Annotated in this window: 57 protein-coding genes and 4 tRNA genes (1 of these 61 running past the window's edge); 46 read left to right on the top strand and 15 right to left on the bottom strand. The window is 63.6% G+C overall.

Annotated elements, in window-relative coordinates; all coding sequences use genetic code 11:
- The 3 genes from GYK42_RS21440 to GYK42_RS21430 form a co-directional block, all read left to right on the top strand.
- On the top strand, positions 1-362 hold the 3' portion of the coding sequence (locus tag GYK42_RS21440; protein WP_205711499.1) for an aromatic amino acid transaminase. Its footprint begins 853 nt before the window's first position; the window shows 362 of its 1,215 coding nt (coding positions 854-1,215); the start codon falls outside the window, past its left edge; it ends in the stop codon at positions 360-362.
- Between the two features lie 131 nt (positions 363-493).
- Positions 494-569, top strand: a tRNA-Asn gene (locus GYK42_RS21435).
- Between the two features lie 135 nt (positions 570-704).
- A tRNA-Asn gene (locus tag GYK42_RS21430) sits at positions 705-780 on the top strand.
- A 51-nt stretch (positions 781-831) separates the two neighbouring features.
- On the opposite strand, the gene GYK42_RS21425 is transcribed toward GYK42_RS21430, so the two are convergent.
- Positions 832-1,749 carry an alpha/beta fold hydrolase gene (locus GYK42_RS21425; RefSeq protein ID WP_277346657.1) on the bottom strand — a complete coding sequence of 306 codons (918 nt, stop codon included), beginning with the start codon at positions 1,747-1,749 and terminating at the stop codon, positions 832-834.
- A gap of 198 nt (positions 1,750-1,947) precedes the next feature.
- Between GYK42_RS21425 and GYK42_RS21420 the strand changes: the two genes are divergently transcribed.
- The 3 genes from GYK42_RS21420 (at position 1,948) to GYK42_RS21410 (ending at position 2,878) form a co-directional block, all read left to right on the top strand.
- Positions 1,948-2,274 carry a Dabb family protein gene (locus GYK42_RS21420; RefSeq protein WP_166449126.1) on the top strand — a complete coding sequence of 109 codons (327 nt, stop codon included), beginning with the start codon at positions 1,948-1,950 and terminating at the stop codon, positions 2,272-2,274.
- 73 nt (positions 2,275-2,347) lie between these two features.
- Positions 2,348-2,423 (top strand) — tRNA-Asn (locus tag GYK42_RS21415).
- A 152-nt stretch (positions 2,424-2,575) separates the two neighbouring features.
- A complete protein-coding gene (locus GYK42_RS21410; RefSeq protein ID WP_205711498.1) occupies positions 2,576-2,878 on the top strand; it encodes a hypothetical protein in 303 nt (100 codons plus the stop codon).
- On the opposite strand, the gene GYK42_RS21405 is transcribed toward GYK42_RS21410, so the two are convergent.
- The 3 genes from GYK42_RS21405 to GYK42_RS21395 are packed head-to-tail and all read right to left on the bottom strand — an operon-like array spanning position 2,879 to position 5,105.
- On the bottom strand, positions 2,879-3,898 hold the full coding sequence (locus GYK42_RS21405) for a hypothetical protein (protein ID WP_166449125.1): 1,020 nt from the start codon (positions 3,896-3,898) through the stop codon (positions 2,879-2,881).
- A complete protein-coding gene (locus GYK42_RS21400; protein WP_166449124.1) occupies positions 3,895-4,632 on the bottom strand; it encodes an aspartyl/asparaginyl beta-hydroxylase domain-containing protein in 738 nt (245 codons plus the stop codon). The genes GYK42_RS21405 and GYK42_RS21400 overlap by 4 nt, the downstream gene beginning before the upstream one ends.
- On the bottom strand, positions 4,617-5,105 hold the full coding sequence (locus GYK42_RS21395; protein WP_166449123.1) for a GNAT family N-acetyltransferase: 489 nt from the start codon (positions 5,103-5,105) through the stop codon (positions 4,617-4,619). The genes GYK42_RS21400 and GYK42_RS21395 overlap by 16 nt, the downstream gene beginning before the upstream one ends.
- Positions 5,106-5,261: 156 nt before the next feature.
- Between GYK42_RS21395 and GYK42_RS21390 the strand changes: the two genes are divergently transcribed.
- From GYK42_RS21390 to GYK42_RS21365, 6 genes are all read left to right on the top strand, one after another.
- Positions 5,262-6,263: a hypothetical protein gene (locus tag GYK42_RS21390; protein ID WP_166449122.1), complete on the top strand. Its 1,002-nt coding sequence runs from the start codon at positions 5,262-5,264 to the stop codon at positions 6,261-6,263.
- A 122-nt stretch (positions 6,264-6,385) separates the two neighbouring features.
- Positions 6,386-7,042 (top strand): sugar dehydrogenase complex small subunit, encoded by a 657-nt coding sequence (locus GYK42_RS21385; protein WP_166449121.1) that lies wholly within the window; start codon positions 6,386-6,388, stop codon positions 7,040-7,042.
- A complete protein-coding gene (locus tag GYK42_RS21380) occupies positions 7,039-8,697 on the top strand; it encodes a GMC family oxidoreductase (protein WP_166449120.1) in 1,659 nt (552 codons plus the stop codon). Before GYK42_RS21385 ends, GYK42_RS21380 begins: the two co-directional genes overlap by 4 nt.
- A complete protein-coding gene (locus tag GYK42_RS21375) occupies positions 8,694-10,163 on the top strand; it encodes a c-type cytochrome (RefSeq protein WP_240943697.1) in 1,470 nt (489 codons plus the stop codon). The genes GYK42_RS21380 and GYK42_RS21375 overlap by 4 nt, the downstream gene beginning before the upstream one ends.
- Positions 10,164-10,302: 139 nt before the next feature.
- On the top strand, positions 10,303-10,704 hold the full coding sequence (locus tag GYK42_RS21370; RefSeq protein WP_166449119.1) for a GtrA family protein: 402 nt from the start codon (positions 10,303-10,305) through the stop codon (positions 10,702-10,704).
- Positions 10,705-10,777: 73 nt separating this feature from the next.
- On the top strand, positions 10,778-12,076 hold the full coding sequence (locus GYK42_RS21365; protein WP_139089940.1) for an NCS2 family permease: 1,299 nt from the start codon (positions 10,778-10,780) through the stop codon (positions 12,074-12,076).
- A gap of 77 nt (positions 12,077-12,153) precedes the next feature.
- Here GYK42_RS21365 and GYK42_RS21360 read toward each other — a convergent pair whose 3' ends face one another.
- The gene (locus GYK42_RS21360) at positions 12,154-12,861 is read right to left on the bottom strand and encodes a GntR family transcriptional regulator (protein WP_166449118.1); all 708 of its coding nucleotides are present in this window, start codon (positions 12,859-12,861) and stop codon (positions 12,154-12,156) included.
- 259 nt (positions 12,862-13,120) lie between these two features.
- Here GYK42_RS21360 and GYK42_RS21355 point away from each other — a divergent pair.
- A tRNA-Asn gene (locus tag GYK42_RS21355) sits at positions 13,121-13,196 on the top strand.
- A gap of 119 nt (positions 13,197-13,315) precedes the next feature.
- Here GYK42_RS21355 and GYK42_RS21350 read toward each other — a convergent pair.
- Positions 13,316-13,699 carry a hypothetical protein gene (locus GYK42_RS21350; RefSeq protein ID WP_240943696.1) on the bottom strand — a complete coding sequence of 128 codons (384 nt, stop codon included), beginning with the start codon at positions 13,697-13,699 and terminating at the stop codon, positions 13,316-13,318.
- 339 nt (positions 13,700-14,038) lie between these two features.
- On the opposite strand from GYK42_RS21350, the gene GYK42_RS21345 reads away from it, so the two are divergent.
- Together GYK42_RS21345 and GYK42_RS21340 are read left to right on the top strand one after the other, a co-directional pair.
- Complete coding sequence (locus GYK42_RS21345) at positions 14,039-14,830, top strand: alpha/beta fold hydrolase (RefSeq protein WP_166449116.1); 792 nt, start codon at positions 14,039-14,041, stop codon at positions 14,828-14,830.
- Positions 14,827-15,204: a VOC family protein gene (locus tag GYK42_RS21340; RefSeq protein ID WP_166449115.1), complete on the top strand. Its 378-nt coding sequence runs from the start codon at positions 14,827-14,829 to the stop codon at positions 15,202-15,204. The genes GYK42_RS21345 and GYK42_RS21340 overlap by 4 nt, the downstream gene beginning before the upstream one ends.
- Before the next feature lie 23 nt (positions 15,205-15,227).
- On the opposite strand, the gene GYK42_RS21335 is transcribed toward GYK42_RS21340, so the two are convergent.
- Positions 15,228-15,863: a hypothetical protein gene (locus tag GYK42_RS21335; RefSeq protein WP_166449114.1), complete on the bottom strand. Its 636-nt coding sequence runs from the start codon at positions 15,861-15,863 to the stop codon at positions 15,228-15,230.
- Positions 15,864-16,033: 170 nt separating this feature from the next.
- On the opposite strand from GYK42_RS21335, the gene GYK42_RS21330 reads away from it, so the two are divergent.
- The 4 genes from GYK42_RS21330 to GYK42_RS21315 all read left to right on the top strand — a co-directional run bounded on the left by GYK42_RS21330 (position 16,034) and on the right by GYK42_RS21315 (position 22,656).
- The gene (locus GYK42_RS21330; RefSeq protein WP_166449113.1) at positions 16,034-16,873 is read left to right on the top strand and encodes a M15 family metallopeptidase; all 840 of its coding nucleotides are present in this window, start codon (positions 16,034-16,036) and stop codon (positions 16,871-16,873) included.
- Positions 16,874-17,068: 195 nt separating this feature from the next.
- Positions 17,069-20,890, top strand: a complete 3,822-nt coding sequence (gene tssM / locus GYK42_RS21325) for a type VI secretion system membrane subunit TssM (protein WP_166449112.1) — start codon at positions 17,069-17,071, stop codon at positions 20,888-20,890.
- Positions 20,887-21,867, top strand: coding sequence for a type VI secretion system-associated protein TagF (tagF, locus tag GYK42_RS21320; RefSeq protein ID WP_166449111.1), 981 nt, complete (start codon positions 20,887-20,889; stop codon positions 21,865-21,867). Before tssM ends, tagF begins: the two co-directional genes overlap by 4 nt.
- A 9-nt stretch (positions 21,868-21,876) precedes the next feature.
- On the top strand, positions 21,877-22,656 hold the full coding sequence (locus tag GYK42_RS21315) for an OmpA family protein (RefSeq protein ID WP_166449110.1): 780 nt from the start codon (positions 21,877-21,879) through the stop codon (positions 22,654-22,656).
- On the opposite strand, the gene icmH is transcribed toward GYK42_RS21315, so the two are convergent.
- From icmH to tssJ, 3 genes are read right to left on the bottom strand one after another with little or no spacing between them, the layout of a single operon-like run.
- Positions 22,657-23,442, bottom strand: coding sequence for a type IVB secretion system protein IcmH/DotU (icmH, locus tag GYK42_RS21310; protein WP_166449109.1), 786 nt, complete (start codon positions 23,440-23,442; stop codon positions 22,657-22,659). It abuts the gene before it with no gap.
- Positions 23,439-24,809 (bottom strand): type VI secretion system baseplate subunit TssK, encoded by a 1,371-nt coding sequence (tssK, locus tag GYK42_RS21305; protein ID WP_166449108.1) that lies wholly within the window; start codon positions 24,807-24,809, stop codon positions 23,439-23,441. The genes icmH and tssK overlap by 4 nt, the downstream gene beginning before the upstream one ends.
- Before the next feature lie 37 nt (positions 24,810-24,846).
- Positions 24,847-25,434 (bottom strand): type VI secretion system lipoprotein TssJ, encoded by a 588-nt coding sequence (tssJ, locus tag GYK42_RS21300; RefSeq protein ID WP_166449107.1) that lies wholly within the window; start codon positions 25,432-25,434, stop codon positions 24,847-24,849.
- A 277-nt stretch (positions 25,435-25,711) separates the two neighbouring features.
- On the opposite strand from tssJ, the gene GYK42_RS21295 reads away from it, so the two are divergent.
- From GYK42_RS21295 to GYK42_RS21240, 12 genes are all read left to right on the top strand, one after another.
- Positions 25,712-26,302, top strand: coding sequence for a hypothetical protein (locus GYK42_RS21295; RefSeq protein ID WP_166449106.1), 591 nt, complete (start codon positions 25,712-25,714; stop codon positions 26,300-26,302).
- Positions 26,303-26,339: 37 nt separating this feature from the next.
- Positions 26,340-26,849 carry a type VI secretion system contractile sheath small subunit gene (gene tssB / locus GYK42_RS21290; RefSeq protein ID WP_166449105.1) on the top strand — a complete coding sequence of 170 codons (510 nt, stop codon included), beginning with the start codon at positions 26,340-26,342 and terminating at the stop codon, positions 26,847-26,849.
- Position 26,850: 1 nt separating this feature from the next.
- Entirely contained in the window at positions 26,851-28,350 is a 1,500-nt protein-coding gene (gene tssC / locus GYK42_RS21285; protein ID WP_166449104.1) for a type VI secretion system contractile sheath large subunit, read from the top strand.
- A gap of 31 nt (positions 28,351-28,381) precedes the next feature.
- A complete protein-coding gene (locus GYK42_RS21280) occupies positions 28,382-28,873 on the top strand; it encodes an Hcp family type VI secretion system effector (RefSeq protein ID WP_034750126.1) in 492 nt (163 codons plus the stop codon).
- Positions 28,874-28,939: 66 nt separating this feature from the next.
- Positions 28,940-29,416, top strand: a complete 477-nt coding sequence (gene tssE / locus GYK42_RS21275) for a type VI secretion system baseplate subunit TssE (RefSeq protein WP_166449103.1) — start codon at positions 28,940-28,942, stop codon at positions 29,414-29,416.
- Positions 29,413-32,064 carry a type VI secretion system ATPase TssH gene (gene tssH, locus GYK42_RS21270; RefSeq protein WP_166449102.1) on the top strand — a complete coding sequence of 884 codons (2,652 nt, stop codon included), beginning with the start codon at positions 29,413-29,415 and terminating at the stop codon, positions 32,062-32,064. Before tssE ends, tssH begins: the two co-directional genes overlap by 4 nt.
- Positions 32,065-32,084: 20 nt before the next feature.
- Complete coding sequence (gene tssA, locus GYK42_RS21265) at positions 32,085-33,116, top strand: type VI secretion system protein TssA (RefSeq protein WP_166449101.1); 1,032 nt, start codon at positions 32,085-32,087, stop codon at positions 33,114-33,116.
- 42 nt (positions 33,117-33,158) lie between these two features.
- The gene (locus tag GYK42_RS21260; RefSeq protein WP_240943695.1) at positions 33,159-33,950 is read left to right on the top strand and encodes a substrate-binding periplasmic protein; all 792 of its coding nucleotides are present in this window, start codon (positions 33,159-33,161) and stop codon (positions 33,948-33,950) included.
- Positions 33,951-33,984: 34 nt separating this feature from the next.
- The gene (locus GYK42_RS21255) at positions 33,985-34,497 is read left to right on the top strand and encodes a lipocalin family protein (RefSeq protein WP_166449099.1); all 513 of its coding nucleotides are present in this window, start codon (positions 33,985-33,987) and stop codon (positions 34,495-34,497) included.
- A gap of 264 nt (positions 34,498-34,761) precedes the next feature.
- A complete protein-coding gene (locus GYK42_RS21250; RefSeq protein WP_166449098.1) occupies positions 34,762-36,531 on the top strand; it encodes a methyl-accepting chemotaxis protein in 1,770 nt (589 codons plus the stop codon).
- 212 nt (positions 36,532-36,743) lie between these two features.
- Positions 36,744-37,310 carry a tRNA-uridine aminocarboxypropyltransferase gene (locus tag GYK42_RS21245; protein WP_431190182.1) on the top strand — a complete coding sequence of 189 codons (567 nt, stop codon included), beginning with the start codon at positions 36,744-36,746 and terminating at the stop codon, positions 37,308-37,310.
- Between the two features lie 80 nt (positions 37,311-37,390).
- A complete protein-coding gene (locus GYK42_RS21240) occupies positions 37,391-38,581 on the top strand; it encodes a PA0069 family radical SAM protein (RefSeq protein WP_431190180.1) in 1,191 nt (396 codons plus the stop codon).
- Between the two features lie 4 nt (positions 38,582-38,585).
- On the opposite strand, the gene GYK42_RS21235 is transcribed toward GYK42_RS21240, so the two are convergent.
- Together GYK42_RS21235 and GYK42_RS21230 are read right to left on the bottom strand one after the other, a co-directional pair.
- Positions 38,586-39,206 carry a gamma-glutamylcyclotransferase gene (locus tag GYK42_RS21235; protein ID WP_205711497.1) on the bottom strand — a complete coding sequence of 207 codons (621 nt, stop codon included), beginning with the start codon at positions 39,204-39,206 and terminating at the stop codon, positions 38,586-38,588.
- A gap of 28 nt (positions 39,207-39,234) precedes the next feature.
- On the bottom strand, positions 39,235-40,203 hold the full coding sequence (locus GYK42_RS21230; protein WP_166449096.1) for a LysR family transcriptional regulator: 969 nt from the start codon (positions 40,201-40,203) through the stop codon (positions 39,235-39,237).
- A 125-nt stretch (positions 40,204-40,328) separates the two neighbouring features.
- On the opposite strand from GYK42_RS21230, the gene GYK42_RS21225 reads away from it, so the two are divergent.
- From GYK42_RS21225 to maiA, 3 genes are read left to right on the top strand one after another with little or no spacing between them, the layout of a single operon-like run.
- A complete protein-coding gene (locus GYK42_RS21225) occupies positions 40,329-40,862 on the top strand; it encodes a VOC family protein (RefSeq protein WP_166449095.1) in 534 nt (177 codons plus the stop codon).
- Positions 40,863-40,910: 48 nt separating this feature from the next.
- The gene (locus tag GYK42_RS21220; RefSeq protein ID WP_166449094.1) at positions 40,911-41,933 is read left to right on the top strand and encodes a fumarylacetoacetate hydrolase family protein; all 1,023 of its coding nucleotides are present in this window, start codon (positions 40,911-40,913) and stop codon (positions 41,931-41,933) included.
- 14 nt (positions 41,934-41,947) lie between these two features.
- On the top strand, positions 41,948-42,598 hold the full coding sequence (gene maiA / locus GYK42_RS21215) for a maleylacetoacetate isomerase (RefSeq protein WP_166449093.1): 651 nt from the start codon (positions 41,948-41,950) through the stop codon (positions 42,596-42,598).
- Positions 42,599-42,625: 27 nt separating this feature from the next.
- Here maiA and GYK42_RS21210 read toward each other — a convergent pair whose 3' ends face one another.
- Positions 42,626-44,365, bottom strand: a complete 1,740-nt coding sequence (locus GYK42_RS21210; RefSeq protein WP_240943694.1) for a GGDEF domain-containing protein — start codon at positions 44,363-44,365, stop codon at positions 42,626-42,628.
- A gap of 266 nt (positions 44,366-44,631) precedes the next feature.
- Here GYK42_RS21210 and GYK42_RS21205 point away from each other — a divergent pair, with 266 nt between their 5' ends.
- From GYK42_RS21205 to GYK42_RS21150, 12 genes are all read left to right on the top strand, one after another.
- The gene (locus GYK42_RS21205) at positions 44,632-45,411 is read left to right on the top strand and encodes a uracil-DNA glycosylase (RefSeq protein WP_166449092.1); all 780 of its coding nucleotides are present in this window, start codon (positions 44,632-44,634) and stop codon (positions 45,409-45,411) included.
- A gap of 37 nt (positions 45,412-45,448) precedes the next feature.
- Positions 45,449-46,000, top strand: coding sequence for an NADAR family protein (locus GYK42_RS21200; RefSeq protein WP_166449091.1), 552 nt, complete (start codon positions 45,449-45,451; stop codon positions 45,998-46,000).
- Positions 46,001-46,189: 189 nt separating this feature from the next.
- Positions 46,190-46,666, top strand: coding sequence for a Fe-S cluster assembly transcriptional regulator IscR (iscR, locus tag GYK42_RS21195; RefSeq protein ID WP_034750086.1), 477 nt, complete (start codon positions 46,190-46,192; stop codon positions 46,664-46,666).
- A 40-nt stretch (positions 46,667-46,706) separates the two neighbouring features.
- Positions 46,707-47,963, top strand: coding sequence for an IscS subfamily cysteine desulfurase (locus GYK42_RS21190; protein ID WP_046683833.1), 1,257 nt, complete (start codon positions 46,707-46,709; stop codon positions 47,961-47,963).
- A gap of 55 nt (positions 47,964-48,018) precedes the next feature.
- Positions 48,019-48,408 (top strand): Fe-S cluster assembly scaffold IscU, encoded by a 390-nt coding sequence (iscU, locus tag GYK42_RS21185; protein WP_034779562.1) that lies wholly within the window; start codon positions 48,019-48,021, stop codon positions 48,406-48,408.
- Positions 48,409-48,459: 51 nt separating this feature from the next.
- Positions 48,460-48,780: an iron-sulfur cluster assembly protein IscA gene (iscA, locus tag GYK42_RS21180; protein ID WP_010399774.1), complete on the top strand. Its 321-nt coding sequence runs from the start codon at positions 48,460-48,462 to the stop codon at positions 48,778-48,780.
- Positions 48,781-48,846: 66 nt separating this feature from the next.
- On the top strand, positions 48,847-49,362 hold the full coding sequence (gene hscB, locus GYK42_RS21175; RefSeq protein ID WP_166449090.1) for a Fe-S protein assembly co-chaperone HscB: 516 nt from the start codon (positions 48,847-48,849) through the stop codon (positions 49,360-49,362).
- A gap of 108 nt (positions 49,363-49,470) precedes the next feature.
- Positions 49,471-51,357 carry a Fe-S protein assembly chaperone HscA gene (gene hscA / locus GYK42_RS21170; protein WP_166449089.1) on the top strand — a complete coding sequence of 629 codons (1,887 nt, stop codon included), beginning with the start codon at positions 49,471-49,473 and terminating at the stop codon, positions 51,355-51,357.
- Between the two features lie 71 nt (positions 51,358-51,428).
- On the top strand, positions 51,429-51,770 hold the full coding sequence (gene fdx / locus GYK42_RS21165; protein ID WP_034750070.1) for an ISC system 2Fe-2S type ferredoxin: 342 nt from the start codon (positions 51,429-51,431) through the stop codon (positions 51,768-51,770).
- A 1-nt stretch (position 51,771) separates the two neighbouring features.
- Positions 51,772-51,966 (top strand): Fe-S cluster assembly protein IscX, encoded by a 195-nt coding sequence (gene iscX, locus GYK42_RS21160; protein WP_034750067.1) that lies wholly within the window; start codon positions 51,772-51,774, stop codon positions 51,964-51,966.
- Positions 51,953-52,870 carry a class I SAM-dependent methyltransferase gene (locus GYK42_RS21155; protein WP_046683835.1) on the top strand — a complete coding sequence of 306 codons (918 nt, stop codon included), beginning with the start codon at positions 51,953-51,955 and terminating at the stop codon, positions 52,868-52,870. Before iscX ends, GYK42_RS21155 begins: the two co-directional genes overlap by 14 nt.
- A gap of 173 nt (positions 52,871-53,043) precedes the next feature.
- Positions 53,044-53,802, top strand: a complete 759-nt coding sequence (locus tag GYK42_RS21150) for an rRNA pseudouridine synthase (RefSeq protein WP_166449088.1) — start codon at positions 53,044-53,046, stop codon at positions 53,800-53,802.
- Here GYK42_RS21150 and GYK42_RS21145 read toward each other — a convergent pair.
- Together GYK42_RS21145 and GYK42_RS21140 are read right to left on the bottom strand one after the other, a co-directional pair.
- Positions 53,799-54,227, bottom strand: a complete 429-nt coding sequence (locus GYK42_RS21145) for a group III truncated hemoglobin (RefSeq protein WP_166449087.1) — start codon at positions 54,225-54,227, stop codon at positions 53,799-53,801. The two genes, GYK42_RS21150 and GYK42_RS21145, sit on opposite strands and share 4 nt — an antisense overlap.
- A gap of 62 nt (positions 54,228-54,289) precedes the next feature.
- Positions 54,290-54,826, bottom strand: a complete 537-nt coding sequence (locus tag GYK42_RS21140; RefSeq protein WP_166449086.1) for an RDD family protein — start codon at positions 54,824-54,826, stop codon at positions 54,290-54,292.
- Positions 54,827-54,977 lie beyond the last annotated feature (151 nt).

Genomic DNA, 54,977 nt, shown 5'->3' with positions numbered 1-54,977 from the left:
AGCGCGTCGTGCGCACCAACTACTCGAACCCGCCTACGCATGGCGGCAAGGTGGTCGCCACCGTCCTGGCCACGCCGGAACTGCGCCAGCTGTGGGAAGAGGAACTGGCCGGCATGCGCGTGCGCATCCGCGAAATGCGCAACGCCTTCGTGGAAAAGCTGAAAGCCAAGGCGCCAGGCCACGACTTCGAATTCGTGCGCCAGCAAATCGGCATGTTCTCGTACTCGGGCCTCACCAAGGAGCAGGTGGCGTCGCTGCGCGAGCAATCGATCTACGCCGTCGACACGGGCCGTATCTGCGTGGCAGCATTGAACTCGCGCAATATCGACATCGTTATTGACGCGATCGCCAAAGTGCTTTAATATCTTGCTTCTTCGGCGCTGCATGCAAGTGTGGCGCTGATGGCGGTAGAAAGTCGGCGATGGCCGTGTTTGTGAAGATGCAGTATCAGTCTTGCAAATATGGAACAAGCGACATATAATATTGCCTCTTTTCCCTGATAGCTCAGTTGGTAGAGCGACGGACTGTTAATCCGCAGGTCCCTGGTTCGAGTCCAGGTCGGGGAGCCAGAATTCGAAAGGCCACGTTGAAAAACGTGGCCTTTTTTGTTTTTGCGCCGCTGGTGTATAGCTTGGGCCAAGATGAGATTTCCCCTTTGGAAATCTGGACAGCGCCAGGTTTGGCCTATATAATACGGCCTCTTTTCCCTGATAGCTCAGTTGGTAGAGCGACGGACTGTTAATCCGCAGGTCCCTGGTTCGAGTCCAGGTCGGGGAGCCAGAACACGTAGCAGCAGAAAGCCCAGCCTTCACCGGTTGGGCTTTTTGCATTTCAGCGCGCCGCGATTGGCGCGGGCAGGGTCCCGATGATCGCCTGCTGGAATTTTTCCGGCTCATCCTGGTGTATCTGGTGTCCCGACTGTTCAAATACAAACAGCCCCTTCCTTGGCGCTTGCAGCTGCTCAAAATAGTCTTGCGTGATGCGGGTGGAGGTCTGGATGTCGTTCTTGCCAACGAAGAAATAGACCGGGCAGTCGACTTTCTTCAAGGTCTTCGGCAAATCGATATGCATCACCTCGTTCCACACGGGCGACCAGGCTTTGGACCATTGCAGAAAGCCGGTCTTGAAGCCATCGCTGGTGGCGAATGTTTTCCCCTCTTTATGGAAAAGCCATTTGCGCAGGTAAAACAGGTCTTCATCCCGTTGAAAGGGGATATGCACCTGCGCCAGTTCTTGGCTGGCGACGGCATCGTCCCGGAAATGCGTCTGCAAATTAAGCAGCAATGCCTTTTCGCTGGCCAGCTGACTGATGACGGGATTGACGGCGAAATACGCGTGCAGCAGTTCCGGATGCTGTTCGACGATATGAAAGCCCAGCACATTGCCCCAGGAACTGCCCAGCAAGTATATTTTTTCCTGCCTGAGCTCTTTGCGCAGAAACATGATGACCTGGTAGGTGTCCTGCTCCATCTGCGCGACGGAAGGCTGGCTAGGCGACGGATTGAGTTTGAGGGTTTTTCCCGCATCGCGCTGGTCCCATTGCACCAGCGTAAATCTGTTTTTCAGGATGGCGGTAAAGGCATCCGCGTTCTTCATCATCGAACTTCCCGGTCCGCCCGATAAAAAGAGCAGAACAGGTTTTTTTGAGTCATCTGTCTTGATTTCCACATACTGCTTGATGCCGCCGATGTCCGGTGTCAGCAGTGCGTCGATGGCAAGCGCTTGCGCTTTGCAGGCAGAAAATGGCATCAGGGTGATGAATAACACTGCCAGTATTTTTGTCATGGTCTGATATGAATGGTTGCCTGCGGGTAGGGGGTGTCCATGGGGGATATTATCCGAATAGCATGTTGCATACAGAAAATATGTGCGGTGTGGCCGACCGTTGCCTGTGTGCTTTTTCGTTTTGCGCTATCCTGAATGCAACCCCATAGGAGATCCGCCACCATGACCTGTTCAATTCCGTTGCGCCATATCGTCCTGTGTGATTTTCTCGAGGACATCACACCGGCCAAGCATGCCGAGCTGGTCTATGAATTTTCCCAGCTTAAACACCGTATTCCCGGCGTGCTGCAATTCGAATGGGGGCCGAACGTCAGCCCGGAAGGCCTCGACGACGGCTTTACCGATTGCTTCACCTTGACCTTCGATGGCGCCAGCGCGCGCGACGTGTACCTGGCCCATCCTGCCCACCTCGCTTTTGTCGATCGGCTCAAGCCATGGCTGGGGCGGGTGCTGGTGTTTGACTATCAGCCCCGGGAAAATCCGGGTTGAATGGCGATACGCGTAATTTTTTTAGCGTAAATCTGGACAACTGAAAATTTGCCCTATAGAATGCGGCCTCTTTTCCCTGATAGCTCAGTTGGTAGAGCGACGGACTGTTAATCCGCAGGTCCCTGGTTCGAGTCCAGGTCGGGGAGCCAGAACATCAGCAGTATCGAAAAGCCCAGCCTTCACGGTTGGGCTTTTTGCATTGCGGCAATGAAGTGCGTGACATTTCACGCAGATTTGCCTAAAGGCATCTGTCATACTGGCATCGTACGTTTGCTGCCTGTGGATGAAAACAACCTTTCCTATGAAGAATCTCTGCGCCCTGGTGTTGATGCTGGCCGCCGGCACGGCCTACGCGCCCCTTGCCGGTGGCCAAGGGCGCCAGCCGGCATCGGAAGCAAAGGTCAAGCAGCAGATCATCGCCGAGTCGATTGCCGCCTATCCTGGACGCTGCCCCTGTCCCTACAATGCCGCCAAGAATGGCAGCGCTTGCGGAGGACGCAGCGCATGGAGCCGGAAGGGCGGTTATGCTCCCATCTGCTATGAACGCGAAATCAGCAGCGAGATGGTGCGCAGGTGGCGCGAGGAAAATGCCGCCGCGCTATGACTATTGCCCCGTGCGCAACGCTTCCAGCGCCAGATAGCCAGGCTGCAATTGCGCGGCGATGGCGGCCAGGCCGCTTGCCGCGGCCACTGGCGGATCGCCGTGGTAGGCCGTGCCGTATTTCGCATGCACGCCGCCCCGTGCGCGCATCGCTTGCAACTGTGCCGGCGTGGGGGCGATGCCCAGGCGGGCCAATACATCGCTGAACACGATATCTGGCAATTGCTTGTAGTGAATTAACTGCAGCTGGCCGGCAGCCGCATGGGGCAGGGCCGCGTCGAACAGGCTGGCCAGCACGAGGCCCGCATAGCCATCGATATCGCCGGGTTCCAGCTGGTGCGCGGGCAGCGGCAGTTGTGCCGGGTGCAGCATGCCGGGCACCATTTGCGGGCCGCGCTGGCGCTGGTGCGAGGCCAGCACGGCCAGCGGTTCGCGGTAGACGAACAGACAGGGTGTGCCGGGAAACGCTTGCCGCAGCAAGTCCAGGCTGTGGATGTGCCAGCAGTCGAACTTGATGATGAAATGCGTCTCGTCCCCTGAGCGGCGCTGTCCCAGTGCCAGGATGGCCTGGCGCAGCAGGGCGATGCCGTTGCTGCCCGCCGTGCCATCGTGATGCAGACGCAGCAGCGAGTCGACGACGGTTGGCTCGGACAGCACCACGCATTGCGGCAAGGTCGCCAGCAATTGCGTCAGCAGGGTTGAGCCGCAGCGCGAGACGTGGAAGATGAAGGCGTCGGGCGCCAGGCCATCGCCGAGCGTGGCCATCATGGCCAGCGCCGCGAGCGGCGTGCGGCAGACGCGGCGCTCCTCATGCGGCTGGCGCGCCAGGGTATTGACAAAGAACGCTTCGCTGAACGCCGTTTCCCCCAGGTGGCGCCAGCACATGGCAGCGTCCACCAATGTTTCGCCGCGCTCCACATACAGCGGATACCAGCCGCGCAGATCCATGCCCTCGTGCCATGTCACCGGCTCTCCCTTGGCCAGCAAACGTTCCTGCTGGGCCAGGCCTGGCGCGGCGTTCACGGCGCGCTCCCTTCGGCCAAGGCAGACAGTTGGCTGGCCAGCGCCAGGCTGGCCGGCGAGGAAGATAGTTGCAGCTGCGCGATGACGGCCCGCACATTGCCGTCGTTGATGCTGGGGTCGCCATATTTACGGGACGCTTTCGGCACGAAGCCGGCCGAGGCGAACAGCGCTTCGAGCCAGGCGTTGGTGATGCAGTCGAGCACGAGGTGGATGCGCGGCGCCGTGCCCTGGTTGTGCACCGCGTGCAGGCAGCTGGCGTCCATGTACCAGGCGTGGCCGGCCGTGAAGTGCACGTTCTCGCCATCGATGGTAAACAGCACCTGCGGCGTAGTGTGAATGGGGATGTGGATACGGATCAAGCCATCGGCCAGCGAGGTGCCGGCGTCGCGGTGCGCGCGGATGATGGCGCCTGGCGCCAGGGCCATCAGGCGTGCGGCGCGGATCTCGCAGGCGAAGCAGGCGAGCACCTCGCGCAGGCAGGGGCAGCGCGCCAGTTGCGGCGTGCCGGCATAGGCGGCGCCGTCGACGGGCATGATGTCGCCGGCTGCTCCGCCGGCCGAACGCAGCGGTACGCAGCTCCAGCCCTGGTCGTAGGCGCCCGTATTGAAATGGCTGATCCACTCGCCGGCGGCGAACCGGTCGCTGTCGCCTTGCATGCGCGCCACGTCAAAGCGCAGCGGCAGCCGCAGCCAGGTGCTGGGCGGAGTCGGCGCCGGCACTATGTCGCGCTCCATTCCAGTTGCTCCTGCACCTCGTTTTCCCCGCGTAATCGAAAGCCCAGCCGCTGGTACAGCGCGCGCGCCGCGGTGTTGCTTTTGTTGACGGCAAGGTGGATCCGGCATTGCTGGGCGCCCGCTTGCGCCTGCAGGCCGCGCAGCACGGCGCTGCCGGCGCCCCGGCCTTGCGCGGCGGGCAGGATGGCGATGTCGACCAGGTGCAGCGCCTGATCCTGGCGATCCAGGATCAGGCGGCCGATGGGCGTGTCGCCGTGCTGCAGCACCAGGTACATGGCCTGCGGATACGCTTGCCGGTAACCGTGGCTTTGCATGCGCTGCTGCATGGTGATCAGCTGCTCGATGACGGCGGGATCGGCCGGCATCTGGCGCAAGTCGTCGCGCGTGGAGCTGTACAGCGCGGCGGCAAAGCCATCGTCATCGTCGCGCTGGACGCGCAACTGGTAGGGGGCGGAAAGCGGAAAGTCGTGCATCGGTGCTCCGGTAGGTGGTGGCGATGGGGGCGATGGGGCCAAACGCGCAGGCGTTTATTTATTTGCTATGCTGCCAATTTTTCCGCGCACTTGCAATCATTTCAAGGAAGCCGCCATGCATTCTGTCTTTATCCTGCCCTGCTTGTGGAGTTGCGCGTGATTTCGGCGCGCGTGGAACTGGCCGCCATGGCGGCCGCGCTGTGTGATCCGCAGCGTTCGCTGTCCAGCCTGGTCGGTGAAACAGTGCAGCTGCGCCAGCTCGTCGAGCGCCATTCGCGCCTGCCCATGGACGGGCAGGACGGCTTGCGCGACGGCGAAAGTTTTCTCCCCAGCGGCTGGGCCATCTCGCCCGTGCAGGCCGGACTGTGCGCGCGCGAGCCCTACCGTAGCGCCGCCTTCATCCAGGGCCTGGCGCTGGCCGTGCGCGAGCGGCTGGACATGAGCGGCGGGCGGCCCGTGCGCGTGCTGTATGCGGGCTGCGGTCCGTTCGCCCTGCTGGCCCTGCCGGTGATGGCCGTGCTGGACGCCAGCCAGGTGCAGTTCGCCATCCTCGACGTGCATGCGAAAACCCTGAACTATGCGCGCGAGCTGATCGCCGCCCTGGACCTCGATAGCCACGTCGCCGAGTATATTTGCGCCGACGCGGCCGCCTACCGCATGCCTGCCGGCGCCATGCCGGACGTGATCGTCAGTGAAACCATGAATACGGCGCTGGGCAAGGAGCCGCAGGTAGCCATCCTGCGCAATCTGCACGCGCAAGCGCCCGCGGCGGTGCTGCTGCCGGCAGCCGTCACCGTGCACCTGGGCCTGGACCGGCGCAGCCCTGGCGAGCCGTGCACGGACTGGGGCCGCGTGTTTGCGCTCGACGCGGACGCCTTGCACGCCTGGCAGCATGAACAGGGCGACAGCCTGCCGGCCGCCAGCATCCGCCTGCCCGACGTGCTGGAGCAGGCGCCGCGCTTGCTGACGCGCATCCGCGTGCATGGCGGCATCGTCCTGGGCGACCATGAGTGCAGCCTGAACCTGCCACTGCCTTTGCCGGGCAAGCCTAACCTGGCTGGCGGCAGCGTGCTTGATTTTCGCTACCGACTGGGCGGCCAGCCGGGCCTGGAATTTCGCCTGTGCTTGCCTCGGATCGGGCAGGGCGGGCGCATGTAGCAATGCTCCATTGGCAAACAATTTATTTATGTAGGATAATATGGAACCGGTTCCATCTATGCGCAAATGCAATGTAGCGCAATCATCGAAGTCAATAAAACAACAAGTCTTGCGGGAGTCTCATGAACCATCCAGGCACTGAACCATCTGCAACATCCGTTTCCTCCCTTCCCCGCATTAGCCGCCGCCACGCCCTGATCGGCCTGGCCGCCTTGCTGGCGCAGGCCGGTTTCTGGAGCAATCCACTGTCCGCCGCCCAAGCGCCGGCCAGCGTGCCGGCGACCGGACTGGCGCCCGCCACCATGCTGTTCTACACCTTGTCGCAAACGATCACGGGCCACCGCGACCTGTCCGCCGCGACGGCGGCGCGCATCGAACAAGCCATGCGTACCAACGTGCCCGGTTTCGCCGACCGTTTGCCGCAGCTGGGCGCGCTGCTCGTCACGGGCCAGGAAGCGAAAGTCCTGCTGGCGGCCGCCACCGCCGCCGATGCGAGTCTGCGCGAGCTGGCGCTGGCCATCGTTGCCGCCTGGTACACGGGCACCGTCGCCGGCAATGTGGCGCAGGGCACGAAATCCATCGTCGTCGCCTATGCCGAGGCTTTGATGTACCGCACGGTGGCCGATGGCCAGGTCGTGCCGACCTATTGCAATTACGGCCCCCTGTGGTGGCTGAAGGCGCCGCCGGCTGTGCGCGTTTCCGCACCCGTGGAACCGAAACCCGTACCGGCCCCGGCCACTACCGGCACTCCCGAACCGAAAGGCAAGCAAGCAAAATGAAATCACCCCAATTCAAGAGTAATGGCGACGTCGTCGCCGATGTCGTCATCGTTGGCACGGGCGTCGTCGGCGCCATGATGGCCGACCAGCTGGCCGCGCAAGGCCATTCCGTGATCATGCTGGAAGCGGGCCTGCGCATCGAGCGTGGCCAGGCCGTGGAAAACTGGCGCAACATGCCGTTCGAAAACCGCGTCGGTTCCGACTTCCAGGGCCTGTATCCGCAGGCGGAGAATGCGCCCGCGCCGCTGTACTTCCCGAAGAATAACTATGTGGAAGTGTCCGGTCCCAACGGCAGCAGTTTCCAGCAGGGCTACCTGCGCACTGTGGGCGGCACGACCTGGCATTGGGCCGCGTCGTGCTGGCGCCACTTGCCGTCCGACATGCGCATGAAGAGCGATTACGGGGTAGGCCGCGACTGGGCCATTTCCTACGATGAGCTGGAACCGTACTATTGCCGCGCCGAGCAGGAAATGGGCGTGGCCGGCCCCAACGATCCCGCGCTGCAGTCGCCGAGCGAGCGCAGCGCGCCGTACCCGATGGACATGGTACCCTGGGGCTATGGCGACAAGCGCTTCGCCGAAGTGGTCAACCCGCACGGCTACCGCTCCGTGCCCATCCCGCAAGGCCGTTCGACGCGTCCATGGCAAGGCCGCCCAACCTGCTGCGGCAATAACAATTGCCAGCCGATCTGCCCCATCGGCGCCATGTACAACGGCATCCACCACGTGGAACGGGCCGAACTGAAAGGCGCGGGCGTGCTGGCCGAGGCCGTCGTCTACCGCATCGACACGGACCAGAACAACAGAGTGACGGCCGTGCACTGGTATGACGCCAAGAAACAGTCGCACATGGCGACGGGCAAGGCTTTCGTGATTGCCTGTAACGGCATCGAAACGCCCCGTTTGCTGTTGCTGGCGGCTAACCAGAACAATCCGAACGGCATCGCCAACAGTTCCGACCAGGTGGGCCGCAACATGATGGACCACTCGGGTTTCCACTGTACCTTCCTTGCCAATGAACCGATCTGGACGGGTCGCGGCCCCGCGCAAAGCAGCTGCCTGGTGGGCCCGCGCGACGGCGCCTTCCGTGCGCAGTATTCGGCCAACAAGATGATCCTCAATAACATCACGCGTGTCGGACCGGCTACCCAGCAGTCGTTGAAGCTGGGCCTGGTGGGCAAGGATCTCGACGATGAAATCCGCCGCCGCGCCGCGTTTGGCGTGGATTTGTCCATCAGCCTGGAACCGCTGCCCGAAGCGCATAACCGTTTGACCTTGAGCAAGACGCGCAAGGACCCGCTGGGACTGGCCTGTCCCGACATTTACTATGACGTGGGCGATTACGTGCGTGATGGCGCGAAGGCCGCGCATGCGCAGCTCAAGCACATCGGCAAGCTGTTCGGCGCCGTGGAATTCCATATCACCGACAGCCTGAACGCGAATAACCACATCATGGGCGGCGTCATCATGGGTTCGAATCGCGCCGATTCCGTGGTCGACGGCAATTGCCGCGCCCACGATCACGCCAATCTGTGGCTGCCCGGCGGCGGCGCCATGCCGTCGGCCAGCGTCGTCAACACCACCCTCAGCATGGCCGCGCTCGGTTTGCGCGCGGCTGACGACATCGCCCGTACCCTGGCAAGGGAGGCCGCATGATGCGCCGTTTATTGCTGAGCCTGACCCTGGCGGCCGGCTTGCCGCTGGCCGCGCATGCTTTGCCACCTGTGCCGCCGGCGCCGCCCGTCACCCTGACCCCGGACCGGCCGGCCGCGCCTGTCGCCGCCAAGTCCGATGCGCGCTTGGAGCGGGGCCGTTACCTGGCCATCGCCGCCGATTGCATGGCTTGCCATACGGCAGCGGGCGGCAAACCGTATGCGGGCGGCTACGCCATCGATTCGCCGCTGGGCACGATCTACGCGACGAATATCACGCCGTCGAAAAAAGGCGGCATCGGCCACTACACGGAAGCCGATTTTGCGCGCGCGCTGCGCGAAGGCGTGCGCGCCGATGGCAGCCACCTGTATCCGGCCATGCCCTACACCAGCTATGCGCAGCTGACGGATGCGGACGTGGGCGACCTGTATTACTACTTCATGCAGGCCGTCAAGCCCGTCGACGAGCCGGCGCGCCAGACGGCGTTGCCGTTCCCGTTCAATGTGCGCCTGTCCATGCTGGGCTGGAATACCTTGTTCCTCGACAATAAGCGCTTCGTGCCCGACGCGGCGAAGAGCGCGCAGATCAACCGCGGCGCCTACCTGGCCGAAGGCCTGGCGCACTGCAGCGCCTGCCATACGCCGCGCAATGCGCTGATGGCGGAAATCGGCAGCCAGACCCTGGCCGGCGCGTCGCTCGGTTCCTGGCATGCGCCGAATATCACGTCCGACAAGGTCAGCGGCATCGGCGCGTGGACGGATGCGGAAATCGCCGCCTATCTGAAGACGGGCCACGTGGAAGGCAAGGGGCAGGCGGCGGGCGGCATGGCCGAAGCCATCCAGAACAGTCTGCAATATTTGCGCGACGACGACGTGGCCGCCATCGTGGCCTGGCTGCGCACGGTGCCGCCCGTGCGCGCACCGGGCCAGACCAAGGCTGCCTTCAGCCACGGCAGCGCCGCCAGCGAAGAGCCGCTGCTGCGCGGCATGGCCAGTTCCACCGAGCACCATTCGCTCAATAGTGGCGCCGTGCTGTTTTCCGGCTACTGCGCCAGCTGCCATTCGGCCAGCGGCGCGGGCAGCACGGAACAAAGCTATCCAGCGCTGTTCAACAACACGGCGACGGGCGGCAACACGCCGGCCAACCTGGTCTCGGCCATCTTGTTTGGTGTCGAACGCAAGATCGAAGGGGAAGAGCACGAAGCGTTCATGCCCCGTTTCGACCAGCGCTCCTACGTGCAGCCCTTGACGGACGAGCAGATCGCGTCGATCGCCAATTACGTGCTGAAGCAGTACGGCAACCCGGACGTGTCCGTCACGCCGGCCTACGTGGCGCAGGCGCGCAGCGGCGGCGAGAAACCCGTGCTGGCGCGGGCGCAACCGTTTATGCTGCCGGGCGGCATCGTGGGAATCTTGCTGCTGATCGCGCTGTCCGTATGGCTGCGCCGGCGCCGCCAGCGCAAAGAGTAATGTCGAAACGGCGGTGAATATGAACGTTGGGCGCAACTTGCAGTAAAATGCAGGCTGAAAAATGGTTACGAGCAATCGTAGCCATTTTTTATTCTGGCTCGATCCTGGCGAGAGTCTTCGCCATATTTGAAAATTGACAATGTCCCATTCCTTGCATCACCAATTTCTACGTTTCGCCGCCGTCGGCGCTTCCGGCACGGCGGTGCAATACAGCGTGCTGTGGGGCGGCGTGGAGTGGGCCGGCATCAGCGCCGCCTTTGCTTCCGGCATCGGCTACATCATGGGTTCCGTCGTCAACTACCTTCTCAATTACTTTTTCACGTTCAAGAGCGACAAGGGCCATGGCGAGGCGGCCAGCAAATATTTCACCTTGCTGGGCATCGGCTGGTGCATCAATACGGGCCTGATGTGGCTGCTGGTACACCAGCTGGGCTGGTATTACTGGCTGGCGCAGGTGCTGGCGACGGGCATCGGGCTGGTCTGGAATTTTGCGGGCAGCCGCTGGTGGGCCTTCAAGCCGGCCGGCGCAGCGACCAAGTAACTGGTTATTGCAAGAAAAAAATGCGTCTTGGCCAAGACCAGGCGCGCGGTTTTACCAAAACAAGGGGTTAATCATGCAGTTCCTGGAACGCTATTTCAAACTGAAGGACAACGGGACCAATGTGCGCACGGAGCTGCTGGCCGGCCTGACCACGTTCCTGACGATGGCCTACATCATCTTCGTCAACCCGTCCATCCTCGGCGACGCGGGCATGCCGAAAGACTCCGTCTTTGTCGCCACCTGTCTGGCGGCCGCCATTGGCACGCTGATCATGGGCTTGTACGCGAACTACCCGATCGCGCTGGCGCCGGGCATGGGCTTGAATGCGTACTTCTCGTACACGGTGGTCAAGGGCATGGGCATGAGCTGGGAAGTGGCGCTGGGCGCCGTCTTCATTTCCGGCTGCCTGTTCATCCTGGTGAGCCTGTTCAAGATACGCGAGATGATCATCAACAGCATCCCGCCCGCGCTGCGCACGGCCATCACCGTCGGTATCGGCTTGTTCCTGGCGATCATTTCCCTGAAAAGCGCCGGCGTGGTGGTGTCGAATCCGGCCACCATCATTGCCCTGGGCGACTTGCACCAGGCGGCGCCCATCCTCGCCATCCTCGGCTTTTTCATCATCGTCGCGCTGGACCGCCTGAAAGTGCCGGGCGCCATCCTGATCGGCATCCTCGCCATCACGATTGCCAGCTTCTTCTTTGGCGGCAACCAGTTCAACGGCATCGTCTCGGCGCCGCCCGCCATCGAACCGACCCTGTTCAAGCTCGACATCATGGGCGCGCTGTCGATCGGCATCGTCAACGTGGTGCTGGTATTTTTCCTGGTCGAATTGTTCGACGCGACGGGTACCCTGATGGGCGTGGCCAACCGTGCCGGTTTATTAAAAGACGGCAAGATGGAACGCATGAACAAGGCCTTGCTGGCCGACAGCACGGCGATTGCCGCCGGCGCCTGCCTGGGCACGTCGAGCACGACGGCCTTCGTGGAAAGCGCTGCCGGCGTGCAAGCGGGTGGCCGCACGGGCTTGACGGCCGTGGCCGTCGCGCTGCTGTTCCTGGGCAGCCTGTTCTTCGCCCCGCTGGCGCACACGGTGCCGCCATACGCGACGGCCCCAGCGCTGCTGTATGTGGCGTGCCTGATGCTGCGCGAACTGACCTTCATCGACTGGGATGACAGCACGGAAAGTATTCCCGCCGCCATCACGGCACTGATGATGCCATTTACCTATTCGGTGGCCAGCGGCGTCGCCTTCGGCTTCATCACCTATGCTGTATTGAAACTGTTGACGGGCAAGGGCAAGCAGGTGTCGGTGGTGGCTTACATCATTGCCGCCATCTTCCTGTTCAAGTTTATCTATCTGGGCGAATAGCGGTTTTTTTCGTCTCATGTGACATGTAATGAGGCCTCCCGTGCATCCGCATCGGCGGCCTTTTTTGATGGCGCGGCTTACATCAGCAGGGCCGCCACCAGATCTTTTTTTGCCTCGCCGGCGCTGCCGTCGAAGCGCAGGGCCGCTTCCACGTGTGCCAGGTGCTCGACCATCAGGCGCGCCGCCAGGTCCGCGTCGCCGCTGCGCGCCGCCTCGAGAAAGCGGCCGTGCTCGTCGCACGAGCAGGCGGCGGCGTGGCCGGACTGGTACAGCATGGCGATGAGCGAACTGCGGCCCACCAGTTCGCGCACGATATCGCCCAGCACGGCATTGCCGGCGATATCGGCCAGCAAGACGTGGAAGTCGCCCAGCAGTTGCGAGCGCAGCGGCGTCGCTTGCGCCAGCGCCTGGCGTTCCGCTTTCAGGTGCCGCTCCAGCATCCTGTAGTCGGCAGGCTTGGCCCGCGCGACGAATTCGCGCGCCAGGGCTGCTTCGATGATGCGCCGCGCGGCAAAGATGTCGCGCGCCTCCGCTTCAGTCGGCTGGCTGACGAAGGCGCCCTTGTCGGGCACCATGCGGATGAGTTTGCCTTTCGAGAGACTCAGCAGGGCGGCGCGGATCTTGGTGCGGCTGACGCCGTACAGCCGGCACAGCGCTTCTTCGCGCAGCCGCGTGCCGGGCGGCAATTGGCGCGCCATGATGGCGGCCGCGATATGCTCGGCAATTTCCGCCGAGCTGTCGCCGCTGCCGGCTTTGTCCACCAGGGTTGCGCTTGATTCTGTCATGTCGGGTGAGAGCAGTAAGCCAGGGGCAAGGCGAGCCTTGCAAGCGCATGTCCGCGCGGCGGCGTGGTTGACGCTCCGCTGACGGCATGCCGTTGTGCGCCTTGCGTGTCGGCAAGGCCTGGCTATTCTACTATCTTGCGTGGCGCCGCGCAGACGGGCGCAGCCAGTCGGCGAGGGGTGCTCCCTGGCAGCGTGTTTTGCTGGCCATGCAGCAACAACTGGACATGGGAAATTTTGACGTATATAATTCGGCCTCCTTTCCCTGATAGCTCAGTTGGTAGAGCGACGGACTGTTAATCCGCAGGTCCCTGGTTCGAGTCCAGGTCGGGGAGCCAGAACAAGCAGCAGCAAAAGGCCACGTGGCAACACGTGGCCTTTTTGTCATGCGCGCATGGTTTCCATCCATGCTTGTCATCCCGTCAGTGCATCGACGGCATGCGCAGTGTTTCCCGGATCAGGGATCGACAAACACGTCGAAGCGGACCTTGAGCGGGCTGCCCCACGAGATGTCCACCCAGGCCTTGAAGCCGCCTTCATACGGAGCGATGTTGTACACGGCCATACGGGCTGAACCAATAAAACGGTCCTGAGGCGTCGCGCCATACTCGCTGATGTTGAGCAATACGCGCGAATTGGCATGCACGTTGGCGTTGGCGAAGTTGACCGAAGGATGCACGCCATTGGCGCTCCACGTGTAAAAGGTGGTAAAGGCGGCGGAACTCAGGTTCAAGTCCTGTGCTGCCGCGCCTTTGGCACTTTGGCCTTCCTGTTCCATCGGCGCATCGGTTTCATCCAGTGCCAGGTTGCTGCCGGTGCGGTGTTCTACTTTCATTTCCATGATGTGCTCCTGATCGATAGTTTGGACGCCGCGCCTGTCGTCGTGCGGCAAGACGCCCTATCTGTGTTGCCGTGACGGCCAGTGTCACGTCCTGGCTGATAAGGTAGCCGCCTGCTCCATGCTGTTGGAGTAATTCATTCTAGGCGTACACAGAGTGAGAAAGCGCGCCGGCCGGCGGGAAAAGCGGCACTCGCTTGTGCTGGCGCAAACACCTTGCGGGCAAGCGCAAGATCTTTTCCAGCAGGCTATTTTTACGGGGGCGCCACGCATGCCGCGCAGGACAATGGCACAATAGGCCCAGCCGACCTGCCGATACGGAACCCGTTGCGAGCCTAGCCCATGCCGATACTGAACCTGAGTGCCGAAACCGATATCTATTACGAACTGATCGAAGGCGACCCCGCCAAGCCCTGCCTGGTATTCCTGCACGAGGGACTCGGTTGCTGTGCGATGTGGAAAGATTTTCCCGCGCAGCTATGCCAGGCGACGGGCTGCCGCGGCTTGCTGTACGACCGTCACGGCTATGGGCAATCGTCGCCGCTGGCGGCGCGCCGCCAGCTCCATTATTTGCACGACTACGCGCTGTGCGAGCTGCCGCAAGTGCTGGCGGCACTGCTGCCGGGACAGGATCATTTTCTCGTCGGCCACTCCGATGGCGGCAGCATCGCCCTGATCTATGCGGCGCAGCAGCCGCCGCGCTTGCGCGGCATCATCACCGAGGCGGCGCACGTGTTTGTCGAAGGCATCACGCTCGATGGCATACGCGAGGCGGACGCGGCATTCGGCGCGGGCAAGTTGCGCGCACTGGCGAAATACCATGGCGACAAGACGGAGAGCATCTTCAAGGCCTGGTCGGACACTTGGCTCAGCTATGGCTTCCAGTTCTGGAACATCGAATACCTGCTGCCCTCCGTCGAATGCCCGGCGCTGGTGGTGCAGGGCAGCGAGGACCAGTACGGCAGCGCGGCCCAGGTCGACACCATCGTGGCGCAGGCGCTCAACGCCATGCCCGCCATGGTCGAGCAGTGCGGCCATACGCCGCACCAGGAGCAGCCACAAGCGTTGCTGGCGCTGATGGAAGGTTTTTTGCAAGGCCGTATGGATGCGGCCACTCACCCGAGAAACACATGATAGGCCACCTCGATCACCTGGTATTGACCACCCGCGACAAGCCGGCCTGCATCGATTTTTATACCCGCGTGCTGGGCATGCAGATCGAAACTTTTGGCGCCGGCCGCCACGCCTTCAAGTTTGGCGGGCAAAAAATCAATCTGCATGAGGCCGGCAAGGAATTCCTGCCCAAGGCGGACTTGCCCACGCCCGGCTCGCTGGACCTGTGCTTCATCGCCGCCGTACCGCTGGACGTCTTCATCGCCCACCTGGCGGCGCTGGGCATTGCCATCGAGGAAGGGCCGGTGGCCCGCACGGGCGCCAATTGGCCCATCCGCTCCGTGTATCTGCGCGACCCGGACCGCAACCTGATCGAAGTGTCCGAGCGCGTCTGAGGTTTCATCCGGCGCCCAGGCGTTCAATGGCAGGCGGGATCGCTGTCCCAGCGGCCCGAGCAGATGCGCGAACGGCACAGCATGCCTTCGATCAGGCCCAGCTGCTGACAGCGCTGCAACAGTTCCGCCGTTTCCTCTTCCTGTTTGCGCAGCACCACATCGCGTACGGGCTTTGCTGCGCCTTCCTGCCGGTGCGCATGGGCCACCATCGCCGTCAGCAAGGCAACGTCGCTGTCGCCGGGCGCGGCAGCCGGCCTTGGTCCCTGAGGACGCGCGGCCGCCTGGCGCACGGGCGGCGGCCTCTTGGGTGACACGCTCACGGCTGCCACCTCGGGCAAGGGCGGTCCCGCCGTATTGACGATGGTGGCCGCCTGCTCCGTGTGCGGCAGCAGCGTTGGCGCCGGCACGGCGGGCGGCGCCATGGCCTTGGCGGGTGCCGGCGGCAGGGGCAAGACGTCCGTGTCGTAGGCCAGCACGGCCGTGACCAGCACCGCCAGTCCCAGCGCGCCAGCGGCCCCGTGCCGCCAGCCGGGGCGCCAGCGCAGGGCCGGCTTGGCCGCAGGCGCGGCGACGCCATGTTCGAGCTGCGACAGGATGCCCTGGCCTTCGATGCGCGCGCCAGCTGCGCCGGCCTTGCCCAGCAGGTCAGGACCGCGCATCTGACCACCCCCGGTTTTCAGTAAAGACAAAATATCACCTCCGCAGTGGATCAAACTCGACTGACCTTGATGTAAACCGCGCTCATGCGGGCCGCGGACGCCTACGATCTAGCGATACCGCCGAGCAATGAATTGCCCGGCCCCGCCGATTCCCGTCACGGAGCGCCCCCATGTTCGTCGCCCTGGTCCTGATGTATTTCCTGCTGGCCTGTCTTGCCTGCTGGCTGCTGCTGTTTCCCGGCGGCCGCGCCATCGTGCTGCACACGCTCGTCAACCTGGGCTGGCGCATGCAGCGGCGTGCACAGGGGCTGCAGCGGGGCGGCGGCGCGCAGTGGCAGCGCATGCAGCGGCACACGGGCTCGGGCATGGCGCGCGCCTGGCAACTGCTGTGGCGGCATCGCTGGCTGAGCCTGGCAGGCGGCGTGCTGGTCATCGTGCCGCCGCTGCTGGCCTGGCTGTCCAGCGACCGCATCGCCCTGCGCGGCTATGCCGATCAGCAACACGTCATCAATGACCAGGTCAGCGACTTGCTGAAAGGCGAGCAGCTGGTGCCGCCTTTGACCCTGCCGCCGCTGCTGTTTTCCACGGCGGAAGTAACGCAGCTGCGCCCGCTGCTGGGCGGCGCCAGCCGCAACTGGCAATTGCTCGACCACGATTTCGCGCAGCGCCTGCTGCTGGTCTTCAAGATCATGAAAGACGTGCATGGCTACGACATGGTTTTGTTGGAAGGCTACCGCAGTCCCGCGCGCCAGGATCAATTGGCGGCGGCTGGCCCGAACGTGACGAACGCGAGGGCGTTTCAAAGCTATCACCAGTATGGCCTGGCGGCCGATTGCGCATTCATGCATGAAGGAAAGCTCATCATTTCTGAAAAAAATGCCTGGGCCATGCGCGGCTACCGTTTATATGGCGTGACGGCCGAATCGGTGGGCCTGCGCTGGGGCGGGCGCTGGACCATGATGGACTTTGGCCACACGGAATTGCCGCAACCGCGCGTGCTGGGCAAGTAAGCCGCGCCAGCCATTCTAGCGCCGCGTATCGGCCTGAATTTCACAGCTGCAAGTCTGCTTGCGCAGCGTCAATGGCCTGCCGGTGCCTGCCGCGCGCTGGCGCCAGATACTTGTCGTATGTCAACAAAGGCGCGCCGCATTGCTGTCAGCATGGGCCGAATCCGCCTTGCTTTGCGACCTCACCCTGGGCTTATCATGCTGCGACGACTCTGGCATTTCCTCACCGACAGCCGCCAACTGACCATCCTCGGTTTCGTGGCGCTGGCCGTGTTCCTGTACCTGGGCGCCGAGGTGCTGGAAGTGGCGCTGATCTGGGCTCTGGTCTTGCTGCTGCTGGCCTTTGCCACCTGGCTGGGCTTGTGGTTGTGGCGCCGGCGCCGTGCGCGGCGCGATGCGCAGGCGCTGGGCCAGGCCATCCTCAACGAGGCCGAGATCGCCGCCGCGCAGGCGGCCTCGTCCTCAACGGCCAGCAACACCCAACAGGGCGAACTCGACGCCGTGCGCACGGGCATGTTGGCCGCCATCGAGACCATCAAGACATCCAAGCTGGGCCTCAAATCGGGCGCCGCCGCCCTGTACGAATTGCCGTGGTATATGATCATTGGCAACCCAGCCGCCGGCAAGAGCAGCGCCATCCTGCATTCGGGCCTGCAATTCCCTTTCGCCGACGGCAAGGTCGTGCAAGGCGTGGGCGGCACGCGCAACTGCGACTGGTTTTTCACGACGGACGGCATCGTGCTCGACACGGCCGGGCGCTACTCCGTCGTCGACGAGCACCGCGGCGAATGGTTCGGCTTTCTCGACCTGCTGAAAAAATACCGGCGCAAGGCGCCCATCAACGGCATCCTCATCGCCGTCAGCATCGCCGAATTGAAAGGCGACCCTGACGTGGGCATGCAACTGGCGCGCAGCCTGCGCAAGCGCGTGCAGGACGTCATCGAACGCCTGGAAGTGTTCGCGCCCCTGTACATCGTGTTTACCAAGGCGGACCTGATCGCCGGCTTCACGGAGTTTTTCGCGGACGCCGAGCGCAGCGAGCGCGAGCGCGTCTGGGGCGCCACCATGCCCTACCAGCGCAAGCTGCCCACGGCCGACTTGCTGGCGTTTTTCGACCAGAGTTTCGATGAATTGCACGATGGCCTGACGGAGCTCAGCCTGGCCAATATGGCGCACCGGCAACGCAAGACGATGGCGCCCGGCGTATTCACTTTTCCGCTGGAATTTGCCGCCATCAAGCCGGCCTTGCGCGCTTTTATTGCCACCCTGTTCGAGGAAAATCCGTTCCAGTTCCAGCCCGTGTTCCGCGGCTTTTACTTTACCAGCGCGCTGCAGGAGGGTGAACCCGTCAGCGCGTCTTCGCAGCAGGTGGCACGCCGCTTCGACCTGGCCTTCGCGCCGGCCCCGGCCGTGGCGCCCTCAGGCGCGCGCCAGCATGGCTATTTTCTGCTGGAGCTGTTCCGCAAGGTGATTTTTGCCGACAAGCACCTGGTGGCCAACTATGCCAACCGGGCCAAGCTGCGCTTCAAATATGCCGTGTTCTTTGCCGCCACGGTGTCGCTGGGCGTCTGCCTGGGCGGCTGGAGCTGGTCCTACCTGGGCAACCGGCAACTGGTGGCCAACGTCGAGGCCGATCTAAATAAAGTGGTGAAACTGCAGGAGCGGCGCCTGGACTTGCAGTCGCGCCTCGAAGCGCTCGAGATTTTGCAGGACCGCATCGAGCAGCTGGACGCGTACCGCACGCAACGGCCGTGGTCCTTGCGCCTGGGCCTGTACCAGGGCGAACTGCTCGAACGCAAGCTGCGCGAGGAATATTTTGCGGGCGCGCGCCAGGTCATGCTCACCCCAGTGGCGGGCGCGCTGGAAACCTTGCTGTTCGAGATGAACGCCAGCGCCGACCAGCTGCAGCCCACGGCGCGCACGCCGCAGACGCCGGCAGCTCCTGCAATGCCTTCCGCTGCGCCGCGCAATGTCCAGTATCAGGCGGCCAGCGCGACGAATGTGGAAGACGCCTACAACGCGCTGAAAACCTATCTGATGCTGGCCGATAAAACGCATGCGGAAAGCAGCCACCTGAATGACCAGATGACGCGTTTCTGGCGCGGCTGGCTGGAGGGCAACCGGGGCGCCATGCCGCGCGAGCAGATGATACGCAGCGCCGAGCGGCTGCTGACGTTTTACCTGGCGCAGATCGGCGACCCGTCCTGGCCGCGCATCGAACAGAAGCTGGCGCTGGTCGACCAGGCGCGCGAAAACCTGCGCCGCGTCGTGCGCGGCATGCCGGCGCGCGAACGCGTGTATGCCGACGTCAAGGCGCGCGCCTCGACGCGTTTTCCTGGCATGACGGTGGCGCGCATCGTCGGCGAGCAGGATCAGGCACTGCTGGCGGGCAGTTACGCCGTCTCCGGCGCCTTTACGCGCCAGGCCTGGGAAAAGTTCGTCGAGGGCGCGTTTCGCGACGCCGCCAACCGCGAGTTGCAAAGCGCCGACTGGGTGCTGAAAAGCGCCTCCACCGACGACCTGACCCTGGAAGGCAGTCCGGAGCAGATCGAGAAAAACCTGGTGGCCATGTACAAGGCCGACTACGCGCGCGAGTGGCAAAAGTTCGTGCAGGGCGTGGCCGTCGCCGACCTGAAAGGCTTTGACGGCGCCGTGCAGGCGATGAACCGGCTGGGCGACCCACAGGCGTCGCCGATCGCCAAGCTGCTGACGACCATTTACGAGGAAACCTCGTGGGACAACCCGGAGCTGCAAAATGCGCAATTGCGCAAGGCCGAGCGGGGCATCATCGCCTGGTTCAAGGAAACCGTGCTGCGCCGCGCGCCATCGCAGCTGACGGCCAATCCCGGTCTCAATGCGCAGATCGACCCGGCCCGCCTGGACAAACCGATGGGTCCCGTGGGACGCGAATTTGCGGGCGTGGGCAAGCTGGTGGCGGCCAGGGACAACAATGCCTCGCTGATGCGCGCCTACCTGGAAGCGCTGTCGAAACTGCGCAGCCGTTTGAACCAGTTGAAGAACCAGGGCGACGCGGGACCGGGTGCGCGCCAGTTCATGCAGCAGACCCTGGAGGGCAGCGGCTCCGAACTGGCCGACGCCCTGAAGCTGGTCGACGAGCAGGTGCTCACGGGGATGAGCGACGCGCAAAAGCAGGCGATACGCCCCATCCTCGTGCGCCCGCTGATGCAGACCTTTGCCGTCATCGTCGCGCCGGCCGAACTCGATATCAACAAGACCTGGGCGGCGCAGGTGTACGAACCGTTCCAGAAATCGCTGGCCAACAAATATCCATTCGCGCCCGCGGCGCGCATCGAGGCGAGCAACCTGGAGATCGGCCAGTTCTTCGGCCCGGAAGGCCTGGTGGCGAAATTCGTCACCACGTCCATGGGTCCCTTGGTGGTGCGGCGCGGCGACGTGCTGGCGCCGCGCACCTGGGCCGACATGGGCATCAGCCTGGCGCCGCAGGTGGTGGCGCGCTTCCCCGGCTGGATCGCGCCGCTGGGCGCGGGTGGCGTGGCGGCCACCTCGACGGCGGCGCAAACCGTCTTCCAGATCCAGCCGTCGCCCGCGCCCGGCACCCTGGAATACACGGTGGAAATCGACGGCCAGCAGCTGCGTTATCGCAATACGCCGGCGCAGTGGACGAACATGGTGCATCCGGGTCCGCAGGGCGCGGCGGGCCAGCAAGGCGCGCGCATCACGGCCGTCACCTTCGACGGACGCACGGTGGAATTGTTCAACGAGCCGGGGCAATTCGGCCTGAAGCGCATGATCGACGCGGCGGCCAAGAAACGCAAGGAGGGCGGCGTGTTCGAACTGCGCTGGACGCGCGGCGAGGTAGCCGTGGCGGTCGACCTGAAGATCACCAGCAGCGCCGAGACGACAGGCGCCGGATCCGCCACGGCGGTGCAGGAGCAGGGCTTTCGCGGCATGCAGCTGCCCGAGACGATCGTTGGCGCTCCAGCACCCGCGCCGGCCATCGCCGTCGTTGCTGTAGCGCCAGCGGGAGTGTCGCCATGATGCGCGCGGCGCAGCAGGTGCGCCTCGGCTATTTTGGCAAGATCCCCGCGCGCGGCGACTTTATCAAGGCTTGCGACAATCACGCGCTGGTGCAACTGCTCGACGACTGGCTGGCGCAGGTCATGACCGCGCTGACGGTGGAACCGCGCTGGAAGCTCAATTACGACGCCCTGCCGCCGCTGCGCTTTGCCTTCGTCGGCACGCGCAGCCGGCGCGCCATCGCCGGGCGCCTGGAAGCGAGCAACGACCAGTCGCTGCGGCGCTTTCCCTTCATGGCCATGGGCGCGCTGGAAGTCGATGACGCCGAAGCCTTTGTCGCTTGCAGCCCGCTGGTGCTCACGCCCTTGTGGCAGCGCGTGGAGCAGCTGTCGCAAGGCATCGTGGCCAGCGCCGAACCGGGGCCGGCCCTGCTGGCGCTGGCCGGCAACGTGGTCGAAGTCGAACCGGCCGCAGCGTGCCATGCGGAGCGGCTGGCTGACTTCCTGCAGGCGCAGACCGTGCATGGCCTGCAAACGATGCTCGCTTCGCCCGCGTTCCCCGTGACGGCGCGCGAATTGCTGCTGGGCCTGGGCATGTTGCTGCGGCCCGTGCGCCGGAGCGGCTTGCCGCGCCTGGAGAAAAGCCTGGTGCTGCCGCTGCCGCAAGGCGCGCAGCTGCGCGAACTGGTGGCCAGCTTCTGGCTGCACCTGATCGCGCCTTTCCTGCGCCAGGCCGATTTCGAACTGGCGCTGTTCTTTTCCCATCTCGACGAGGCGCCCGTGCTGGTGATCGGCTTTTGCGGCGCCGACCCGCATGGCTTGCGCGCGCTGATTGACCCGCAGGCCGGCTGCGAACGGCTGATCGTCTTCGACCAGCTGGACTGGGTCGAGGAGCAGCTGGGACACGATGCGGCGCTGCGCCAGTTTTCCGCTTGCCTGCAGCAGGAGCAGCTGTCGCTGCGCTCGGCCTGCACCATGTTTGCCGATACCTTTGCCTGAAGGATTGCGATGAAATCTCCCGTCATGTTCCTGCTGCTTGCCGCGGCCATTCCCTGCCGCGCCCAGGCGCAAGCGCCCCAGACGCCGATGCCGAGGCAGATCCTCGTCACGGGCACCCTGGCCGACGAGGCGGGCAAGGCGGCCGTGCTGGCCCGCCTGCGCGAACTGTATGGCGCCGAGCGCGTGGTCGACCAGATCGCCATCGGCAACGTGGCCGTGCCGGCCAACTGGAACGCTTACGTGCACAAGCTGATCGCGCCGAACCTGAAGCTTATTTCACGGGGCCAGATCAGCATCGACGGCAGCAACGTCAGCGTGCGCGGCGAAGTGGCGAACGAGACGCAGCGCCAGCAGATCGCCAGCGACATCGCCACCAGCCTCAATCCCACCTACGTCGTCAACAACGGCTTGCGGGTCAGGGCGGCCGAGGCCGAGCAAGGCTTGCTCGATGCGGCGCTCGATAAACGCATCATCGAATTTGACAGCGGCAAGGCCACCATCACGCCGGCCGGCCTGGCCATCCTCGACGAGATGGCGGCCGTCATGCTCAAGCTGCGCGGACGCAAGGTCGAGGTGATCGGCCACACGGACGACACGGGCCTGCGCGCCAGCAATGTGACCCTGAGCCAGGCGCGCGCCGAAGCCGTGCGCGCCTACCTGGCCGGCAAGGGCATCGTGGCCGATTCCGTGCTGGTGTCGGGCCAGGGGCCGGACCGTCCCGTGGCGAGCAACGCGACGGCCGATGGCCGGGCGAGAAACCGGCGCATCGAGTTCAGGATTGCACAGTGATCAGGGGAGTGTGATGGTCAGGTGCGCTGGCCGCGGCGCCAGCTTGACCAGGTCCGCATACGCGGCCAGGGTCGTTTGCGTGCCGCGCGTCAGATGCGTTTTCAGGCCCAGGTAGGCGCAGATGGCCAGCAGGGCGAAAAAGCTCGACAGCGCCCACAGCGGCACGTCGCTGCCGCGTTTGTTGACCACCTGGTCGGGCCGTTCCGCGCGCGGCGCGAAGCCACGGCTCTTGCCCTTGATGTGGGCGATCTCGTCGCCCAGGCGCGCCGTCAGGTAGCTGAGTTTTTCGCCGCCGTCGATCGCATACTTGCCCTGGAATCCCAACAATAAACACATGTGGAAGACCTGCAGCGCCTGCACGCGCATGGCGCCCTTGCCGCGCAAGGCGTCGAGGCGGTCGAAGAAGTGTTCGCCGGCCAGCTGGTCGCCAAAGATCAGCAGTTGCAACGGGCGCCTTTCCCACTGCTTGCGCAGGGCGAACGGCGAGGCCAGGATGATTTCATCGACGGCCGCGCAGAACGCATACTTGGCCGCCTCGATATCGTCGCCATCGGCGCGGATTTTTTTCGCCTCGCGTTCGAAGTCGTCGAGGAAGGCCGTGATGCGGTCCATGAAGCTTTGCTCGTCGCCGGGCGCCGAGCCGTGCTTCAGCATGAACAGCATATAAAAGCCTTCGTGCATCAGGTCCAGCAGGGCGCTGCCGGCATGCCGGCTGCTGCCTGCAGGGGCGGAACCGCGTTGTCCCAGCAGGGAAGGCGCTGCGCGCCGTTCGATGAGCTGGCTCATGCCGTCACCGCGATCAGTTCGAGCTGCAGGTCGCGTATGCCGGCTGGCACGTAGACGGAAATCGACTGCGCCTTGAGCATCTGCTCATACAGCGCGCCACGGTTTTCAATCGCAAAATAATAGGTGTCGGGGCGCACGGGAATGGCGGCCGGCACTTGCGGCGCATGCGACAGCTTCAGGCCGGGCATGGCCGTGAGCACGCATTTCTCCACGTCGTCGGGTGCACCCACTTTTACGCGCAGCGGCACCACGTCGACCAGTTCGATGGCGGGCATGGCGGCGCGAATCGCCAGGTACAAGGTGGTGTGCTGGTCGATCTTGCCCGAATCGAGCTTGCCCAGGTGGTACGAGGGCTTGTCCTCGAGCAGGGTGATGGAAAAATACTTCGACGAGATGACGGTGTCGAGCAGTTCGCGGATGATGGCGTCGATGGCGTCAAAGCAGGCGCCCGGCTGCGCGTGGTCGTAGGCGGGCAGGCTGGCCAGGGTGTAATGCTTGGAGTAGCTGAGCAGGCCGCCGGCCAGGCCCAGCAGCGCTTCGTACAGGCGCTCCGGATGCAGGGCCGGATGGCGCACATAGTGCATCAGGGCGGCGGCGGCCGTGCTGACCGTGTGCAGCAGCCAGAACGAGGACACGTCGCCCGAGCGGAACTCGATCACATTGCGGCTCGGTTCGCGGTGGTGGCCGTGCAGCGCGCCCACCTTCGCCTGCAAGGCGTCGAGCAGGTGTTCCAGCACGCCCTGCAGGCGCGGCGCGCCGGCGATCGCCAGGCTGGGCGCCATGAACGAGGGCACGGGTTCGAAGCCGCCCGACACCGTGCGCCGCAGGGCGATCAGCGGCAGGCAATCGTAGGAGCCGCGCGCTTCGCTGTCGGGAATCAGGCGCACGGTTTTCTTCAGGTAAGCCACGTCGGCCACGGCGGACTCCGTAAACAGGTCGGGCGTGGCGCGCATGGCGTGCGCAAAGCGCGTGGCCGCCGGCGTACCTGCGTTTGACCCCTGCGCCGTGTAATTCATGCCTTCGCGGTTGAGGATGGGCAGCGCCGCGTAATACGTCACTTCCTGCACCGCCGGCGGCAGCGCTTCCAGGTCCACCGGCGGGGGCAGGGCATCGCCGCCCGGCGCGCCGTCGCCCAGCGATTCAAACACTTCGCCGTCGCGGAAGATCGCCGACAGGGCTTGCAGGCGCAAGGTGCCCGTCTTCAGTGCCGCCAGGTCCCATTCCATGTGTGCCACGCCCCACAGATAGGGATGCAGCGCGCTGGCTGTATGATGCAGGCGCGCTTCGTGATACTGATCCTGGCGCTGGAAATGCTGCGGCCGCAGGAACAGGCCTTCTCCCCACAAGATTTTCGCTGCCATGCCCATCTCGGTTCTCCTTGAATGTGTGGCGTGTCTGTTCGTGTTACTGGCAGCGCGGGGCCGACAGCGCGGGCATGCCGCTGACGCTCAGCGCGCAGGCATGCAGACCGATGGTGATGCCGCCCCGTTCCGCGTCGGCGGCGGCAAAGGTGGCGCGCCAGCGCTGCGCCGCGGGTGCGCGGAACAGGGCCACGACGCCGATGAAATAGGCTTCCTTGCTGACTTTTTCCTGCACTTCGTAGCGCTGGCCCGGCACCAGCAGCACTTCCTTCACTTCCATCAGGTCGGCGCCCAGCGCGGCCTTTTCGCGCTGCGCGTCGAGGAAGCTGTCGTAGGGCGCCTGTTCGAAGGCGGCGCTCTGGCGCAGCTTGTAGATACGCGCCACCAGCGCCAGCGGCCGGCCGCCGGCATCCGTGTTGAGGCGCTGCGCCGCATGCAGGCGGATGCTGACGTTACGCGGCGGCTTTTGCGCGTCGGGCAGTTCCGGCGGCGGCTTGGCCACGCCCGCCATCTGCAGCGCCGCGTTGGCCAGGTTGCTGATGGCGCCGCCCGCACAGCCGGCCTGCGACGATGCCAGCAACAGTAGCGCGATGGCGCGGGCCAGGCGGTGGAACGGGGCATCAAAGGGCATGGGCGACCTTTGCGAATTGAAGGGTGGAAATAAAAGTGCTGCAGTCATTTAAACGCATGCACTGGCGACCTGCTTGCGTTGGCGCAAGATCGGTCTGCGATCAAGACAATTACTGCGCCAGATCAGGTTTCCTATCGCTGCACGCGGCTGTGGCGTGGAACTTCTTCTTTGCTGATTAATCTCAATTTGGCAAAAAATTGCCGATCAATAATAGTCTCCACCAAGGCGCCGCCCATTGTTCCCAGCGGTAGCGTCCTCCACGTGAAGGAGCACCCCGATGAAGCCAGCCACCATGTTGCCCCGTATTGCCTGCCTCGCCAGCGCCTTGCTGCTCACCGCCTGCGCCACGCCAGAGCAGCCGGCGCCCAAAAAACCTGCCGCGCCGACCTTGGCGCAAGTGATGAGCGAGGCCGATGCGGCCGCACGCGCCGGCCAGTTCGAGCGCGCCATGAGCCTGCTCAAGGTTGGCGGCGGCAGCTACCCGTCCGACAAGGCGCCGTGGCTGCAAATGGCGCAGATGAAGTTCGACCGAGGCCAGTACGGCGACGCCATCGGCCATGCGCTCGAAGCGCTGGAACGCGACCCGGACGACAAGGTGGCCAACAGCATCGTCGCCGTCAGCGGCTTGCGCCTGTCCGGCAAGGCGCTGGCCGACCTGTCGCGGCAAAACAATCTGAATGGCTCGCTGCGCTCGGAAGCGCAGGACCTGGCCAAATTGCTGCGCGCAAGCATCGGCGAAGAGGTACTGGTGCCGCCGGCCAAGCGCCCGCCGGCAGCCGGCAAGCGCGCAGCCGGTTCCGGCACGCCGGCGGCGAAGGGCGCGGCGGCGCCAGGCAGCGCGGCCGATCCCTTCAGCGGCCTGAAATAAACGAGCATCCCCACCATCCCCTTGCAAAGGAAGCGACATGTCCAAGTCCGACAGCGTGCAAAAGCGCCTGCAGAAGATACGCGCGCCGCGCGTGCAAATGACCTACGACGTCGAGATAGGCGACGCGATTGAAAACAAGGAGTTGCCCTTCGTGGTCGGCGTGCTGGGCGACTTTGGCGGCAATCCGGACAGCGAAAAAAAACGCCTGAAGGACCGCAAGTTCGTCGCCATCGACGGCGCCAATTTCGACGAAGTGCTGGCCGGCGTGGAGCCGGTGGCCCGTTTCGCCGTGCCGAACCGCCTCAGCGAGGCGGGCGGCACCTTCGCCGTCGATCTGCATTTCCGCTCGATGGATGACTTCCGCCCGGAATCGGTGGTGCGCCAAGTCGACCCCTTGCGCAAGCTGCTCGAGGCGCGCACCAAGCTGGCCGACCTGCGCAACAAGCTGGCTGGCAACGACAAGCTGGAAGACTTGCTGACGGAGGTGCTGAACAACACGGACAGCCTGGCCACCCTGAAACCGCGGTTCCCAGTGCAGGAGGATTGAGATGAGCGCCCAGGCAGAAGCCCCAGATGCCCTTGCTGTATGCACGCCCGGCGCGCCGGCCGCCACCGATTTGCTCGACCAGATCGTCGAGCAAAGCCGCGTCGCCAAGTCCGGCGCCGAACATGCGCGCGCACGCGACCTGATCTCGGAACTGGTGGAGCAGGTGCTCGACGGCACGGTGCTGATGTCCAGCAGCCTGTCGGCGACCTTGGACGCGCGCGTGGCGGAAATCGACCGCCTGATCTCGGCCCAGCTCAGCGAAATCATGCACGCGGCGCCGTTCCAGCAGCTCGAGCAAAGCTGGACGGGGCTGCGCTACCTGGTCGGCAATTCCGATACGGGCACGCGCCTGCAGATCCGCATGTTCAACGCTACCAAGCGCGAACTGGTAAAGGATTTCCAGGCCGCGCTGGAGTTCGACCAGAGCAGCATGTTCAAGAAGGTGTATGAAGAGGAATTCGGCACCTTCGGCGGCGCGCCGTTCGCCGCGCTGCTGGGAGACTTCGCCATCTCGCGCCAGCCGGAAGACATGTATTTCGTCGAGCAGATGTCGCACATCGCCGCCGCCGCGCACGCACCGTTCATCGCTTCGGCCGCGCCGGAACTGTTTGGCCTGGAAAGCTACGGCGACCTGGGCAAGCCACGCGACCTGGCCAAGGTGTTCGACACCATCGAGTACGCGAAATGGAAGGCCTTCCGCGAATCCGAGGATGCGCGCTACGTCGGTCTGACCTTGCCCCGCTTCCTGGGCCGGCTGCCGTTCAATCCCGTCGATGGCACCACGGTCGAAGGTTTCAATTTTGTCGAGGAAGTCGACGGCAGCGACCATCACAAATACCTGTGGTGTAACGCCGCGTATGCGTTTGGCAGCAAGCTGACGCGCGCCTTTGCCGACTACGGCTGGTGCGCCGCCATCCGCGGCGTGGAGGGCGGCGGCCTGGTGGACGACCTGCCGACCCACACCTTCAAGACGGACGAGGGCGACGTAGCCCTGAAATGCCCGGCCGAAGTGGCGATCACCGACCGACGCGAAAAGGAATTGTCGGACCTGGGCTTCATCTCGCTGGTGCACTGCAAAAACACGGCGTATGCGGCGTTTTTCGGCGCCCAGTCGGCGCAGAAAAGCCGCAAGTACAACAGCGACGCGGCCAATGCGAACGCGGTGCTGTCGTCGCAGCTGCAGTACATCTTCGCCGTCTCGCGCATCGCCCATTACATGAAGGCCATGATGCGCGACAAGATCGGCAGCTTTGCCGCCGCCTCCAACGTGGAAGATTTTCTGAACCGCTGGCTGATGCAGTACGTGCTGCTCGACGATAACGCCAGCCAGGAACAGAAGGCGCAGTTCCCCCTGCGCGAGGCGTCCGTGCAGGTGCATGAAGTGCCGGGCCGGCCCGGCGTGTACCGCGCCGTGTCGTTCCTGCGGCCGCACTTCCAGCTTGATGAATTGTCCGTTTCACTCCGTTTGGTCGCGGAGTTGCCGAAGTCGACCAATTCCTGATTTACCCATCTTTCAACCACAGGAGCACACCATGGCAATCGATGTATATCTGCAGATAGACGGCATCAAGGGCGAGTCCACCGATGACAAGCACAAGGACTGGATCGAGTGCAAATCGGTCAGCTGGAGCGTCGAGCAGCCGAAGTCCGCCACCGCCTCGACGGGCGGCGGCCACACGGCCGAACGCTGCGAGCACAAGGACATCGTCATCTCCAAACTGGCCGACCTGGCCTCGCCGGTGCTGCTGCAGACCTGCTCGGCCGGCAAGACCATCCCCAAGGCGCGCTTCGAATTCATGCGCGCCGATGGCCAGGGCGAGCGCGTCAAGTACTTTGAAATCGAAATCGAAAATGTGCTGATCGGCGCCGTGACGCCGAACGTGGAAGAAGGCGACATCCTCGGTGAGCACGTCGGCTTCAAGTTCTCGAAAGTGAAGTGGAAATACACGCAGCAAAAAGTGACGGGCGGCGCCGGCGGCAATACCTCGGGCGGCTGGGACCTGGCCGCGAACCGCGTGGCTTGATCGATGGTACGCGGCGCGCGGCGGCCACCAACGCCCGCGCGCCGCGCCGACTTTTCAGGAGAGCGCATGGACAGTTATGTACCAGGCCTGTTCGACCGCCTGATGGGCGACGGCGGTGCGGCGGCGGGCGGCGCGGCGGTGCGCCTGTCGCTGGAGCAATTGAAGGATGCGGTGGCGCGCGACCTGGAAGAGCTGCTCAACACGCGCGTGGCCCTGCCGCCTGGCGCGCTCGACGCTTATCCGGAATGCGCCGCGTCCATCGTCAACTATGGCCTGATCGATTTCGCCGGCATGTGTTTGTCCAGCAGCGATGACCGCGCCCGCATCTGCGCCGCGCTGAAGGCCGCCATTGAACGCCACGAACCGCGCCTGCGCAATGTGCGCGCCCGTCTGGAGCGCGAAGCGGGCGCCATCAACCGGGTCGGCTTCGTCATCAGCGGCACCCTGGCCGTGAAGGCCGGCGGCGAAACGGTCAATTTCGACGCCGTGCTGCAGCCATCGTCGCTGCGCTATTCGATCAACCGCAAGGGAGCCGCCGCATGAGCAATAACCTGAAAACCCTGATCGCCAAACTCAACGACACGGCGCGTACGGCCGCCACGCGCGCCGCCGCCATCTGCGTGGGCCTGGGCCAGTACGAAGTCGATATCGAACACTTGTTCCTGGCGCTGCTGGAGCAGGAGCGCAGCGACTTCGTCACCATCGCGCGGCGCAGTGAAATCAGCCTGACGGCGCTGGAGGCGGACCTGCGCCGCGAGATCGGCGGCTTCAGGACGGGCAGCGCGCGCACGCCCGTGTTTTCGCCCCACTTGCCGCTGTTGTTCGAGCATGCCTGGCTGATTGCCTCGCTGGGCATGGCGGACGCCGCCCGGCCAGCCACTATCCGCAGCCGGCATTTGCTGCTGGCGCTGCTGACCGAGCCGGAACTGTCGCAGCTTGCGTATCGCGGCTCGAAACTGTTCGCCCGCTTCAGCGTCGAACAATTGAAACACCAGCCGGACAGGCTGACGGCGGGCTCCGGCGAGGAGGAAAGCGCGGCAGTGCCGCGGCTTTCCGACACCGGCGACGATGCTGTTGCTAGCCTGGCCAGCAAAACCCCGGCGCTGGACCAGTTCACCACGGACCTGACGCAGCTGGCGCGCGACGGCAAGCTCGACCCCGTGATCGGCCGCGAGACGGAGATACGCCAGGCCGTCGACATCCTGCTGCGCCGGCGCCAGAACAATCCGATTCTCACGGGCGAGGCGGGCGTGGGCAAGACGGCCGTGGTGGAAGGCCTGGCCTTGCGCATCGCCGCCGGCGACGTGCCCGAGGTGCTGCAGGGCGCGCACATCCACGCGCTCGACATGGGCTTGCTGCAAGCTGGTGCCAGCGTGAAGGGCGAGTTTGAAAGCCGCTTGAAAAATGTGATCGACGAGGTGACGAAAAGTCCGCACCCCATCATCCTCTTCATCGACGAGGCGCACACGATGATCGGCGCCGGTGGCCAGGCGGGGCAGAACGACGCGGCCAATCTGCTGAAACCGGCGCTGGCGCGCGGCGCCCTGCGCACGATCGCGGCCACCACTTGGAGCGAGTACAAAAAGTATTTTGAAAAGGATGCGGCGCTGGCGCGGCGCTTCCAGGTGGTGAAGGTGGAAGAGCCGAGCGAAGAGATTGCCTGCGCCATGCTGCGCGCCATGGCGCCGCTGATGGAGCGCCATTTCGGTATCCGCGTGCGCGACGCCGCCATCGTCGAGGCCGTGCGCCTGTCGCACCGCTACATCAGCGGGCGCCAGCTGCCCGACAAGGCCATCAGCGTGCTCGATACGGCGTGCGCCAAGGTGGCGCTGGGCCAGTGCGCTACGCCGGCGCAGCTGGAAAACGCGCACCGGCGCCAGGAACGTATCGGCGCCGAAATCGACGCCCTGGCCCGCGAGGCTGCCGATGGCGAAGCGCCCGATAAAGCCGGCGCCGCGCGCCTGGCCCAACTGCGGCGCGAACATGACAAAGGGCAGGCGGCGATCGCGGCGCTGGCGCAGCGCTGGGAGCGGGAAAAGGTGCTGGTGGCGCAGATCGGCGACTTGCGCGCGCAGCTGCGCGGCGAGCGGCCGGGCGAGGTCGGCGCGGCGCAACTGCTGGCGTTGAAGGCAGAACTGGCAGCACTGCAGGGAGAAGCGCCGCTGTCGCCGCTGGAAGTCGATGCGCAGGTGGTGGCCGGCATCGTCGCCGGCTGGACCGGCATCCCGCTGGGGAAAATGCTGAAGGACGAAATCCGCACGGTGCTGACCCTGGATGGGGCGCTGCGCGAACGGGTGCTGGGACAGGACCACGTCATCGACGCGGTGGCGCAGCGCGTGCGCACGGCGCGCGCCAGCCTGGACGACCCGAACAAGCCGCAAGCCGTGTTCCTGTTTACGGGGCCGTCCGGCACGGGCAAGACGGAAACGGCGCTGGCGCTGGCCGATCTGCTGTATGGCGGCGAGCGCAAGCTTATTACCATCAACATGAGCGAGTACCAGGAGGCGCACAGCGTGGCGGGCCTGAAAGGCTCGCCACCAGGCTATGTCGGTTACGGCGAAGGCGGCGTGCTGACGGAAGCCGTGCGGCGCCAGCCCTACAGCGTGGTGCTGCTCGATGAAGCGGAAAAAGCGCACCCTGATGTGCTGGAATTGTTCTTTCAGGTCTTCGACAAGGGCGTGCTCGATGATGCGGAAGGGCGCGAAGTCGATTTTCGCAACACTATCATCATCGCCACCTCGAACCTGGGTTCGGGCGCCATGATGGCCGCCTGCCTGAACCGGGTGGCGCAAGACTTGCCCACGCCGGCCGCGCTGGAAGAACTGGTGCGCCCGCAACTGGTGGCGCACTTCAAGCCGGCCCTGCTGGGACGCTTGAAGGTGCTGCCCTTCTATCCCTTGAGCGACGCGGTGCTGGCCGAGATCATCGCATTGAAACTGGTGCGCATCGGCGCGCGCATCGCGCGCAACCACCAGGCGCAGTTCAGCCATGACGCGGGCCTGGTCGACGCCGTGCTGGCGCGCTGCACCGAGGTCGATTCGGGCGCGCGCAATGTCGACCAGATCCTCAACGGCAGCCTGCTGCCGGCGATCGCCGAAGCGGTGCTGGCGCGCATGGCCGAAGGCGAGCCGGTCGCGTCGATACGCGTCAGCGCGAGCAAGCAGGGGCAGTTCAAGTACACGATCCGATAATCCACCTTCCGGAGAGCGCCATGTTCAATCTGGAGCAGTTGCTGCACCCCGTCAGCGCCGTCAGTCCATGCGGCGGCGACATCACCTTCAGCCAGGAGCTCGACGCCATCGCGCGGGCGCGCCAGCACGACGATCCGAGCCTGGACCAGGGCGAGTGGGTGACGGCGCTGAAGGAGGCGGACTGGCCGTTCGTGGCGACGCGCTGCGAACAGCTGATCGCCACGCACAGCAAGGATTTGCGCGTGGCCGTGTGGCTGGCCGAGGCGCATGCGAAAACGCGCCACTTCCGTGGCCTGGGCGATGGCTACGCGCTGCTGGCCGGCCTGTGCGAGCGTTACTGGGATGGACTGTTTCCGCCGGCGGAAGAGGGCGACCAGGAACAGCGCATCGGCAATGTCTTCTGGCTGCTGTCACGCACGCCGCAGCTGTTGCGCGAGATCCCGCTGACCGAAGGCGCCGATGGCCTGTACTCGCTGCAGGATTTCGATGCGGCGCGCCAGCGCGCGGCCGCCAGCCTGGCGCAGGGCGCAGCGGATCAGGGCTGGGGCGATGCGCGCCAAGACGAAGGGGCGACCCTGGCGCAGATGGAGGCGGCGCGGCAACGGAACTCGCGCGCATTTTCCGACGGCTTGCTGGCCGATGCACAATACTGCATGCAGTCGCTGCTGGCGTTCGAGCGCAGCGTCGATGCGCATTTCGGCGCCGATGGCCCGAGTTTTCGCGCCGCGCGCGAGGCGCTGGAAAGCGCCATTCATTTCATTGCGCCGCTGTCACCGGATGCGGACTTTGCCGGCGCGCCGCCCGCCGCCGGCCAGGGCGTCGGCAGCAGCGGGGGCGCCATCGTGCAGCGCCAGCAGGCGCTGGCCCAGTTGCGCCAGGTGGCCGATTTTTTCCGCCGCACGGAGCCGCACAGCCCCGTCGCCTACCTGGCCGACAAGGCCGCCAGCTGGGGCGAGCTGCCGTTGCACCTGTGGCTGCGCGCCGTCGTGAAGGATTCAAGCACCCTGGCGCAGCTCGACGAGATGCTGGGCACGAACAGCGCAAACGGGTGATGGCGCTTGCCCCTTCCATGCTACTCTTCGGGCATGTTCAGAATGCTCATCCTGCCTGCCGCGCTATGCCTGTTTATCGCGGCCAGCGCGCGGGCGGAGGGGCCGACGCCGCTGGTGATCTATGGCGACGACGATTATCCGCCGTACTCTTACGTCGACAACGGCCAGCTGAAAGGTATTTATACGGAGATCGTGCGCGAAGCGGCGCAATCGATGCCGCAGTATGCGGTGCAGCTGCGTCCCGTGCCCTGGAAACGGGGCGTGCTGATGCTGCAGACGGGCGAGGCGTTTGCCCTGTATCCGCCGTATTCGTGGCGCAGCGAGCGGCCGTATGTGCGCTATTCCGTGCCGCTGCTGATGGAGCAACTGGTGGTGCTGTGCAATCAGGACGTGCTGGCCAGGCGCAAGCTGAAGCAGTGGCCCGCCGATTACGCCGGCTTGCACATCGGCGTGAACGCGGGTTTTTTGCTGGGCGATGCAAAGCAGACGGCAGCCCTGCACGCGGCCAACATCGTGTTCGATACGGCCAAGGGCACGCGCACGAATCTGCTCAAGCTGATGCGCGGGCGTATCGATTGCTATGTCAGCGACCGCCTGTCGGCGCAGTGGGAATTGCAGCGCATCCGGCACGAGGGCGCGCCCGGCACGCTGATGCAGACGATACAGGAAACGGCGCAACTGGCCAGCCAGCAGGGCCATCTGGGTTTTACGGCGCGCCGGCCCGCCGCCTACCCGTATCGCGATGATTTTATCGAACAATTCAATGCCGCCATCGTGCGCATGCAAAACAATGGCGCGATCCGCCGCATCGTCGAGCACGCGTTGCTGCCCTGACGCGGCTACCCTGATTCAACCGATGGAGAAAAGCATGAAAAAACTACTATTGCTGTGTTTGCTAGTACTGGGCGGTTGCGTCGGCCGCCCGGATAATATTTACCCCGTCAGTCAGTTCGATACCACCCGGTATCTGGGCAAATGGTATGAGATTGCGCGCCTCGATCATTCCTTCGAGCGGGGCCTGAGCCATGTGACGGCCGATTACAGCCTGCGCCAGGATGGCGGCCTGAAAGTGCTCAACCGCGGCTACAAGGATGCGGACGCTGTCTGGAAGGATGCGGAAGGCAAGGCGTATTTCGTCGACAAGAAAGACGTGGGCTACCTGAAAGTGTCGTTTTTCGGCCCCTTCTATGGTTCCTACATCGTCTTCGATCTGGACCGGCAAAATTACAGCTATTCCATGATCAGCGGTCCCGACAAATCCTACTTCTGGTTGCTGTCGCGCACGCCAACCATGGATCCCGCCCTGCAGCAGCGCCTGATCGAGAAAGCCGCTGGCCTGGGTTTCGACACGTCAAAATTGATCTACGTGAAGCAAAACTGACCCTGCTTGCCTGCCGCCCGTTCGTGGCGGCATACCACCTTCTGGTTGTTGCTTTCCTGCATGTTATTTCTTGCAATACCACTCTGATTCACTCACAATCTGCTACAAAGTAGTGCGCTGCGGCGCGCTGCCATTCCGGTGGCGCAGTGTCCGTTGCGCCACCACTCGTGATTGCCGCACGGCAGATGCCTGCTATATTGATACGTAGCAGTAAGTCGGTTTCGTGGCGTCTGTGCATCGTTTTCTTCAGATAGGAATCACGCAATGAAAAACCTCAAAATCGGCGTACGTCTCGGGGGCGGTTTTGCCGCAGTCCTGCTCCTGTTGACGAGCCTGACCGTGGTGGGCATCGTGCAGATGCAAAGCGCCAGTAAGGAAACCGATGCGCTCGTCAACGTCAAGGTGCGCAATGAGCGCCTGATCGGTGAGTGGACCAAGGTCATCGAGGTGAACGCGGCACGCACGGCGGCCGCCTGGAAAGTCAGCGATCCCGAACACCAGAAGCAGTTTGAACAGGAAATGGCGGTCTCGTCCGCACGCGCCACGGAAATCCAGAATGACATCGGCAAAAGCGAGCTGAACGCCGAAGAACAATCGCTGTACCAGGAGGTGTTGAGCACGCGCAAGGCTTACACGGAAGTGCGCAAGAATGTGTTCAAGGCCAAGAATGCGGGCGACCTGGAACTGGGCAAGCGCCTGTACGAAGGCGACATGGCCGCCAAGCGCGACATCTACCTGGCGGCGCTGAAGAAGCTGGAATTGCTGGAAGCTAAATTGCTCGATGAAACGGCCGCGCAAATCCGTTCGCGCTACGAAAATGGCCGTCTGCTGCTGATCTCGCTTGGCGTGGTCGCCATCTTGCTGGGCGTCGCCTGCGCCTACTGGATCACGCGCTCGATCACGCGTCCCATCACGCGTGCTGTGGAAGTGGCGGAAGCCGTTTCCGCTGGCGACCTGACCAGCCATATCGTCGTGGAAAGCCGCGATGAAACGGGGCAATTGATGCATGCGCTGAAAAACATGAACGATAGGCTGGTCAGTATCGTCGGCCAGGTGCGCGCCGGCACCGAATCGATCAGCACGGCGTCGAGCGAAATCGCCGCCGGCAACCTGGACTTGTCGTCGCGCACGGAAGAGCAGGCCAGTTCGCTGGAAGAGACGGCCTCTTCCATGGAAGAGCTGACGTCCACCGTGAAACTCAACGCCGACAATGCGCGCAGCGCCAACCAGCTGGCCATCGACGCGTCGCAGATCGCCAGCAAGGGCGGTGTGGTGGTGTCGGAAGTGGTCAGCACCATGGGGTCGATCAACGATTCCTCGCGCAAGATCGTCGACATCATCAGCGTCATCGATGCCATCGCCTTCCAGACGAATATCCTGGCCTTGAACGCGGCCGTGGAAGCAGCCAGGGCCGGTGAGCAGGGCCGTGGTTTTGCCGTCGTTGCTTCCGAGGTGCGCAACCTGGCGCAGCGCTCCAGCGCGGCGGCCAAGGAAATCAAGGGCTTGATCGGCGATTCCGTGCAAAAGGTCGAGGCCGGTTCACAACTGGTGGACAAGGCGGGCCGCACCATGGACGAGATCGTACAAAGTATCAGCCATGTGACGCTGATCATGAACCAGATCACCGACGCCAGCGATGAGCAGCGCGCCGGCATCGAGCAAGTCAACCAGGCCATCGGCCAGATGGACCAGGTGACGCAGCAAAATGCGGCTCTGGTGGAGGAAGCGGCCGCAGCTGCGGAATCCATGCAGGAACAGGCGGCCAAGCTGGCCGACGTGGTGGGCCTGTTCAAGCTCGATGCAACGCAGCACTATGTTTCGGCCAGTGCTGGTCCGTCCGTGACGGCGTCTGCGCCAGGAAAATCTGCCATGCGACCTGCCATGCGGCCCGCCATTCAGCCTGCCAAGCACCGCGCGTCGGCACCGGCCGTGGCGGCACCCGCGCCGGGCAAGGCGGCTCAAGCGGACGCCGTGCGTGCACGCGCGCCGAAGGCGCCGGTGGCGTCCGGCGCCGACGAATGGGAAGAGTTTTAAGCGCAGTTTCCCCGTGGCATGGCGCGGGCGCTACAATCGCGGCTTGAAGACAGCCGCGAACGCGCTCCGCCATGACCACCCGCCGTATCCCCAGCCAACCCCCCAGTAATACTTCCAGCCATACCTTCAGCCAACCCGCTGCATCGTTCCCCCCGGCTGAACCCGCAAAACGCGCGCGCTGCCCAGCCTGCCTGCGCGCCGTCTCCAGTTGCATCTGCCGCTGGATCGCCCCCGTTTTCCACGCGGTGGAAGTGCTTATCCTGCAGCATCCGCTGGAAGTCCACAATGCCAAGGGCAGCGCCCGCTTGCTGCACCTGAGTCTGCCCAACAGCCGCATGCTGACGGGTGAGCAGTTTGCTCCCGAAACGCTCGCCGAATTGCTGGCCGACAAGCACAACGTGCTGCTATATCCCGATACGCCAGGTGACCGTTCGCTGGGCATCCCGCCGCCGCCAGCGCTCGACCCCGCCATCTTGCTCGATTCGGCCAGCTTGCAATTGGTGGTGCTGGACGCCACCTGGCGCAAGAGCCGCAAGATGCTATATAAGAACCCCCCGTTGCAACAGCTGCCGCGCCTGCCACTGCGCGATACGCCCGCTTCCCATTACCTGATCCGCAAGGCGCACGCGCCAGACCAGTTATCGACCTTGGAAGCAACGTGTTACGCCCTCATGCAGTTGGAGCGGGACGCGGCCCGCTTCGTTCCCCTGATCACGGCGTTTGACGGTTTTGTCGCGCAGCAGTTGAGTTATGTCATGCCGCAGGGTGAAAAAGCTTGAAATAGCACCATGGCAGCCCTTGATATTGACCGGACAGCGGCATAGTATACTGTACGTATATACAGTTGATGGGGTCGTTCATGAAAGCAATCATTCCAGAACACGATGACAGCTTTGCCGGGCAAGCCATGTTGCCGCCGCAATCGCTGAAAGCTCACAAAGGCCGTGGGGCCGTCTCGAACCTGCAAGGGCGCTACGAGGTGCATGCGCGCGCCGGCTTCGATGACGGCTGGAGCGTAGGCGGTCTGGATGGGGCGACTGAGGAAGAGGCGGCGCCGGCCTGGAAGACGCAGGTCAGCGACGAGCAGGCGCGCACCATCCTCACGCGCAACGCTTCGCCCGATTTGCCGTTCAACGTTTCGCTGAATCCATATCGCGGCTGCGAGCATGGCTGCATTTATTGCTTTGCCCGTCCCACGCACAGCTATCTGGGCCTGTCACCGGGGCTGGACTTCGAAAGCCGCATCTACGCCAAGGTGAATGCTCCCGAACTGTTGCGGCGCGAACTGGCCAAGCCGTCGTATGTGCCTGAACCGATCGCCCTCGGCGTCAATACCGATGCGTATCAGCCGTGTGAGCGCGAGCGGCAATTGACGCGGCGCGTGCTGGAAGTGCTGCACGAGTGCGACCACCCCGTGGCGCTGATCACGAAATCGTCGCTGATCGAGCGTGATATCGACATTTTGGCACCCATGGCGGCCAAGCATCTGGCGGCCGTGGCCGTGACTGTCACCACGCTCGATCCAGCCATCGCGCGCACCCTGGAACCGCGCGCGGCTGCCCCGGCGCGGCGGCTGCGCACCATCCGTACCCTGACGGAGGCGGGCATTCCCGTGGGCGTGAGTATCGCGCCCATCATCCCGTTCGTGACGGAACCGGAAATCGAGCAGCTGCTCGAAGCTGTGCGAGACGCGGGTGCCATCCATGCCCATTACGTCGTGCTGCGCCTGCCGTGGGAAGTGAGTCCATTGTTCCAGCAATGGCTGGAAGCGCACTTCCCGGAACGGGCCCAGCGCGTGATGAATCGGGTGCGCGAAATGCGTGGCGGCAAGGATTACGACAGCGCGTTCGGCGCGCGCATGCGGGGCGAAGGCGTGTGGGCTGACCTCATCCGCCAGCGCTTTGAAAAAGCCGTGCACCGGCTGGGGCTGCACGGCAAGGGCGGCCGCTTCAAGCAGCTCGATTGCACGCAATTCCGCCGGCCGCTCGTGGTGCCGCCGCTGGGCGCGAAAGTGAAAAATGGCAATGCGGGGCAGCTGGATCTGTTTTAAGAAGTTAAACGGCGCTATCCTGAGTCTTTGCCTGGATTTGCGCCAGATGCTGCTCGATGGCGAAGACATGCGGGTCGCTCTTGCCCAGCTCGCGCAGGGCGCTGGCCAGGTGCAGCAGGTATTCGCTGTTCGGGCCGCTGGGGCCGTTTGATCGGGCTATCTGGCGCGCGATATCCAGTTCCGGGGCGGCGCCCAGGAAGGCGGCGTTTTCCTCGTTGGCGATGTACACCAGTCCTTCGACCTTGCCGCCATCCTCGAAGGTGATGTCGGTGGCCAGGCGCAAATAGCCGTTCTTTTCGCGGTGGTCGAGGTGGGCGAAGACTTCGGGTGTGATCAAATAAGCCATGCCGTCACACACGGCGCCTGCCTGCGGCACTATGGTGGCGACCCGGCCCGGCGCCATCGGCGTGCCGCGGTGGTCGTGCGAACCCTGCCAGAACCGCCGCGTCCAGCCGGCGATACTGGCGGGGCGGCGTTCGATGTAGGGGAAATCGGCCTTGTAGATCAGCGAGCCATAGCCGAACAGCCAGACCTGTGCATGGCCGTCGAATCTGTTCATGCGCTGATTGATGGCGATGGTGGCGGCGTCGATGGCGGACAGGTCGTTCTGGACAGGCTGGGTCATGGTGTGAGCGGCAAAGGGCGATGCGCCATTATAAAGCGGCGCCAGCCGGGCCGCCTGCGGACAGGGTGTTGCGTGCCGCACCGCCGCCCGCTCCCACGTTCCACTCGTGCGTCTCGACAAAGCGGAACAGGAAGGCCATGAAGCTTTCGGCGGCCGGCGACAGCGAACGGCCCGTCTTCGTGTAGACGAAAAAGCGCCGCGTCAGTTCCGGCTCGTGCAGGGCGCGCATGTGCAATTGATACAGCTTGACCATCGGTTCCGCATACGGCAGGCAGACCGTGATGCCCAGGTTGGCGCTGACCATGGCCAGCGCCGTCGTCATGAACGTGACTTCGTTATAGGGATTGAGCGACAGCTCGCGAAATGCGCCGTGCATGTCGCGCAGCAGGCGTTCCGTGAACTGGCCCTGCAGCGAGATGAACGGATAGTCGCCCACGTCGGCCCAGGTGACCCTTTCCTTTTGCTGCAGCGGGTGCTGTTCAGGGAAGACCAGCACGAAGGGCATTTCGAACAGCACTTGCGCGGCGATTTCCGCCGTCGGGTCGCGTTCGGGGCCGATGCCGAAATCGACTTCGCCGCTGAAGACGCGCGCCGACACGTTTTCCACCGGGCAGTCGACGAGGCGCAGCTGCACGTCCGGGTGCGCCTGGCGGTAGGCGGCGATCACTTCCGGCAGCAGGGTGCACGCCATCATCTGCGGCGCGGCGATGCGCACCATGCCCGTTTTTAACGCCTTGCGCTGGGCGATGCCGGCCATGGCGCCGTCGAGGTCCTCGATCATCTTTTCAAACAGCGGATACAGCTCGCGGCCGATTTCCGACAGCTGCGTCTTGCGCGTGCTGCGCTCGACCACTCGTACGCCCAGCACGCTTTCCAGTTCCTTGATCAAGCCGCTCAAGGCCGATTGCGTCACGTGCAGGTATTCGGCGGCCAGGGTAAAACTGCCGGTCTTGGCCAGCGCCACGAAGGCGCGCATTTGCCGCAGGCTGGGACTCATAAGATAATCCGATAAATCAATGGTTAAAAATTGTTTGTATGATAGCTGTAACTCGATTCTAATGGTGAAAAGCTGAAAAACAGGCCAGCCATCGCGCCCACGGCGCCATCCATTGGAGACACACCATGAAGATCAAGCAAATCCACCATGTCGCCTACCGCTGCATCGACGCGAAGAAAACCGTCGAGTGGTACGTCAAGCATTTGAACATGAATTTCGTCCTCGCCATCGCCGAAGACCTGGTGCCGTCGACCAAGGCGCCGGACCCGTACATGCACGTGTTCCTCGACGCGGGCCAGGGCAATGTGCTGGCCTTTTTTGAACTGCCGACGCAGCCGCCGATGGACCGCGACCGCAATACCCCGGCCTGGGTGCAGCACCTAGCGCTGGAAGTGGGCAGCATGGAAGAGCTGCTGGCCGCCAAGGAACGTTTGGTGGCCGGCGGCGTCGAGGTGCTCGGTCCCGTCAACCACGCCATCTTCCAGTCGATCTATTTCTTCGACCCGAACGGCCACCGCCTGGAACTGGCGGCCAACGTGGGCACGCCCGACATGATGGACAAACTGGACGCCGTCAAATGGGAAATGCTGGAAGAATGGTCGCAAACGCGCCGCGCGCCCAAGCACGCCGCCTGGATGCACGCGCCGGCCGACGCCTGAACGCATTAGACCGCCACTTTCTGACAAATACACCGAACAAGGAACACCATGAAACTCGCAACCCTGAAAAACGGCAGCCGCGACGGCGCCCTGATCCTCGTCAGCCGCGACCTGCGCCAGTACCAGCGCGTGGCCGCCATCGCGCCCACCTTGCAGGCCGCGCTCGACAACTGGGACGCCGTCGCGCCGAAACTGGAACAGGCCTACGCCGACCTGAACGCGGGCCAGGCGCCGGACGCGCAGCCGTTTGATGCGGCATTGTGCCACTCGCCGCTGCCGCGCGCTTACCAGTGGGCCGACGGTTCCGCCTACATCAATCACGTGGAACTGGTGCGCAAGACGCGCAACGCGGAAGTGCCGGCCTCGTTCTACACGGACCCGCTGATGTACCAGGGCGGCTCGGACAGCTTTATTGGCCCGCGCGATCCGATCTTCGCCTTGTCCGAAGAGTGGGGCATCGACCTGGAAGCGGAAGTGGCCGTCATCACGGGCGACGTCGCCATGGGCGCCGGCGTGGACGACGCGGCGAAAGCGATCCGCCTGGTCATGCTGGTCAACGATGTCTCGCTGCGCAACCTGATCCCGGGCGAACTGGCCAAGGGTTTCGGCTTCTTCCAGTCGAAGGCGGCCAGCGCGTTTTCGCCCGTCGCCGTCACGCCCGATGAACTTGAAGGCCACTGGGCGGACAGCAAGCTGCACCTGCCGCTGCTGGTGGATTTGAACGACAAGCCCTTCGGCAAGCCGAATGCGGGCGAGGACATGACCTTCAATTTTGCCCAACTGGTGGCGCATGCGGCCAAGACGCGCGAACTGGGCGCCGGCAGCATCGTCGGTTCCGGCACCGTGTCGAACAAGCAGGGCAACCTGTTTGGCTCGAGCATCGAGAACGGCGGCGTCGGTTACTGCTGCCTGGCCGAAGTGCGCATGTATGAAACCATCGAACACGGCGCGCCAAAAACGGCGTATCTGAAGTTCGGCGACACGGTTCGCATCGAGATGCGCGACGCGGCGGGCGCCAGCATCTTCGGCAGCATCGAGCAGACCGTGGCCGTGTACGCCGGCCGCGCCTGAGGGGAGGGCGCGCCATGAAGCTGTACACCTACTTTCGCAGTTCGGCCGCCTACCGCGTACGCATTGCCTTGAATCTCAAAGGCATAGCTTACGACAGCATCCCCGTGCATCTGCTGCAGGATGGCGGCCAGCAGCTGCGGCCAGCCTACCGCGCTGTCAACCCGTCGGCCCTGGTGCCGGCGCTCGACGACGATGGCGCCATCCTGACGCAGTCGCTGGCGATGCTTGAATATCTCGACGAGACGCGGCCAGCCGTGCCGCTGCTGCCGGCGGACGCGCTGGGACGCGCCAGGGTGCGCGCGCTGGCGCTGGCGATCGCCTGCGACGCCCATCCGCTGACGAATCTGCGCGTGTTGAAATATCTGAAAAACACCCTGGGACTGTCGGACGAGGCCAAGCAGGAGTGGTATCGCCACTGGATGGCCGAGGGCCTGGCGGCCGTCGAAGCGCTGCTGGCGCAGGGCGATCCGGCCGGCACGGGCCTGTTCTGCCATGGCGACAGCCCGACGATGGCCGACTGCTGCCTGGTGCCGCAGGTATTCAATGCGCAGCGCTTCGCCATCGACCTGGCGCCGTATCCGCGCGTGGCGCGTATTCATGCGCATTGCGCCGCCTTGCCCGCGTTTGCGGCCGCCCATCCGGCGCAGCAGCCTGACGCGGAATAGGACGTCCGGTCAATAAGGGGCGCAGCTTCAGCTCCACTCGACCCTGTCCCGTCCGCCATGTTTGGCGCGGTACAGGGCCTGGTCGGCGCGGATCAGCAGATCGGTCAAGTTGTCCACTTCCCGTCTGGCTGGTGCCGTCGATTGCGGCGTATTGGATGTCACGCCGATGCTGATGGTCAGGCTGACCAGTTGGCCATCAGCGCATTCCACGCGCAAGCTGGCTGCCGCCAGGCGCAGGCGTTCGGCCACGTCCAACGCCACTGGCAGCGGCGTCTCCGGCATCAGCAGCACGAATTCCTCGCCCCCAAAGCGCGCCGCCGTATCCATGCCCCGCGTGACGCTGCGCAGCACTTGCGCGACGGCAGCGATGGCGCGGTCGCCCGCGTCGTGGCCATGGCCGTCATTGATGCGCTTGAAGTGGTCGATATCGATCATCAGCAGCGACAGCGTATGACCGAAGCGCTGGGCGCGCTCAAGCTCCTCTGTCAGCCGCAGGGTCATCATGCGGCGGTTCCCCAGGCCCGTCAGCGGGTCGGTCGTGGCTTGCTGCTCCAGCCGGGAGTTGGCTACCAGCAGTTCCAGGGTGCGCTGCAAGACCCGTTCCTCGAGCATGTCGCGCTCCGCATGCAGGGCCGCCACGCTGGCGCGGCGGCTGCGCTGGGCCAGCAGCAGGGCCGTGATCAGCGCCGCTTGCAGCGCGATCAGCGACAGCCCGGCGATGATCTGCCAGTGGTATTGCGCCCACACTCCCTGCGGCCGGTTCAGGATGCGTGCCTCGCCGGGCAGGTTGCGCAAGCCGAAACGCTGTACCGCGGCATCGTCGAAGATATATGCCTGCATGCCGTCCGGGTCGGGCGTTCTGCCCAGCAGGATGCGCGCGATGGTGCGCCCGACTTTCTCTCCGCTGATGACATAGCCGCCCACCACGCCGGGCAGTATCAGCGACTCCACGCTGGTGAAAATGGGCACGGCGCTGCGCGAGGCCAGGTCGCGCGCCATGACGGGGGGCGTGGTGCGCTGCCCCAGCTCGTCGCGGTAGACGGGCAGCAGGTAGATGGCGCTGCCCTCTCCCAGCGTGCCGGTGCGGCGCCACAACTCTTCCTGGCTCAGGTGATCCCAGAACTCGACCTTGAGCCGGTCCTGGTAGGGCGCGATGGCGGCGCGGATGGCGGCGATCCACGCCTGGCCGCGTGCGCTGGCGTCGCCGACGATGGCGATATGGCGCAGTCCAGGCGTCACTTGCAGCATGACGGCGACGGCCTTGCCGAAATCGTGGCGCACATCGAGATTGACGCCGTCGGCAGGCACCCAATCCTGCCGCCCCTGGTTTACATAGTAGCGGGGCACGCCGGGAAACAGCTTTGGGTGCTGGCTCAGGAACTGGGCTGCCAGGTAGTTTTCCGTGATGATGGCGTCGAACTGCACCATCCTGTACTTGGTTTGCAGATAGGTTTCCAGTCCGGCTACGGCAGGCTGTTCGCCCACGCGCACGGAATCGAGCCGCTCCTCGTAGATGCCGGGCGCGAGGCGCCAGTTCTCGTTCGCCAGTTCCGCGCTCATGCCCTTATGGATCAGCGTTTGCCACTGCGAGGAAGCATCGCTGCCCAGCGAATACAGTACCAGCACTTGTCTTGGCGCAAAACGCGGTGCGCTGAGCTCCGCCAGGTCTTGCGCATGGACGGGGGCGTTGCAGCATAGCCATAGCAGAAAGCTCAGGCAGGGCAGGCGTATCGCGGCGCGCAATCGTGTGAGGTAAGGACGGGGCATGGACAGGGCAGTGTGTTGAGAACTTGCCCAGGCGCAATGAGCGTTAGTGGATGGAAGAATCCGGTCAGCACTATTTCTTGATGTGGCTCAAGTTCCAAGGAAACCAGTCTAGCATTGCCGGCCTCGATTGGCGCAGATTGCGTGCAATTTTTGATACTGTTGTTGCGATATTGGTATCGCGGTGAAATGTAGAAATTGTGCTCATTCAACAACGCAGGCGTACCGGTGCGCTACAATTTGCGTTTGCCCAAATATTTCACGCCCCCATGACCGTAACAACCGTTCCTGCCAGCATCACCGATGCCCTGTCCCTGGCGCATGCCTCCTGGCGTCCCATTTTGCAACGCGGCTTGCACGCCGTGATGGCGGCCGATCCCGCCTACCTGCCGGCGCTGGCCATCGACGATTACCTGCCCACGCAGGGCCGGCTGTTCGCCGCGTTTGCCCTGCCGCTGGCGCAGGTGCACTACGTGCTGGTGGGCGAGGGGCCGTATCCGCGCGCCGACAGCGCTACTGGCGTGTGCTTCATGGATGGCGCCGTCGGCAGTCTGTGGTCGGCCACGGGCCTGTCGAAGCCCGTCAACCGCGCCACGTCCCTGCGCAACTTCATGAAAATGTTGCTGGTGGCCGATGGCCAGCTGCAGGGCGGCGATACGTCCGGCGCGGCCATGGCGCCCGTGGCGGCGGCCGCGCTGCAAGCCGGCAGCGGCGTCATCCAGACCCTGCCTGACTTGCAGCGCAAGATGACGGAGCAGGGCTTCTTGCTGCTCAACGCGGCGCTGGTGTTCCGTGCCCACGTGCCGCCCGTGCAGGATGCGCGCGGCTGGTTGCCTTTCCTGCAGGTGGTGCTCGAAGCTCTGGCGCAGCAGAATGGGACGGCAGCGCCGCAACTGGTGTTGTGGGGCAAGATTGCCGAGCTCATCAAACGCTTGCCGGTGGCGGCGTCCTTGCCGCAGGTGACGGCGGAACATCCGTATAATCTGTCCTTTATCGGCAATCGTGACATGCAGGCCTTGTTTGGCCAGATGCAACTATTGCGTGCTTGAGATTGAATTGACGCCATCTGGCGGAAGTGCGGGGAATATGCAAATCAGTAACGTGGAAGAATTGAAGGCGTGGATCGCGGCGGGCGGCGTGCCCGACTTTCTGTATTTCTGGGGGCACACGCCGGCGCAGCCGCAGATGCCCGATAAAAGCTGCTTCAGCCAGTGGTTCCCGTCGCCATTCAGCCTGGCCGGCGTGACGTATGCGACGGCCGAGCATTACATGATGGCGCAAAAGGCGGCCCTGTTTGGCGACACAGCCGTCCAGGCGCGCATCGTGGCGGCCGAACGGCCGTCGGAAGTGAAGAAGCTGGGGCGCGAAGTGGCGAACTTTGACGCCAAGGTGTGGGAAGCGGCGCGTGCCGGTGTCGTCTTCGATGGCAACTTTGCCAAGTTCTCGCAAAAGGCTGCGCTGCGCAAGTTTTTGCTGGGCACGGGCGAGCGCGTCATCGTCGAAGCCAGTCCCGTTGACCGCATCTGGGGCGTGGGCCTGGCGTCGGACAATCCGCGCATCCTGGACCCCGCCAGCTGGGACGGCTTGAACTTGCTCGGTTTCGAGTTGATGAAAGTGAGGAGCGCCTTGCGCGCTTGAGCCGTACTGTTGTTTTCCTGATGCCGCCGCGCCTGGCGCGGCCGGCCATGCCCCTGCCAGCCCTGTGGTCATCGAGGGGCGCTCTGACAAACCCCGCCGAATTTGTTATACTTGACTAAATCATTCAACTACTCAGGGTTTGAGAAGTTGAAAAGCCGCAATATTTTAAACTAGTTGAACCGAGGATGTATGCGTCTGACTACAAAAGGCCGTTTTGCCGTGACTGCGATGATCGATCTTGCCCTGCGCCAGGGTAAGGGTCCGGTCACCTTGTCCGGCATCAGCCAGCGCCAGTCGATTTCCCTGTCCTACCTGGAACAGCTGTTCGGCAAGCTGCGCCGTCATGAGATCGTCGAATCGATCCGCGGTCCCGGTGGCGGCTACAGCCTGGCGCGCCGTGCGGACAAGGTGACGGTGGCCGACATCATCATCGCTGTCGACGAACCGCTGGACGCCACGCAGTGCGGCGGCAAGGAACATTGCCACGGCGCCGACGCGGCTACGGGTGCGCGCTGCATGACACATGAATTGTGGTCCACACTCAACGAAAAAATGGTCGATTATCTGGATTCTGTGTCCTTGCAGGATTTGGTCGACCAGCAGAGACAAAAGATTGCCGAACAAAGCGTGATGGTGATGCATCGTAACCACGCCGCCATCGGTTGAATATTACAAAATACTAAGTTGCTGATTGCAGGAGTTATTGATGAACGCCCCAGAAAAAAACGTAGGCCAAGTGCACTTTGAAACCGCACCGCATTTCCCGATCTACATGGATTACTCGGCCACCACGCCGATCGATCCCCGCGTCGCCGACAAGATGATTCCCTACCTGCGCGAGCAGTTCGGCAATCCGGCATCGCGCAGCCACATGTATGGCTGGACGGCGGAAAAAGCCGTGGAAGAAGCGCGCGGCTACGTGGCGGCCCTGGTGAACGCCGATCCGCGCGAAATCATCTGGACCTCCGGCGCGACGGAAAGCAACAACCTGGCCATCAAGGGCGCGGCACAGTTCTACAAGACCAAGGGCAAGCACATCATCACCGTCAAGACCGAACACAAATCGGTGCTCGACACGGTGCGCGAACTGGAACGCATCGGCTTTGAAGCGACGTATCTGGAACCGCAGGACAACGGCCTGATCACCGTCGAGCAACTGGCCGCGGCCGTGCGCCCGGACACCATCCTCGTGTCGGTCATGCTGGTGAACAACGAAATCGGCGTGATCCAGCCGATCGACGAGATCGGCGTGTTCTGCCGCTCGAAAGGCATCATCTTCCATTGCGACGCCGCGCAAGCGACGGGCAAGGTTGTCATCGACCTGCAAAAGACCAAGGTCGACCTGATGACCTTCACGGCGCACAAAACCTACGGCCCGAAAGGCGTGGGCGCCCTGTACGTGTGCCGCAAGCCGCGCGTGCGCCTGGAAGCGCAGATGCACGGTGGCGGCCATGAGCGCGGCTTGCGTTCCGGCACCCTGCCAACGCACCAGATCGTCGGCATGGGCGAAGCATTCCGCATCGCCAAGGAAGAAATGGACAGCGAAATCGGCCGTATCAAGGCCTTGCGCGACCGCCTGGCCAAGGGCTTGCAAGAGATCGAAGAAGTCTACATCAACGGCGACATGGATCACCGCGTGCCGCACAACCTGAACGTGAGCTTCAACTACGTCGAAGGCGAGTCGCTGATCATGGCGATCAAGGATATCGCCGTGTCGTCCGGTTCGGCCTGCACCTCGGCCAGCCTGGAACCATCGTACGTGCTGCGCGCCCTGGGCCGCAGCGACGAACTGGCGCACAGCTCGATCCGCTTCACCATCGGCCGCTTCTCGACCGAGGAAGACATCGACTTCGCCGTGAACCTGCTGAAATCGAAAGTACACAAGCTGCGCGAACTGTCGCCGCTGTGGGATATGTTCAAGGACGGAATCGACATCAATTCGATTCAATGGGCAGCCCACTAACCAATACCGCGGCCCCTGTTGACGGGGCCGGCAAGAATATTAAAGGAGCATCAAAATGGCTTACTCGGACAAAGTACTCGATCATTACGAAAACCCGCGCAACGTGGGCGCTTTCGACAAGGGTGATGAAACCATCGGCACCGGCATGGTCGGCGCGCCTGCCTGCGGCGACGTGATGAAACTGCAGATCAAGGTCGGCGCCGATGGCCTGATCGAAGATGCGAAATTCAAGACCTACGGCTGCGGTTCGGCCATCGCGTCGAGCTCCCTGGTGACGGAATGGGTCAAGGGCAAGACCCTGGACCAGGCGCTGGCCATCAAGAACACGCAGATCGCCGAAGAACTGGCCCTGCCGCCAGTGAAGATCCACTGCTCCATCCTGGCGGAAGATGCCATCAAGGCGGCGGTGTTGGATTATCAGACCCGTCACCCGGCAGCAGCTTAAACGTTGGTAGCCCGCCCCAGCCGCAAGGCCGGGGCAGTTACGGAGAAATACATGATCACACTGACCGAAAAAGCGGCGAAACACATCAACCGTTATATCGAACGGCGCGGCAAGGGCATGGGCCTGCGCTTCGGCGTGCGTACCACGGGCTGCTCGGGCCTGGCTTACAAGCTGGAATATGTCGATGAAGTGGCGGCTGAAGACAGCGTCTTCGAATCGCACGGCGTGAAAGTCTTCGTCGACCCGAAAAGCCTGCCTTACATCGACGGCACGGAACTCGATTTCGCGCGCGAAGGCTTGAACGAAGGCTTCAAGTTCCACAATCCGAACGAAAAAGACGCCTGCGGCTGCGGCGAGTCCTTCAGGATTTAAACAGCTGGCAAGACCCCGGTCGGTGCGCTGTACCCATCGATTGCGGTACAGCGACCACTGACCATTATGCAAAACCACTTCGAATTATTCCAGTTGCCGGCGCAGTTCTCGCTCGACATGAGCGCGCTTGACGCGGCCTACCGCGACGTGCAGGGCAAGGTCCACCCGGACCGCTTCATCAACGCCAGCAGCGCTGAAAAGCGCGTGGCGATGCAATGGGCCACGCGTGCCAATGAAGCCTACCAAACCCTGAAAAGCCCGCAAAAACGCGCGCAATACCTGTGCGAAATCAATGGCGTCGACCTGCAGACGGAGTCGAACACGGCCATGCCCGTCAGTTTCCTGATGCAGCAGATGGAATGGCGCGAAGAACTGGGCGACGCCCGCGCCGGCAAGGATGCCGACGCGCTCGACGCCCTGGACCGCCAACTGCGCGGCGAACGCAAGGCCTTGCTGGCCCATGTGGCGGCCCAGCTCGACGCGGCCGACTATGTGAATGCCGCGCAAAGCGTGCGCGCCCTGATGTTCCTCGACAAATTTGGCGAGGAAGTCCGTTTTGCCTATGAGGCGATTGAAGTCTGATCTCCGGATAGCTTGACCGGCGTGCCAAGCGCCAGTCTGGCGCGCGTCTTATAATGCGCGACAGGCATCAACCGCATCACGCAAAAAATTAATCGAGGCACGAATACAATGGCACTTCTGCAAATCTCCGAACCAGGCATGTCGACCGCGCCGCACCAGCACCGCCTGGCCGTCGGCATCGATCTGGGCACCACCAATTCCCTGGTCGCCACTGTCCGCAACAGCATTCCCGAGGTGCTCAACGACGAGGAAGGGCACTCCCTGCTGCCGTCCGTCGTGCGCTACCTGCCGAATGGCCACGCGAACATCGGCTACAAGGCCCTGTCCGCGCAAACCACCGACCCGAAGAACACCATCGTGTCCGTGAAACGCTTCATGGGCCGCGGCCTGGCCGACATCGCCTACGCGGAAAACCTGCCCTACGATTTCCAGGACACGCCTGGCATGGTGCAGCTGAAAACCGTGGCCGGCGTGAAAAGCCCCGTCGAGGTGTCGGCGCAAATCCTCGCCACCTTGCGCCAGCGCGCGGAGGATTCGCTCGGCGACGACCTGGTCGGCGCCGTCATCACCGTGCCCGCCTATTTTGACGACGCGCAGCGCCAGGCAACGAAAGATGCGGCGCAGCTGGCCGGTATCAACGTGCTGCGCCTGCTGAGCGAGCCGACGGCCGCCGCCATTGCTTACGGCCTCGACAACGCGTCCGAAGGCGTGTACGCCGTGTACGACCTCGGTGGCGGTACCTTCGACATCTCGATCCTGAAGCTGAGCAAAGGCGTCTTCGAAGTGCTGTCCACGGGCGGCGACTCTGCTCTGGGCGGCGACGATTTCGACCGCCGCCTGTTCTGCTGGATCAGCGAGCAGGCCAAGCTGGCGCCCCTGTCGGACGAAGACACGGCCATCCTGATGGTGAAAGCGCGCGAGATCAAGGAAACGCTGTCGACCAAGCCGGAAACGATGATCGACGCGGCCCTGAACTCGGGCGAAGAGATCCACCTGCGCATCACGGCGGCCGACTTTGCCGCCATGACGCAGCATTTGGTCGCCAAGACCATGAACGCCATCAAGAAAGCCTTGCGCGACGCGAACGTGGACGCGGACGACGTCGACGGCGTGGTGATGGTGGGCGGCGCCACGCGCATGCCGCACGTGCAGCGCGCCGTGAGCGAATTCTTCCACACGACGCCGCATGCGAATATCGACCCGGATAAAGTGGTGGCGCTGGGCGCCGCCATCCAGGCGAACTTGCTGGCCGGTAACCGCGCCGCTGGCGACGACTGGCTGCTGCTCGACGTGATTCCGCTGTCGCTCGGTATCGAGACCATGGGCGGCCTGGTGGAAAAAATCATCCCCCGTAATTCGACGATCCCATGCGCGCGCGCGCAGGAATTCACGACCTTCAAGGATGGCCAGACGGCGCTGGCCGTGCACGTGCTGCAGGGCGAGCGCGAACTGGTGAGCGACTGCCGCTCGCTGGCGCGCTTCGAGCTGCGCGGCATTCCGCCGATGGTGGCGGGCGCCGCGCGCATCCGCATCACCTACCAGGTCGATGCGGACGGCTTGTTGTCGGTGTCGGCGCGCGAACTGCGCTCGGGCGTGGAAGCGTCGATCAGCGTCAAGCCGGCCTACGGCCTGGGCGACGACGACATCGCCCGCATGCTGCAGGATTCGTACACGTCGGCCGACGTCGACATGGTGGCGCGCGCGCTGCGTGAAGAGCAGGTGGAAGCGGAACGCATCCTGCTGGCCACGCAGTCGGCGCTGGACGAGGACGGCGGCTTGCTCGACGACGCCGAACGCATCACCGTCGATGGCTTGATGAACCGGGTGCGCGACGCCATCGTGCAATCGCAAAGCGGCGCCATCGACCACCAGGCCTTGAAGCTGGCGATCGAGCTGCTTGCCGACGGCACCGAGGATTTCGCCTCGCGCCGCATGGACCGCAGCGTGCGCAGTGCCTTGACGGGTAAATCTCTGGACCAGGTCGTACAAGACTAATTGAACAGCGCGCCGCCGCGAGCATAGCCTGCGGCGGCCGCGCTCCGAATGACAGACTGAAAGAAGAAACCATGCCACAAATCGTTATCCTGCCGCACGCCAAGCTTTGCCCGGACGGCGCCGTCATCGAAGCACCTGCCGGCAAGTCCATCTGCGACATCCTGCTGGAAAACGACATCGACATCGAGCACGCCTGCGAAAAATCGTGCGCCTGCACCACGTGCCACGTGCTGGTGCGCGAAGGCATCGAGTCCCTGAACGAAGCGACGGAACTGGAAGAAGACATGCTGGACAAGGCCTGGGGCCTGGAAGCCGTGTCGCGCCTGTCGTGCCAGTCCATCGTGGCCGAGGCCGACCTCGTCGTCGAAATCCCGAAATACACGATCAACCAGGTCAGCGAAGGCAGCCACTAACATGAAATGGTCCGACATCACCGCGATCGCCGAAGCCTTGTTCGACACGCATCCGGACATCGATCCCCTGACCGTGCGTTTCACCGACCTGCATAACTGGGTGGTGGAACTGGACGGCTTCGACGATGACCACACGCGCGGCGGCGAAAAAGTGCTCGAGGCGATACAGATGGCGTGGATCGATGAAGCGCGCTAAGGGCGCGGCAGCCGCCGCCACCGCAGTCGCTGCGCCGAAAGACGTCATCACGGCCGCCAGCAACATGCCCGAGATCAAGGATGGCCAGTCGGTCGCCTTGCTGCAGGAATTGCACATCCTGACGCGCGACGGCAAGATGAACCAGGACAGCCGCCGCAAGCTCAAGCAGGTGTACCATCTGACGCAGTTCATCGAGCCGCTGCTGCGCGAAGTGCAGCTCGATCACCCTGGCGTCTCGCTGGTCGACCACGGCGCCGGCAAATCGTACCTCGGCTTCATCCTGTACGACCTGTTCTTCAAGAACGGCAACGACGGTTCGCACATCTACGGCATCGAGACGCGCGAAGAGCTGGTGCAGCGTTCGCAGGAACTGGCCAAGAAATTCAAGTTCCCCGGCATGTCGTTCCTGCCGCTGTCCGTGGCCGAATCGACGGAATCGAATTTGCTGCCGCAGCAGATCGACATCGTCACGGCCTTGCATGCGTGCAACACGGCCACTGATGATGCGATTCACTTCGCCTTGAAGAAAAAGGCGAAATTCATGGTGCTGGTGCCATGCTGCCAGGCGGAAGTGGCGTCCGTGTTGAAAAAGAACAAGGGCAAGAGCCTGGGCAAGAACGTCTTGACGGAACTGTGGCGCCACCCGCTGCACACGCGCGAGTTCGGCAGCCAGATCACCAACGTGCTGCGCTGCCTGCAGCTGGAAGCCCATGGCTACCAGGTCAGCGTGACGGAACTGGTGGGCTGGGAGCATTCGATGAAGAATGAACTGATCATCGCCAGTTACAAGAACCTGCCGCGCCAGCGCCCGACGGAACGCTTGCAGGAAGTGCTGCAAACCTTGGGCCTGGAAGAGATGGGACACCGTTTCTTTGCCGAGGAATTGGCCAAGGCGCAGGCCTGATTGCTGGATTACAGGGCAAGCCGCTAATCCGACCTGCCTGATGCGCCACGTAGGTCGGATTAGCGCAGCGTAATCCGACAACCACCGGGCAATCGGCAACAACGGCAACAAGAAGGGAGGAGCGGGTCGGTTACAATACCGGCTTTCTCCTCCCTTGCTTTTTGCACCTCCCCATGACCACACCAATTGAAATGCCCACCGTCCGCCTGGCCAAGCGCCTGTCTGAAGACGTGCCCTGTTCGCGCCGCGAAGCCGAGCTGTATATCGAGGGCGGCTGGGTCACGGTCGATGGCGTGCTGGTGGAAGAGTCGGGCGCCCGCGTGGCCGACAATCAAACGGTAGTGCTGCTGCCGAACGCGACCCTGGAAGAAATGCCGCCCGTGACGATCCTGCTGCATAAGCCGGCCGGCACGAATGGTGGCGTGGGCAGCGAAGGCAAGCCAGCATTGAGCTGTTTGCGTCCCGAAGAGATTTTCACGCCGGAAAATGTGGCCCCCAGCTCCGTCACGCGCTTCCTCAAGCGTCATCTGATCGGTTTGACCATCACCAATCCGCTCGACACCATGGCGTCCGGCCTGCTGGTGTTCACGCAGGATTTCCGCGTCGCCCGCAAGCTGGTTGACGAAGCGAAAACCGTGGAGCAGGAATTCATCGTGGAGGTGTCGGGCGCCATTGCCGAAAACGGTCTGGCGCTGCTCAATCACGGCTTGCCCTTCAATGGCAAGCCTTTGCCGCCGATCAAGGTCAGCTGGCAAAATGAAACGCGCTTGCGCTTTGCCCTGAAAAACGTGCAGCCGGGCCAGATCGCGCACATGTGCAAGATGGTCGGGCTGGACGTCGTCGCCATGAAACGCCTGCGCATCGGCCGCATCCCGATGGGCGCCATGCCCGTGGGGCAATGGCGCTATCTGCAGGGTTACGAGCGCTTCTAAAGTTGCGGCGCCGTGATGGAATGGCTTTCCGCAAAGCTTTTCCATAGCCGTTCGGCAATATTCAAGGCGATGGTATCGGCCTTCTCTTGCAGGGCGGCATTGCCCATGCTTTCCGTCGTGGCAAAGAACAGCGTCAGCCAGCGGCGGAACATGCAGGGCGTGAGGTGTTCCATTTGCGCATGCTGGGCCAGCGGCTTGCCGTGGTAGCGCATGGTGCCGCGCAGCAAGCCTGACCAGAAATCGATCAATGTTGCCAGATGAGCATCCCAATCCTTGACCTCGGCGGCAAAGATGGGGCCCAGCATTGCATCGTCGCGCGCGGCCGCATAAAAGGTGTGGACGAGATGTTTGACTTCGTCTTCGCTGCAGACTTCCTCGCGATAGGGAGCGAAGCGTGTGTGGGGGAGGGGGGCGGTATTCTTCATGGCATGCCATGATCGCAGAGCCCCCGTGGCGCTTCAATGACCCAGGTCAAGCCGCGTAAAACTCAGGCGGCGACTTTCTTCGGCTTCTTCGCGGGGGCTGGCAATTGCACGATCTGCGTGCCAACCAGCTTGTCGTGCAGGAATTGCCCATTGCCCGTGAACAGGGCCGTGCTGGACCAGGCCAGGATGCCAATGCCGATGGCGCCCAGGGCCGTCCAGTGCTGCAAGTCCAGCAGATACGACACCAGCAGGGCTGGAAGCAGCCACATCCATGACAAGACGTAGCGGTAGGCGGCCACGCGCAGCGGCACGTGGGTATGGCCCGGTAGCACCAGTTGCAAGCGCCACGTCTTCATGGCCAGGGTTTGCCCTTCGCGGCTCCACTGATGGATGAAATACGCGCCCATGACGAGGAAGGCCAGGCATTGGCGCATGTGCTCCGTCAACGGCGTATGCGCGCCTTGCACGGCCAGTTCAAACAGCAGGAACGGCAAGAACAGCACGGCCAGGGCCAGCAGCGACTCGTACACCATGGAAATCAGGCGGCGCTTGATCGTGGGATGGGAAGTGATGCTGGCGGCAGGCGTGCTATTTGACATTGGTTGGCAGTGGGGCTGGCGTGGCAGGTGGCGTGACGGGCACGGCGGGGGGGGGCGCGGCAGGATCGCTTGCCGGCACGGCCGTCGCTGCGGGAGCGGGCGGCGGGACGGGCGCGGCGGCAGGCGCTGCCGGGGTGGCAGGCGCCATGAG

The organism is Janthinobacterium lividum (genome assembly GCF_011601275.1).
GTDB classification, from domain to species: Bacteria; Pseudomonadota; Gammaproteobacteria; order Burkholderiales; family Burkholderiaceae_D; genus Janthinobacterium; species Janthinobacterium lividum_E.
This window is presented reverse-complemented; position numbering and strand designations above follow the sequence as displayed.

Coding starts and splice junctions, on each gene's coding strand:
- GYK42_RS21425 (WP_277346657.1), bottom strand. CDS start 1,749: ATGCCATTTTCTGCCTGCAAAGCGCAAGCGCTTGCCATCGACGCACTG.
- GYK42_RS21420 (WP_166449126.1), top strand. CDS start 1,948: ATGACCTGTTCAATTCCGTTGCGCCATATCGTCCTGTGTGATTTTCTC.
- GYK42_RS21410 (WP_205711498.1), top strand. CDS start 2,576: ATGAAGAATCTCTGCGCCCTGGTGTTGATGCTGGCCGCCGGCACGGCC.
- GYK42_RS21400 (WP_166449124.1), bottom strand. CDS start 4,632: ATGGAGCGCGACATAGTGCCGGCGCCGACTCCGCCCAGCACCTGGCTG.
- GYK42_RS21395 (WP_166449123.1), bottom strand. CDS start 5,105: ATGCACGACTTTCCGCTTTCCGCCCCCTACCAGTTGCGCGTCCAGCGC.
- GYK42_RS21385 (WP_166449121.1), top strand. CDS start 6,386: ATGAACCATCCAGGCACTGAACCATCTGCAACATCCGTTTCCTCCCTT.
- GYK42_RS21380 (WP_166449120.1), top strand. CDS start 7,039: ATGAAATCACCCCAATTCAAGAGTAATGGCGACGTCGTCGCCGATGTC.
- GYK42_RS21375 (WP_240943697.1), top strand. CDS start 8,694: ATGATGCGCCGTTTATTGCTGAGCCTGACCCTGGCGGCCGGCTTGCCG.
- GYK42_RS21370 (WP_166449119.1), top strand. CDS start 10,303: ATGTCCCATTCCTTGCATCACCAATTTCTACGTTTCGCCGCCGTCGGC.
- GYK42_RS21365 (WP_139089940.1), top strand. CDS start 10,778: ATGCAGTTCCTGGAACGCTATTTCAAACTGAAGGACAACGGGACCAAT.
- GYK42_RS21360 (WP_166449118.1), bottom strand. CDS start 12,861: ATGACAGAATCAAGCGCAACCCTGGTGGACAAAGCCGGCAGCGGCGAC.
- GYK42_RS21350 (WP_240943696.1), bottom strand. CDS start 13,699: ATGGAAATGAAAGTAGAACACCGCACCGGCAGCAACCTGGCACTGGAT.
- GYK42_RS21345 (WP_166449116.1), top strand. CDS start 14,039: ATGCCGATACTGAACCTGAGTGCCGAAACCGATATCTATTACGAACTG.
- GYK42_RS21340 (WP_166449115.1), top strand. CDS start 14,827: ATGATAGGCCACCTCGATCACCTGGTATTGACCACCCGCGACAAGCCG.
- GYK42_RS21335 (WP_166449114.1), bottom strand. CDS start 15,863: ATGCGCGGTCCTGACCTGCTGGGCAAGGCCGGCGCAGCTGGCGCGCGC.
- GYK42_RS21330 (WP_166449113.1), top strand. CDS start 16,034: ATGTTCGTCGCCCTGGTCCTGATGTATTTCCTGCTGGCCTGTCTTGCC.
- tssM (WP_166449112.1), top strand. CDS start 17,069: ATGCTGCGACGACTCTGGCATTTCCTCACCGACAGCCGCCAACTGACC.
- tagF (WP_166449111.1), top strand. CDS start 20,887: ATGATGCGCGCGGCGCAGCAGGTGCGCCTCGGCTATTTTGGCAAGATC.
- GYK42_RS21315 (WP_166449110.1), top strand. CDS start 21,877: ATGAAATCTCCCGTCATGTTCCTGCTGCTTGCCGCGGCCATTCCCTGC.
- icmH (WP_166449109.1), bottom strand. CDS start 23,442: ATGAGCCAGCTCATCGAACGGCGCGCAGCGCCTTCCCTGCTGGGACAA.
- tssK (WP_166449108.1), bottom strand. CDS start 24,809: ATGGGCATGGCAGCGAAAATCTTGTGGGGAGAAGGCCTGTTCCTGCGG.
- tssJ (WP_166449107.1), bottom strand. CDS start 25,434: ATGCCCTTTGATGCCCCGTTCCACCGCCTGGCCCGCGCCATCGCGCTA.
- GYK42_RS21295 (WP_166449106.1), top strand. CDS start 25,712: ATGAAGCCAGCCACCATGTTGCCCCGTATTGCCTGCCTCGCCAGCGCC.
- tssB (WP_166449105.1), top strand. CDS start 26,340: ATGTCCAAGTCCGACAGCGTGCAAAAGCGCCTGCAGAAGATACGCGCG.
- tssC (WP_166449104.1), top strand. CDS start 26,851: ATGAGCGCCCAGGCAGAAGCCCCAGATGCCCTTGCTGTATGCACGCCC.
- GYK42_RS21280 (WP_034750126.1), top strand. CDS start 28,382: ATGGCAATCGATGTATATCTGCAGATAGACGGCATCAAGGGCGAGTCC.
- tssE (WP_166449103.1), top strand. CDS start 28,940: ATGGACAGTTATGTACCAGGCCTGTTCGACCGCCTGATGGGCGACGGC.
- tssH (WP_166449102.1), top strand. CDS start 29,413: ATGAGCAATAACCTGAAAACCCTGATCGCCAAACTCAACGACACGGCG.
- tssA (WP_166449101.1), top strand. CDS start 32,085: ATGTTCAATCTGGAGCAGTTGCTGCACCCCGTCAGCGCCGTCAGTCCA.
- GYK42_RS21260 (WP_240943695.1), top strand. CDS start 33,159: ATGCTCATCCTGCCTGCCGCGCTATGCCTGTTTATCGCGGCCAGCGCG.
- GYK42_RS21255 (WP_166449099.1), top strand. CDS start 33,985: ATGAAAAAACTACTATTGCTGTGTTTGCTAGTACTGGGCGGTTGCGTC.
- GYK42_RS21250 (WP_166449098.1), top strand. CDS start 34,762: ATGAAAAACCTCAAAATCGGCGTACGTCTCGGGGGCGGTTTTGCCGCA.
- GYK42_RS21240 (WP_431190180.1), top strand. CDS start 37,391: ATGAAAGCAATCATTCCAGAACACGATGACAGCTTTGCCGGGCAAGCC.
- GYK42_RS21235 (WP_205711497.1), bottom strand. CDS start 39,206: ATGACCCAGCCTGTCCAGAACGACCTGTCCGCCATCGACGCCGCCACC.
- GYK42_RS21230 (WP_166449096.1), bottom strand. CDS start 40,203: ATGAGTCCCAGCCTGCGGCAAATGCGCGCCTTCGTGGCGCTGGCCAAG.
- GYK42_RS21225 (WP_166449095.1), top strand. CDS start 40,329: ATGAAGATCAAGCAAATCCACCATGTCGCCTACCGCTGCATCGACGCG.
- GYK42_RS21220 (WP_166449094.1), top strand. CDS start 40,911: ATGAAACTCGCAACCCTGAAAAACGGCAGCCGCGACGGCGCCCTGATC.
- maiA (WP_166449093.1), top strand. CDS start 41,948: ATGAAGCTGTACACCTACTTTCGCAGTTCGGCCGCCTACCGCGTACGC.
- GYK42_RS21210 (WP_240943694.1), bottom strand. CDS start 44,365: ATGCCCCGTCCTTACCTCACACGATTGCGCGCCGCGATACGCCTGCCC.
- GYK42_RS21205 (WP_166449092.1), top strand. CDS start 44,632: ATGACCGTAACAACCGTTCCTGCCAGCATCACCGATGCCCTGTCCCTG.
- GYK42_RS21200 (WP_166449091.1), top strand. CDS start 45,449: ATGCAAATCAGTAACGTGGAAGAATTGAAGGCGTGGATCGCGGCGGGC.
- iscR (WP_034750086.1), top strand. CDS start 46,190: ATGCGTCTGACTACAAAAGGCCGTTTTGCCGTGACTGCGATGATCGAT.
- GYK42_RS21190 (WP_046683833.1), top strand. CDS start 46,707: ATGAACGCCCCAGAAAAAAACGTAGGCCAAGTGCACTTTGAAACCGCA.
- iscU (WP_034779562.1), top strand. CDS start 48,019: ATGGCTTACTCGGACAAAGTACTCGATCATTACGAAAACCCGCGCAAC.
- iscA (WP_010399774.1), top strand. CDS start 48,460: ATGATCACACTGACCGAAAAAGCGGCGAAACACATCAACCGTTATATC.
- hscB (WP_166449090.1), top strand. CDS start 48,847: ATGCAAAACCACTTCGAATTATTCCAGTTGCCGGCGCAGTTCTCGCTC.
- hscA (WP_166449089.1), top strand. CDS start 49,471: ATGGCACTTCTGCAAATCTCCGAACCAGGCATGTCGACCGCGCCGCAC.
- fdx (WP_034750070.1), top strand. CDS start 51,429: ATGCCACAAATCGTTATCCTGCCGCACGCCAAGCTTTGCCCGGACGGC.
- iscX (WP_034750067.1), top strand. CDS start 51,772: ATGAAATGGTCCGACATCACCGCGATCGCCGAAGCCTTGTTCGACACG.
- GYK42_RS21155 (WP_046683835.1), top strand. CDS start 51,953: ATGAAGCGCGCTAAGGGCGCGGCAGCCGCCGCCACCGCAGTCGCTGCG.
- GYK42_RS21150 (WP_166449088.1), top strand. CDS start 53,044: ATGACCACACCAATTGAAATGCCCACCGTCCGCCTGGCCAAGCGCCTG.
- GYK42_RS21145 (WP_166449087.1), bottom strand. CDS start 54,227: ATGAAGAATACCGCCCCCCTCCCCCACACACGCTTCGCTCCCTATCGC.
- GYK42_RS21140 (WP_166449086.1), bottom strand. CDS start 54,826: ATGTCAAATAGCACGCCTGCCGCCAGCATCACTTCCCATCCCACGATC.